Source organism: Microbacterium sp. che218 (assembly GCF_040436305.1).
Classification (GTDB): domain Bacteria; phylum Actinomycetota; class Actinomycetes; order Actinomycetales; family Microbacteriaceae; genus Microbacterium; species Microbacterium algihabitans.
Window position 1 is genome coordinate 569,309 of sequence record NZ_AP031501.1, and the last position, 55,708, is coordinate 625,016.

The 55,708-nt window shown below is 69.3% G+C and carries 59 protein-coding genes and 4 tRNA genes (2 of these 63 cut by a window edge); 44 read left to right on the forward strand and 19 right to left on the reverse strand.

The window, feature by feature from the left end; translation table 11 throughout:
* From ABXS86_RS02675 to ABXS86_RS02685, 3 genes are all read left to right on the forward strand, one after another.
* Positions 1-1,044 carry the 3' portion of an ammonium transporter gene (locus ABXS86_RS02675; protein WP_353665534.1) on the forward strand. The gene continues 234 nt to the left of window position 1, outside the view, so the window shows 1,044 of its 1,278 coding nt (coding positions 235-1,278); its start codon lies off the left edge, out of view; it ends in the stop codon at positions 1,042-1,044.
* A 72-nt stretch (positions 1,045-1,116) separates the two neighbouring features.
* Positions 1,117-1,653 (forward strand): type II toxin-antitoxin system PemK/MazF family toxin, encoded by a 537-nt coding sequence (locus ABXS86_RS02680; protein ID WP_353665535.1) that lies wholly within the window; start codon positions 1,117-1,119, stop codon positions 1,651-1,653.
* On the forward strand, positions 1,650-2,681 hold the full coding sequence (locus tag ABXS86_RS02685) for a hypothetical protein (RefSeq protein WP_353665536.1): 1,032 nt from the start codon (positions 1,650-1,652) through the stop codon (positions 2,679-2,681). Before ABXS86_RS02680 ends, ABXS86_RS02685 begins: the two co-directional genes overlap by 4 nt.
* Before the next feature lie 136 nt (positions 2,682-2,817).
* Here ABXS86_RS02685 and ABXS86_RS02690 read toward each other — a convergent pair whose 3' ends face one another.
* The 3 genes from ABXS86_RS02690 to ABXS86_RS02700 form a co-directional block, all read right to left on the reverse strand.
* Positions 2,818-4,080 (reverse strand): tyrosine-type recombinase/integrase, encoded by a 1,263-nt coding sequence (locus ABXS86_RS02690; protein WP_353665537.1) that lies wholly within the window; start codon positions 4,078-4,080, stop codon positions 2,818-2,820.
* 77 nt (positions 4,081-4,157) lie between these two features.
* Positions 4,158-4,379 carry a helix-turn-helix domain-containing protein gene (locus tag ABXS86_RS02695; RefSeq protein WP_353665538.1) on the reverse strand — a complete coding sequence of 74 codons (222 nt, stop codon included), beginning with the start codon at positions 4,377-4,379 and terminating at the stop codon, positions 4,158-4,160.
* 73 nt (positions 4,380-4,452) lie between these two features.
* Entirely contained in the window at positions 4,453-5,082 is a 630-nt protein-coding gene (locus ABXS86_RS02700; RefSeq protein WP_353665539.1) for a hypothetical protein, read from the reverse strand.
* Between the two features lie 112 nt (positions 5,083-5,194).
* On the opposite strand from ABXS86_RS02700, the gene ABXS86_RS02705 reads away from it, so the two are divergent.
* From ABXS86_RS02705 to ABXS86_RS02740, 8 genes are all read left to right on the forward strand, one after another.
* Positions 5,195-5,428, forward strand: coding sequence for a helix-turn-helix domain-containing protein (locus ABXS86_RS02705; protein WP_353665540.1), 234 nt, complete (start codon positions 5,195-5,197; stop codon positions 5,426-5,428).
* A gap of 2 nt (positions 5,429-5,430) precedes the next feature.
* On the forward strand, positions 5,431-5,634 hold the full coding sequence (locus ABXS86_RS02710; protein WP_353665541.1) for a helix-turn-helix domain-containing protein: 204 nt from the start codon (positions 5,431-5,433) through the stop codon (positions 5,632-5,634).
* Positions 5,635-6,626: 992 nt separating this feature from the next.
* Positions 6,627-6,761 carry a hypothetical protein gene (locus ABXS86_RS02715; RefSeq protein ID WP_353665542.1) on the forward strand — a complete coding sequence of 45 codons (135 nt, stop codon included), beginning with the start codon at positions 6,627-6,629 and terminating at the stop codon, positions 6,759-6,761.
* Entirely contained in the window at positions 6,758-7,033 is a 276-nt protein-coding gene (locus ABXS86_RS02720; RefSeq protein WP_353665543.1) for a WhiB family transcriptional regulator, read from the forward strand. Before ABXS86_RS02715 ends, ABXS86_RS02720 begins: the two co-directional genes overlap by 4 nt.
* A gap of 292 nt (positions 7,034-7,325) precedes the next feature.
* Entirely contained in the window at positions 7,326-7,736 is a 411-nt protein-coding gene (locus ABXS86_RS02725; protein WP_353665544.1) for a hypothetical protein, read from the forward strand.
* Positions 7,733-8,515 carry a hypothetical protein gene (locus ABXS86_RS02730; RefSeq protein ID WP_353665545.1) on the forward strand — a complete coding sequence of 261 codons (783 nt, stop codon included), beginning with the start codon at positions 7,733-7,735 and terminating at the stop codon, positions 8,513-8,515. Before ABXS86_RS02725 ends, ABXS86_RS02730 begins: the two co-directional genes overlap by 4 nt.
* 3 nt (positions 8,516-8,518) lie before the next feature.
* Complete coding sequence (locus ABXS86_RS02735) at positions 8,519-9,019, forward strand: hypothetical protein (protein WP_353665546.1); 501 nt, start codon at positions 8,519-8,521, stop codon at positions 9,017-9,019.
* A gap of 194 nt (positions 9,020-9,213) precedes the next feature.
* A complete protein-coding gene (locus ABXS86_RS02740) occupies positions 9,214-9,849 on the forward strand; it encodes a hypothetical protein (RefSeq protein ID WP_353665547.1) in 636 nt (211 codons plus the stop codon).
* Here ABXS86_RS02740 and ABXS86_RS02745 read toward each other — a convergent pair.
* From ABXS86_RS02745 to ABXS86_RS02760, 4 genes are all read right to left on the reverse strand, one after another.
* Positions 9,846-10,253, reverse strand: coding sequence for a DUF732 domain-containing protein (locus ABXS86_RS02745; protein ID WP_353665548.1), 408 nt, complete (start codon positions 10,251-10,253; stop codon positions 9,846-9,848). The two genes, ABXS86_RS02740 and ABXS86_RS02745, sit on opposite strands and share 4 nt — an antisense overlap.
* Positions 10,254-10,318: 65 nt before the next feature.
* A complete protein-coding gene (locus ABXS86_RS02750) occupies positions 10,319-10,801 on the reverse strand; it encodes a hypothetical protein (protein WP_353665549.1) in 483 nt (160 codons plus the stop codon).
* Positions 10,802-10,810: 9 nt separating this feature from the next.
* Positions 10,811-11,170, reverse strand: coding sequence for a type II toxin-antitoxin system death-on-curing family toxin (locus tag ABXS86_RS02755; RefSeq protein ID WP_353665550.1), 360 nt, complete (start codon positions 11,168-11,170; stop codon positions 10,811-10,813).
* A 32-nt stretch (positions 11,171-11,202) separates the two neighbouring features.
* A complete protein-coding gene (locus ABXS86_RS02760; protein ID WP_353665551.1) occupies positions 11,203-11,373 on the reverse strand; it encodes a hypothetical protein in 171 nt (56 codons plus the stop codon).
* Positions 11,374-11,468: 95 nt separating this feature from the next.
* Between ABXS86_RS02760 and ABXS86_RS02765 the strand changes: the two genes are divergently transcribed.
* Entirely contained in the window at positions 11,469-12,056 is a 588-nt protein-coding gene (locus tag ABXS86_RS02765; RefSeq protein WP_353665552.1) for a hypothetical protein, read from the forward strand.
* A gap of 1,110 nt (positions 12,057-13,166) precedes the next feature.
* On the opposite strand, the gene ABXS86_RS02770 is transcribed toward ABXS86_RS02765, so the two are convergent.
* Both ABXS86_RS02770 and ABXS86_RS02775 read right to left on the reverse strand, forming a co-directional pair.
* Positions 13,167-14,090 (reverse strand): hypothetical protein, encoded by a 924-nt coding sequence (locus ABXS86_RS02770; protein WP_353665553.1) that lies wholly within the window; start codon positions 14,088-14,090, stop codon positions 13,167-13,169.
* A gap of 353 nt (positions 14,091-14,443) precedes the next feature.
* Positions 14,444-14,516 (reverse strand) — tRNA-Val (locus ABXS86_RS02775).
* 163 nt (positions 14,517-14,679) lie between these two features.
* Here ABXS86_RS02775 and ABXS86_RS02780 point away from each other — a divergent pair.
* From ABXS86_RS02780 to ABXS86_RS02790, 3 genes are all read left to right on the forward strand, one after another.
* Positions 14,680-14,752: transfer RNA gene (locus ABXS86_RS02780), tRNA-Gly, on the forward strand.
* A 66-nt stretch (positions 14,753-14,818) separates the two neighbouring features.
* Positions 14,819-14,889: transfer RNA gene (locus ABXS86_RS02785), tRNA-Cys, on the forward strand.
* A 27-nt stretch (positions 14,890-14,916) separates the two neighbouring features.
* A tRNA-Val gene (locus tag ABXS86_RS02790) sits at positions 14,917-14,991 on the forward strand.
* A gap of 562 nt (positions 14,992-15,553) precedes the next feature.
* Here ABXS86_RS02790 and ABXS86_RS02795 read toward each other — a convergent pair.
* Positions 15,554-15,736, reverse strand: a complete 183-nt coding sequence (locus ABXS86_RS02795) for a hypothetical protein (protein ID WP_154096638.1) — start codon at positions 15,734-15,736, stop codon at positions 15,554-15,556.
* A 139-nt stretch (positions 15,737-15,875) separates the two neighbouring features.
* On the opposite strand from ABXS86_RS02795, the gene ABXS86_RS02800 reads away from it, so the two are divergent.
* The 3 genes from ABXS86_RS02800 (at position 15,876) to ABXS86_RS02810 (ending at position 17,261) form a co-directional block, all read left to right on the forward strand.
* On the forward strand, positions 15,876-16,289 hold the full coding sequence (locus tag ABXS86_RS02800; protein ID WP_353665554.1) for a PPOX class F420-dependent oxidoreductase: 414 nt from the start codon (positions 15,876-15,878) through the stop codon (positions 16,287-16,289).
* A 157-nt stretch (positions 16,290-16,446) separates the two neighbouring features.
* The gene (locus ABXS86_RS02805; protein ID WP_307211091.1) at positions 16,447-16,830 is read left to right on the forward strand and encodes an ATP-dependent DNA ligase; all 384 of its coding nucleotides are present in this window, start codon (positions 16,447-16,449) and stop codon (positions 16,828-16,830) included.
* A 38-nt stretch (positions 16,831-16,868) separates the two neighbouring features.
* Entirely contained in the window at positions 16,869-17,261 is a 393-nt protein-coding gene (locus ABXS86_RS02810; RefSeq protein WP_307211090.1) for a TIGR03618 family F420-dependent PPOX class oxidoreductase, read from the forward strand.
* A 3-nt stretch (positions 17,262-17,264) separates the two neighbouring features.
* On the opposite strand, the gene ABXS86_RS02815 is transcribed toward ABXS86_RS02810, so the two are convergent.
* A complete protein-coding gene (locus tag ABXS86_RS02815) occupies positions 17,265-18,416 on the reverse strand; it encodes an SLC13 family permease (RefSeq protein WP_307211089.1) in 1,152 nt (383 codons plus the stop codon).
* Positions 18,417-18,498: 82 nt separating this feature from the next.
* Here ABXS86_RS02815 and thrS point away from each other — a divergent pair, with 82 nt between their 5' ends.
* From thrS to ABXS86_RS02830, 3 genes are read left to right on the forward strand one after another with little or no spacing between them, the layout of a single operon-like run.
* Positions 18,499-20,484, forward strand: coding sequence for a threonine--tRNA ligase (gene thrS / locus ABXS86_RS02820; RefSeq protein ID WP_307211087.1), 1,986 nt, complete (start codon positions 18,499-18,501; stop codon positions 20,482-20,484).
* Positions 20,484-21,104, forward strand: coding sequence for an HIT family protein (locus ABXS86_RS02825; RefSeq protein ID WP_307211085.1), 621 nt, complete (start codon positions 20,484-20,486; stop codon positions 21,102-21,104). The genes thrS and ABXS86_RS02825 overlap by 1 nt, the downstream gene beginning before the upstream one ends.
* A gap of 57 nt (positions 21,105-21,161) precedes the next feature.
* A complete protein-coding gene (locus ABXS86_RS02830; RefSeq protein ID WP_307211083.1) occupies positions 21,162-21,758 on the forward strand; it encodes a hypothetical protein in 597 nt (198 codons plus the stop codon).
* 547 nt (positions 21,759-22,305) lie between these two features.
* Here the strand turns inward: ABXS86_RS02830 and pdxY are convergent.
* Together pdxY and ABXS86_RS02840 are read right to left on the reverse strand one after the other, a co-directional pair.
* Positions 22,306-23,157 carry a pyridoxal kinase PdxY gene (pdxY, locus tag ABXS86_RS02835; protein WP_307211081.1) on the reverse strand — a complete coding sequence of 284 codons (852 nt, stop codon included), beginning with the start codon at positions 23,155-23,157 and terminating at the stop codon, positions 22,306-22,308.
* Positions 23,154-24,494 carry an aminotransferase class I/II-fold pyridoxal phosphate-dependent enzyme gene (locus ABXS86_RS02840; RefSeq protein WP_353665555.1) on the reverse strand — a complete coding sequence of 447 codons (1,341 nt, stop codon included), beginning with the start codon at positions 24,492-24,494 and terminating at the stop codon, positions 23,154-23,156. The genes pdxY and ABXS86_RS02840 overlap by 4 nt, the downstream gene beginning before the upstream one ends.
* 118 nt (positions 24,495-24,612) lie before the next feature.
* Between ABXS86_RS02840 and pdxS the strand changes: the two genes are divergently transcribed.
* From pdxS to ABXS86_RS02890, 10 genes are all read left to right on the forward strand, one after another.
* The gene (gene pdxS, locus ABXS86_RS02845) at positions 24,613-25,497 is read left to right on the forward strand and encodes a pyridoxal 5'-phosphate synthase lyase subunit PdxS (RefSeq protein WP_353665556.1); all 885 of its coding nucleotides are present in this window, start codon (positions 24,613-24,615) and stop codon (positions 25,495-25,497) included.
* On the forward strand, positions 25,487-26,107 hold the full coding sequence (gene pdxT, locus ABXS86_RS02850) for a pyridoxal 5'-phosphate synthase glutaminase subunit PdxT (protein ID WP_353665557.1): 621 nt from the start codon (positions 25,487-25,489) through the stop codon (positions 26,105-26,107). The genes pdxS and pdxT overlap by 11 nt, the downstream gene beginning before the upstream one ends.
* Positions 26,108-26,117: 10 nt before the next feature.
* On the forward strand, positions 26,118-26,876 hold the full coding sequence (locus tag ABXS86_RS02855; RefSeq protein ID WP_144833508.1) for a YebC/PmpR family DNA-binding transcriptional regulator: 759 nt from the start codon (positions 26,118-26,120) through the stop codon (positions 26,874-26,876).
* Positions 26,877-26,924: 48 nt separating this feature from the next.
* Positions 26,925-27,527 carry a crossover junction endodeoxyribonuclease RuvC gene (ruvC, locus tag ABXS86_RS02860; protein ID WP_230704634.1) on the forward strand — a complete coding sequence of 201 codons (603 nt, stop codon included), beginning with the start codon at positions 26,925-26,927 and terminating at the stop codon, positions 27,525-27,527.
* Between the two features lie 9 nt (positions 27,528-27,536).
* Positions 27,537-28,157 carry a Holliday junction branch migration protein RuvA gene (gene ruvA, locus ABXS86_RS02865; RefSeq protein WP_307211070.1) on the forward strand — a complete coding sequence of 207 codons (621 nt, stop codon included), beginning with the start codon at positions 27,537-27,539 and terminating at the stop codon, positions 28,155-28,157.
* Positions 28,150-29,196, forward strand: coding sequence for a Holliday junction branch migration DNA helicase RuvB (gene ruvB, locus ABXS86_RS02870; RefSeq protein ID WP_144833502.1), 1,047 nt, complete (start codon positions 28,150-28,152; stop codon positions 29,194-29,196). The genes ruvA and ruvB overlap by 8 nt, the downstream gene beginning before the upstream one ends.
* 92 nt (positions 29,197-29,288) lie before the next feature.
* Complete coding sequence (yajC, locus tag ABXS86_RS02875) at positions 29,289-29,744, forward strand: preprotein translocase subunit YajC (protein WP_307211069.1); 456 nt, start codon at positions 29,289-29,291, stop codon at positions 29,742-29,744.
* Positions 29,745-29,791: 47 nt separating this feature from the next.
* Positions 29,792-31,501, forward strand: coding sequence for a protein translocase subunit SecD (secD, locus tag ABXS86_RS02880; protein ID WP_251507233.1), 1,710 nt, complete (start codon positions 29,792-29,794; stop codon positions 31,499-31,501).
* Positions 31,501-32,487, forward strand: a complete 987-nt coding sequence (gene secF / locus ABXS86_RS02885) for a protein translocase subunit SecF (RefSeq protein ID WP_144833497.1) — start codon at positions 31,501-31,503, stop codon at positions 32,485-32,487. Before secD ends, secF begins: the two co-directional genes overlap by 1 nt.
* A gap of 76 nt (positions 32,488-32,563) precedes the next feature.
* Positions 32,564-34,813, forward strand: coding sequence for a RelA/SpoT family protein (locus ABXS86_RS02890; protein ID WP_144833495.1), 2,250 nt, complete (start codon positions 32,564-32,566; stop codon positions 34,811-34,813).
* Positions 34,814-34,902: 89 nt separating this feature from the next.
* Here ABXS86_RS02890 and ABXS86_RS02895 read toward each other — a convergent pair whose 3' ends face one another.
* The 3 genes from ABXS86_RS02895 to ABXS86_RS02905 all read right to left on the reverse strand — a co-directional run bounded on the left by ABXS86_RS02895 (position 34,903) and on the right by ABXS86_RS02905 (position 37,626).
* Positions 34,903-35,466 carry a hypothetical protein gene (locus tag ABXS86_RS02895; protein WP_353665558.1) on the reverse strand — a complete coding sequence of 188 codons (564 nt, stop codon included), beginning with the start codon at positions 35,464-35,466 and terminating at the stop codon, positions 34,903-34,905.
* 78 nt (positions 35,467-35,544) lie between these two features.
* The gene (locus tag ABXS86_RS02900) at positions 35,545-36,810 is read right to left on the reverse strand and encodes a DUF349 domain-containing protein (protein ID WP_353666220.1); all 1,266 of its coding nucleotides are present in this window, start codon (positions 36,808-36,810) and stop codon (positions 35,545-35,547) included.
* 522 nt (positions 36,811-37,332) lie between these two features.
* On the reverse strand, positions 37,333-37,626 hold the full coding sequence (locus ABXS86_RS02905; protein ID WP_353665559.1) for a dioxygenase: 294 nt from the start codon (positions 37,624-37,626) through the stop codon (positions 37,333-37,335).
* Positions 37,627-37,753: 127 nt separating this feature from the next.
* On the opposite strand from ABXS86_RS02905, the gene ABXS86_RS02910 reads away from it, so the two are divergent.
* From ABXS86_RS02910 to ABXS86_RS02960, 11 genes are all read left to right on the forward strand, one after another.
* Complete coding sequence (locus tag ABXS86_RS02910; protein ID WP_353665560.1) at positions 37,754-39,181, forward strand: replication-associated recombination protein A; 1,428 nt, start codon at positions 37,754-37,756, stop codon at positions 39,179-39,181.
* A 188-nt stretch (positions 39,182-39,369) separates the two neighbouring features.
* Positions 39,370-39,999 carry a 30S ribosomal protein S4 gene (rpsD, locus tag ABXS86_RS02915; protein ID WP_144833486.1) on the forward strand — a complete coding sequence of 210 codons (630 nt, stop codon included), beginning with the start codon at positions 39,370-39,372 and terminating at the stop codon, positions 39,997-39,999.
* 414 nt (positions 40,000-40,413) lie between these two features.
* Entirely contained in the window at positions 40,414-40,701 is a 288-nt protein-coding gene (locus ABXS86_RS02920) for an ATPase (RefSeq protein WP_353665561.1), read from the forward strand.
* Positions 40,702-40,764: 63 nt separating this feature from the next.
* A complete protein-coding gene (gene alaS, locus ABXS86_RS02925; RefSeq protein ID WP_353665562.1) occupies positions 40,765-43,434 on the forward strand; it encodes an alanine--tRNA ligase in 2,670 nt (889 codons plus the stop codon).
* The gene (ruvX, locus tag ABXS86_RS02930; protein WP_307211050.1) at positions 43,431-43,904 is read left to right on the forward strand and encodes a Holliday junction resolvase RuvX; all 474 of its coding nucleotides are present in this window, start codon (positions 43,431-43,433) and stop codon (positions 43,902-43,904) included. Before alaS ends, ruvX begins: the two co-directional genes overlap by 4 nt.
* Before the next feature lie 2 nt (positions 43,905-43,906).
* On the forward strand, positions 43,907-45,718 hold the full coding sequence (gene mltG, locus ABXS86_RS02935) for an endolytic transglycosylase MltG (protein WP_353665563.1): 1,812 nt from the start codon (positions 43,907-43,909) through the stop codon (positions 45,716-45,718).
* Positions 45,712-46,548, forward strand: a complete 837-nt coding sequence (locus ABXS86_RS02940; RefSeq protein WP_353665564.1) for a shikimate dehydrogenase — start codon at positions 45,712-45,714, stop codon at positions 46,546-46,548. Before mltG ends, ABXS86_RS02940 begins: the two co-directional genes overlap by 7 nt.
* A 4-nt stretch (positions 46,549-46,552) precedes the next feature.
* Positions 46,553-47,779, forward strand: coding sequence for a chorismate synthase (aroC, locus tag ABXS86_RS02945; protein WP_353665565.1), 1,227 nt, complete (start codon positions 46,553-46,555; stop codon positions 47,777-47,779).
* The gene (locus tag ABXS86_RS02950) at positions 47,766-48,332 is read left to right on the forward strand and encodes a shikimate kinase (RefSeq protein ID WP_307211043.1); all 567 of its coding nucleotides are present in this window, start codon (positions 47,766-47,768) and stop codon (positions 48,330-48,332) included. The genes aroC and ABXS86_RS02950 overlap by 14 nt, the downstream gene beginning before the upstream one ends.
* The gene (gene aroB / locus ABXS86_RS02955) at positions 48,329-49,405 is read left to right on the forward strand and encodes a 3-dehydroquinate synthase (protein WP_144833474.1); all 1,077 of its coding nucleotides are present in this window, start codon (positions 48,329-48,331) and stop codon (positions 49,403-49,405) included. The genes ABXS86_RS02950 and aroB overlap by 4 nt, the downstream gene beginning before the upstream one ends.
* A complete protein-coding gene (locus ABXS86_RS02960; protein WP_353665566.1) occupies positions 49,398-49,976 on the forward strand; it encodes a GNAT family N-acetyltransferase in 579 nt (192 codons plus the stop codon). The genes aroB and ABXS86_RS02960 overlap by 8 nt, the downstream gene beginning before the upstream one ends.
* Positions 49,977-50,059: 83 nt before the next feature.
* On the opposite strand, the gene ABXS86_RS02965 is transcribed toward ABXS86_RS02960, so the two are convergent.
* From ABXS86_RS02965 to ABXS86_RS02975, 3 genes are all read right to left on the reverse strand, one after another.
* Entirely contained in the window at positions 50,060-51,379 is a 1,320-nt protein-coding gene (locus ABXS86_RS02965) for an MFS transporter (protein ID WP_307211036.1), read from the reverse strand.
* A gap of 13 nt (positions 51,380-51,392) precedes the next feature.
* Entirely contained in the window at positions 51,393-52,298 is a 906-nt protein-coding gene (locus ABXS86_RS02970) for a shikimate dehydrogenase (RefSeq protein WP_307211034.1), read from the reverse strand.
* Positions 52,299-52,921: 623 nt separating this feature from the next.
* A complete protein-coding gene (locus tag ABXS86_RS02975) occupies positions 52,922-53,554 on the reverse strand; it encodes a TetR/AcrR family transcriptional regulator (RefSeq protein WP_307211032.1) in 633 nt (210 codons plus the stop codon).
* A 62-nt stretch (positions 53,555-53,616) separates the two neighbouring features.
* Here ABXS86_RS02975 and ABXS86_RS02980 point away from each other — a divergent pair, with 62 nt between their 5' ends.
* Positions 53,617-55,428, forward strand: a complete 1,812-nt coding sequence (locus tag ABXS86_RS02980; protein ID WP_353665567.1) for a sugar phosphate isomerase/epimerase and 4-hydroxyphenylpyruvate domain-containing protein — start codon at positions 53,617-53,619, stop codon at positions 55,426-55,428.
* Positions 55,429-55,441: 13 nt separating this feature from the next.
* Positions 55,442-55,708 carry the 5' portion of a type II 3-dehydroquinate dehydratase gene (locus ABXS86_RS02985; RefSeq protein ID WP_307211026.1) on the forward strand. Its footprint extends 192 nt past the window's final position, so 267 of the gene's 459 nt are visible here — the first part of the coding sequence; the start codon lies at positions 55,442-55,444; its stop codon lies off the right edge, out of view.

Here is a 55,708-nt window from a genome sequence, read left to right on the forward strand (position 1 = left end):
CCGACCAACTTCAGCCTCACCGCTGCGCTCGAGACGCCTGACGGCGCCGCGTACCCGCCCCTCGCCTTCGTCGCCTTCCAGGCCACGTTCGCCATCATCACCGTCGCGCTCGTCTCGGGCGCCATCGCCGACCGCGCCAAGTTCGGCGCATGGATGATCTTCGCCGGCATCTGGGCGACGGTCGTGTACTTCCCGGTCGCCAGCTGGGTGTTCAACTTCGGCCTCAACCCCGACGACGGCTCGTTCTCGTACGGCGGCTGGATCACCCACGGCATGCAGGACGTCTTCGGCGTCGGCGCGATCGACTTCGCCGGTGGTACCGCGGTGCACATCAACGCCGGTGCGGCGGCTCTCGCCCTCGCCCTGGTGCTCGGCAAGCGCGTCGGCTTCCAGAAGGGCGCTCACGTGCCCCACAACCCGCCGTTCGTGCTCCTCGGCGCCGGCCTGCTGTGGTTCGGCTGGTTCGGCTTCAACGCCGGTTCGGAGCTCGCCGCCGACGGCACCGCGGCCCTCGCGTTCGTCAACACGATCGCCGCCCCCGCCGCCGCTCTGCTCGCGTGGCTGATCGTCGAGAAGATCAAGGACGGCAAGCCCACCTCGGTCGGCGCCGCCTCGGGTGCCGTCGCCGGTCTCGTCGCGATCACCCCGGCCTGCGCCGCTCTGACCCCCTTCTGGGCGATCGTGCTCGGCCTGCTCGCCGGTGCGGTCTGCGCCCTGGCCATCGAGCTGAAGTTCAAGCTCGGCTTCGACGACTCGCTCGACGTGGTCGGCATCCACCTCGTCGGTGGTCTGCTCGGAACGCTCTACCTGGGCATCTTCGCCAACACCAGCGGCCTGATCTACAGCGGCTCGTTCAACCAGCTCATCGTCCAGGCGATCGCGGCCCTCGCGGTGCTGGTCTACTCCTTCGTGCTCGCCTTCATCATCGGCTTCGCGATCGAGAAGACGATCGGCTTCCGTGTGAAGAACGAAGACGAGATCGCCGGTATCGACACCGTCGTGCACGGCGAAGAGGGCTACGTGCTCTCGGACGCTCGCGCCTGACACGCATCACCCCCGAACGGGGCGTCGCCGATTCGTCGGTGGCGCCCCGTTCCGCGTGTCTAGGGTGGCGGTATGTCAACCACGTCTCGTCTGCTGTCGGCCGTTCTGGGCCTGTTCTCGTCGTCGAAGCCGACGCGTACGGCCACCCCCGAGCGACCTTCGGCACCGTCACGACGCCCGAGCGCCCCGGCGACGGCCCCAGAGGGGGCCCAGACGGTCGAGATCGACCCGCCACGGCGCCTGACCCTCACCTACGCCCCCGAGCGCGACAACGCCCCCGACCGCGGCGAGATCGTCTGGACGTGGGTGCCGTACGAGGAGCGCGACGGTCGCGGCAAGGATCGCCCCGTGCTGGTCATCGGGCGGGCGGATGCCACCCGCTCCTACGCCGTGCGACTAACGAGCAAGCCGCACGACGGCGACCGGCAGTACCTCTCGCTCGGCACGGGGGACTGGGACCCGCAGCGGCGGCCGTCGTGGGTCGACATCGAGCAGGTGTACCTCGTGCACGATTCCGGAATGCGGCGCGAGGCGGCCGCCCTCGACCGCAAGCGGTTCGACATCGTCGCGGCGGCGCTGAGGGCACGCTACGGATGGGCCCGCGGGTGAACGAACCGCTGCTCGAGGCACCCCGGGCGAGGCGGCTCTGCCTCGACTATGCGTCACGGCAGCCGCACGTCGCCGAGCTCATCGGCTTCTATGCCTTCCATCACTTCGATGAGCGCTCGACGGTCATTGCGATCGGCGACGGGGAGCACGCGCCGATCCCCGACCCGAGCGTGGCCGACATCGCGAAGGCGCTCGCCTCGGCATGCGGAACCCCCGTCGACGACGACGCCCTGGCCGCCGCGCTGCGCGTAACGGTCGACGTCGCGCGGTACTGGCAGGAGCCTGACACGCTCGACCGGCTCGCCGCCGAACCGCAGATCATCGAGGCCCTCCGACCACTCGCGGCCGACCTGCTCGCCCACGCCGGGTCGTCGTGGCGTCGCGAGCGTTCCGACCAGCAGTGGGCGGTGCAATGGCATCTTCGCGACGGCGCCGGCCCTGTGGCCCCCGACGCGACTGAAACCCTCGAGAACTGGGATGCCGGCCTGCGCGCCGCCGAGGAGCGCGCACGACGGGACTGGCCGACCGATCCGACGGCACGCTTCTCGGGCGAATGGTGGTCAGTGCCGGTCTGGATGCTGTCGACCCGGGGGAGCATCGCCGCCGCGCTCGACCTCGTCGAAGACGCCTTCGGCGACGAGGTCGCGACGGTCATCCCGGTCGCCGGTGAGGGGCGGACGCTCGAGATCTACGGACCCGCCGACTGGGCCGACCTGTGCCGGCGGTATCCGCTCGAGGTCACGGCCTCGCATCGGCACGACTGGTACCGCACGACGGGACGCGATGGGCGCTGGCTCCAGCCCGACTGGCGGCGTATCGCCCGCGAGCGGGACGCCGTGCACCTGACCACCCTCGGCTACCTCACCGGCGCGACGCGAACGATCGAGGTCGACGACGAGTACGCGAGCGTCATCGCCGGCTGGGCGCCCGACTCGACCATCTGGCTGACCGACGCGGCGACCGAGAACGGTCCGCGCCAGGAGTGGCGACGAGAGCATCCGGATGCCGCGTGGACGAGGGTCGAGTGAGCCTCGAGGCCCGCGGAAACGACGAAGGCCCCCGGAAAACCGGGGGCCTTTTCGGTGGGCGATACCAGACTCGAACTGATGACCTCTTCCGTGTGAAGTAAGTCCGCGAGTCGCAGACCATCCGATCGAGGGTGATCTAGCCCGTTTTTGTGCGGTCGCGTGCGCTCTCCGTCCTGTCCTGTCCGGCCTCATCCGGTTCCGCCGTCCGTGGTGCGTGCACACGTTCGTGCACACGCGGCGCTCGGGGGATCATCCCGGCTACCCGGTCGGCGTGCACTCGGTCGGCGTCGCCCACACGCGAGACGTACAGGTCCGCGGTAATGCGACTCGTCGAGTGTCCTAGGCGCTTCGACAGCTGTGTCACGTCTCCGCCGCCGGCGATCCAAAGCGAGGCGTGCTCGTGGCGCGCACCGTGCAGCGTGATCTTCGGCAGGCCGGCGCGCTTTCGGAGCGTCTCGAACAGGCGCGTCGCGTAGTCGGGCTTGACCGGCGTCCCGTCCTCCATCGTGAACACGTAGCCGCTGTCCGTCCATGCCTCCGCCCAGCGGTCGCGATCGCGGTCTTGTCGCAGGCGCCAGTCGAGTAGCGCGCCCACGGCCGCGTCGTCGAGCGTCACCGTTCGGCGCCCGCTCTCCGTCTTCGGGTCGCTCTCGACGACACCTCGGCGCGCCTGGACTCGCGTCTGCTGCACGTGCAGGACGCGGGCCGCAAGGTCGACGTGCTCCCATCGGAGCCCGACGAGCTCACCTCGACGCATCCCCGAGAGGAAGGCCAGCTCATAGAGCGACCCGAGGCGGTGCTGCACCGCGATGTCGAGGAAGGTACCGACCTGCTCGGGGCTCCACGCCTCGAAGCGCTTTGGACGTTCAGCCTCGAGGGGGATGCGGAGCGCCGGGTTGACGTCGATCAAGCCGTCAAGCAGTGCCGATGAGAACGCCGCCTGCAGCACGACCAGGATTTTGTGCTGAGTGCTGATGCCGCGGCCGTCCTCGGCGAGCTGGTCGAAAAACGCGATGAGGTGGTGTCGTCGCACGTCGCTCAATCTCATGGCGCCGAGGCGCGTCGGGATGATGTCGTTCGTCAGGTACCGCTCGTACTGCCCGTGCGTCGTCTCGCGGAGCCCCTGGCCGTTTCTGGCGGTGCGGCGGTGCCGGGGGAGCCACTTGCCAAGATAGGCCGCGAGCGTGTCACGTGTCGGCGGGAGCCATCGCCCCTGGTCGATCTTCACAGCCTCCGCGTTGCGCGCTTTCTGCGCGGCCTGACGCGTCGGGAAGCCGGCCACCCGAGCCTGCTGACGTTTGCCCGTCGCCGGGTTCTTCCCCGCACTGAGGTAGTAGCCCCAGGTGCCGTGCTTCGGCTCGCTGAGCAGCCGCGGACACGCCTTCTCGCGCTGCGCCACGGACGCCCCCTCAGGGAGGGCACCGAACTGGCGCCCTCCCTCAGTCCGGCATCCGCAGCGTCGGTAGATGCTGGCGCTCATGAGCGAGCCGCCAGAGCGCGCTTGACCATCTCCGAGCACATGACGCCTGTCACGTGCGTGAGCCACTGCGCCGAGGCGGACTCGCGTCCACGCTCGACCCGGCGCAGGTAGCGGTGCCCGACGAGCGCCTGGCGCGCCAGCGTCCGGCGACCCCACCCAAGCTCTTCACGCAGGACCCGTAGGAGGGCGCCGCATCCGTTGTTCTGTATCGTTTCCATGTCCGATGTCTCCTAGTCGTGGTGTCGGACTGGCCTCTGTGCAGTTGCTACCTGCACAGGGGCCGCTTCTCATTCAGCCCTCGGATCGTCGATCGACCGGAGGCAGGAGCCCAGCTTTGCGGGCCAGGCCCACCCACCGCGCGGCGGTGGAGTGGTTCGTGATGAAGTGACGCTCGACGGCGAGCGTCGGCTTCTGTGGGGCCGCGAGATAGACCTGGGCGACGGCCTCGAGGTGTGCCTCCGTGATGCTCGTCCGCTTTCGTTTCCGCGGCCGCGTCGTGGAGAGAATGTCGAGCGCGGCGTCTTTTTCACCACTCGACGACACTCGCGCGCGGGCCTCGCCACCGAGCAGCAGGGTGAGGTGCGCCCAGTTGCGCCAAATTGTCAGCGCCCACTTCTCGCGGACGAGGTCGAGAGTTGAGCTCAGGTCGCGTTGGTTGCAGCGAGCGATCCGGAGTTCGGACGTGTCAGCCCCTGGCTCGACCTGGAAGTACAGGTCGAGGCTCCAGTAGTCGTCATCGACCCCGTTCGGACCTTCGTCGGGTTCGATCTGCACCGTGAAGAACTCCGGAATGAAGCCGCGCCCGAATGGGACGTCCTCAACGTCGCCGTATCCGTTCAAGGTGCCGTAGCCCCACCCTCGGATCACTCCGGCGGCCAGGCCCGTAGGCGGTCCGCTTACCAGGCCATCAGTGTTGGTCACGGGCACAACGGTAACTGTTCGGCAGGGAAGTGGCAAGCCGTTCGCAAGGAGATACCCAAAACGAGATAGCCATAATGTCAATAATGAGTCGTCACTGAGCCAATGTATTGGCATGACTTCAATCCAAGACGCGGCGCTCGTGGTTCGAGCCCGAGAGCTCGCGGCGAGCGGTGAGGCAAAGCGAATCCGCGTTGCCAGCGACCTACCAATCGGCGACCTCGCGCACGCTATCGGAGTCGATGCCACGACGATCTGGCGATGGGAGAACGGCGAGCGGTCTCCGCGCGGGGAACGAGCGGTGCGATACGCCCGGGCGCTCAACAAGCTGACGAAGGTCCGTGGCTGACGATGGCCGAGATTACTATCCCCCCAGAACTGGCCGGAAAGCTCGTCGTCAGTGTCCCAGTCGCCGGCCGATGCCTCGGCATCGGTCGTGACTCCGCCTACCGTGCCGTCTCTGCGGGGGACATCCCCTCGCTCAGAATCGGGCGTCGCGTCGTCGTGCCCGTCGCCAAGCTGCTCGAGATGCTTGGCGTCTCCACGGGGGAGTGATGGGAGCGGGACTCGCCAAGGCTGCGATTCGTGTCGCTCACGGCCTCGACCACGCCCCGGCGCGCCTGTTCTTCGGGATGGCCCTCGGCGCTCTCGACAGCGATCCTCACCCGGTCTTCTACCGCGGCGAGGAGGCCATGGCAACGATTCTCGGAGCGGCCCCTTCTGACGCATCGTCCCGTGCGGTCCGTCGCGCTCTGAAGTCTTTGCGGGCGTCATGCCTCGTCGAATCTCAGTCCAGCGCCCCGGGGCGCGCTGCGCGCCATCTACTGCTCGACGGCGAGGGAGCTCCGCTGTCGATCGCATCGGGCGAATCGGAGGACGGTGGACGTCCTGTGAGTGAGTCCAACAGCGGACGCTATGCGTCCTGTGAAGAACGCGAAACGGCGGACGCTGAGCGTACGAACACCGGACGCTCAGCACACGAACGCCGGACGGTGAGCGTCCGAACACCGGACGGTGAACGTCCGCCCCAGGAGGTAAAGGAGGAAGAAGGAAGAGGAGGACTCGCCCCCTCTCGAACCTGCAAACGTCACACCAGCTGGGATCACGACAGCCCGTGCAGGGCCTGCGCTGCCGATCGGAAGGCGGCCGAGGCGCGACGGGTGTCGGCATCTTCGACGCCACGACAGGAGGAGTACTGCAACGTGCATGCCTACTACGTGCTGCCCTGTGACCGCTGTGCCCTAGATGCCGCCGAGGCCGCATCGTGAGCCCTCGCATCGGCCCGTGCCTGGCCAACCACGCCTGGCACGACTTCGACCCCCTCAGCGGGTGGTGCAGTCGCGGATGCGGACGCCGCGACGACGGCGCGGTGTCCTACCCCGCAACGCCACTCCCACCGCTCGAGGCCTTCGACATCACCGAGCCCCGCCGCCACCCGAACGAATAGGACCAGTCCCGTGCAGACCGAAGACACCACCGGCGGGCTTATCCGCTCCGACCGGCCCCGAGCAATCTCACGCCGAACCCGAGCCACCGTCGAGCGACGCGTGCACGCCCACCTGACACGAATCGACGACCCCGACCTCACCAACGACGTCCGCACCCTGCTGCACCTGCTCAACGTCGAAGCCGCCCGACTCCGCCATCACGCCCGCGTCACCACCGAGACGGGCAAGCCGTGACGCTCGACCGGTCGAGCCTCGCGCGCGTACGCGAGGGCGCGCCGGCGCAGCTGACGCCCGGGGCTGCCCTGGACGCCGCGCTAGACGAGCACCGACCCGAGTGCCGAGACGTCGACCTGTTCACCGCCGACACCCCGACTCCCGCGGATCGCGCGGCCATGGCACTGGTCTGCATCTCATGCCCGGTCTTCCCCGAGTGCGCCGACTACGCCGAGGCGGAGCGGCCTCGCGCCGGATTCTGGGCCGGTCGGTTCCGCGGCGGACGAGCGTGACACTTCCGTGCCCGAGAAGTGACCGCTTCGCGATCCCAGCCGTGACGCCAGTCCGACCAGCCGTGTTCACAGCGTGTGTGCGCACCGGCGTGTCCCCCCCGTTATCGCCCACAAAACCCGCGCTGTCCGTAAACTTGTGAGCGTAACCACAGATCGAGCTCCCACGTTCTGAAGCCCAGGCGGCGGATGAGCGATGGACCCGGGTTCTGGCCAGGCGCCTGAGACCGAGCAACACGAACGGACCCTAGGTCCGACCGTGCGCTCGGTCTTTCGTCATTCCGGGAGAGTTCTCATGTCGGTTGATATCGAACCGCGCTGGGCGACGGTCGCTGAGGCAGCAGCCGAGTTTGGTGTCGGCGCGTCCACCGTGCGACGTTGGGCCGCTGAGGACCGGGTGCGCACCGGGCGCGTCGGCCCCCGCCGCCTCCGCGTCGACCTGCGCAGCTTGACCGCAGGCGCCACACCCGGTCTGCCGACACCGCAGCAGCTCGTTACCGCCCTCGCCTCGCTCGACGACGCCGACGTCGAAGCGATTGCCCGAGTGGCCCGCAAGATCCTCCCCGCGACGGACGACTCCGCATTGGTCTTCTCCCACATCTGGCAGGCGATCGGCGGCGTCGCACGCGTCCAGGCGAAGGCGGCCATTGCCTCGCCAGACTCGCCCGGGGTCACGAATCTCCATCGCTCGAATCCAACCGAGTGAGCGCACCAATCGAGAACGAAGGAAATCCCCCAATGCGAACAGCTCAGGAACTGCAGTCGATCCTCATCGAGGCAATCAACAAGCACGACGCGTCCGTGCACCGCCACCGTGATCGGATCAGCTCGGGACTGATTACCGAGGCGGGTTACGCCGAGGCGGTTCGAGCCGAGAGTGCGATCGCCGGTACCGAGTCTCGAGTACGTGCCGTGCTCACCGAGCTCGACGAACGTCAGGCCGCCGCTCAGACCGCTGTCGACCGTGAGCACGCCCGAGTGGCCGAACCCGCCACCGGCACCGCAGCAGAACAACTCCTCGCGGAGAACCGAGCCGTGCGAGCCTGGGAGCGCCTCCGCACACGTCTCTCCGCCGGCAACCCGATCATGGCGGCGTTCGAAGGCCTGCGCGCCGTGAGCGAGTCGACCGGGGACGAACGACGCGTCATCGTCGAAGAGTTGCCAAGTTTTGTGCTCGGCCTCGGCCAGCGTCCTGTGCCGCCGGCCGAGATGCAGAAGGCAATAGCGCAGGGTGACGACGCTTACGCCCGGGCTCTTGTTTTCGCCGCTGAGACAGCATCCGCGGTCAGCACCCTTCGCTCCGCAGCTGAGACGGCGCTGACCATCGTGCGAAGCGACCAGCTCAGCGGCAACCGCGGCGACATTGTGGTGCGCACCGGGACCATCCAGGAATTTCCGGTCGCGCCCCGACGCGCAGACACCCGAACGCCGGAGGAACGCGCAGCGTTCGAAAAGGCGCTCGACGACCTGCTCAGCCGCCGCTGACCTGTGCCTGTCTCGGAGCCGCTTTCGCAGGCCCAGCGTGACCGCATCGTCGCGCTGGGCCGCGAGGGCGTGCCTCGAAACCGGATAGCCCGTGAGGTGGGCGTCAGCGTCGGCAGCGTTTCGAAGTACTCGAAGGCCGCGGGTGTCTCATTCGACCGGCGAAAGACGCGGGCGGCGACGGCCGCAGCCAAGGTCGACAGCGAAGTACGCCGCCAGGCCCTGGGCGCGGATCTCCTCACCGACCTCGAGACGGCCCGCCGCGAGCTCGCAGCAGCCGAGAAGCCGAAGACGCTTCGCGACCATCGTGACCGCGCGGCATCGCTGCGCGAGCTGGGCCAGATGTTCTTCACCGTCTCGAGGGCGTCCCCGGTCCCTGACGGATCGGGGGAGGAGATGCGGCAGGCCGTCCGCGAGTTCAGAGAGGCGCTTCACGAGAAGTTCGGCGACGACAACACCTACGGCCAGGTCGAGTCGGTTGAGGAGGCCCCAGATGCCGAAGCATGAGTCGATCGCTGACTCCCAGCTGGACCGAACCGAGCATCTCATGCTCGACAGAGCGGTTCAAACCGAGTCAGCCGATCTCGTCCGCGTTCCCTCCGCCAACGCCGCGCTCGTTGGCAAGTTCGACGCCGTCAGACGAATCCACACCCACAACCATGCCGCCCATGCGGCCACATATACGGAAGCTCACTGACTTCATGGCAACCCGGAACCCGAATGACAGTCCGCTCGAGGCGCGCGTCGCCGCACTCGAACAGCTGCTGCAGAACAACCCCCTGCGCGCCGCCTCGGTCGAGCGGGGCATGCTCGAGTTCTACGACAAGAGCATGCTCCTCATCCGCGACTCAAACCTCCGCGTCGTCGGCATCGCCTACGTCGAGGGTCGGCTGGAAGGCGAGGGCACGCTCTCATGGTCGGGGCCGGCTTTGCTTGATGGCCCGGTTGAGATTACCGACACCCTGCAGGTGCTGGCAGCGACCACCATCGAAGGGCTCATGCGGCTGCTCTCCGAGCTGCAGGTCGAAGGCAAGATCACCGCGGGCAATCTCACGATCGAGCCGGGCGCGGGCGGTGGCCAGATTGGGTTCGGCGACGGACGCAGCATCAACGCGTCGACCGGCTTCCTCGGCATCTACGACGGCGAGCGATTCGTCGTCTTCAACTCCTCCGGTGTCACCATCTACGCCGGCGGCAGCCGGATAACCGTGGGAGCTGCTGGCATCGAGCTGGTTGGGGTCAAGACCATCCGGCAGGCAGACGTGCCCGGCAGCTTCCCGGGTGCCGCTGTGATCGACACGGGCGGGATGCTGCGCCGGGTCGTCGCGGCGACCTAACCGCAGATGGTCGAGTCCGCAGCGGTGATGATCGTCCCACTGTCGGAGTAGTACCCCGCGCCGTTCGTTGGCTCGCCCTCGATCACCGATATCTGATCGCTGGGTGTGCCCGCAGCAAGCTTTTCGCACGCCTCACGGCCCGCGGCCAGGAGCTGCGCGTCGGTCGCGTCGGGTATGACGTTGTCCGGGCGGAGGTTGGCCCGCACGGCCACCAGGAAGGCGGCCTCGCCGCCGGTCGAGCTCGCCTCGGGGGTCTGAGCGGTCAGCGGTGCGTCCGTCCGTGAGGTGGCCGGAGACTGCACCGGCTCTGAGATGAGGGTCACTCCCTCTTGCGCCGGCGCGCTGCACCCGGCGAGGAACAGAGCGCAGCCAATAGCCCCGACAACGACGGTGAGACGCTTCATGGGAAGCAACAATATCCGGCCAGCTCCTCAGGATCCTGCCGGGGAACTCGCAAACGAGACTGCGCCTACACGTAGACGAAGCTGTCAGCGACACCCACCGCATCGAGCAATGTCCAGTGTGCGCTGAAGTTCCGGCCCGGGCAGGTAACGACGTAATCCCAGGGCGCACGATCCATGGGGATGGGCTCGGGGAAGCCGAGTTCTGCCGGACGGAGGGCATTTTTAACGGCGTGTCGGACGGAGAAGTCAGGCTTCGGCGGAGCAGCCCCAGGAGGCCACGTTCCTCCGAATTCATCCCACCACGAATCCAAGGTCAGTGTCACCCGCCGAACGATTCGAGCCTGGTCGGTGGCAGACGGATATGCGGCAATAGCGAGACCGTCTCGCAGTTCGAAGATGACAGTGAGCTTCGCCCCGATTGTATACGGGTCAATTTTTTCGGGCTCAGCTCCCGTCACCGCCGCCTCGTAGAGCTGCATCATCGTGGTGTTCAACCGCATGACCCATTCGACGAGATCCTTGAACCCCGTGGGCACATCCTTCAGCATGCGCCGATGCTACCCACCCATGAGGGGAAAGGAATGAGTCTCCAACCATTCAGCGGCTTTGCTGACGTCGACAGCGTTCGCCGCGACCGCTCGGACGAAAACTTCTGCGTCAACCACCGGCAAATCCTCTACGTCGTATCCGTTCGCAATCAGGAACAAGAGGCAGGCAAGCCAGGCCGTCCGCTTATTACCGTTGTGGAAGGTCTGAGTACTTGCGACACCGTGGACGAGAACGGCGGCCTTCTCCCAAATACCCTCGAACACGTCCTGCCCGTATGAGTTCGATTCGGGGCGGTGCAGCTGACTGCGAAGAGTGGCATGGTCTCTAACACCGGTCGAGTCATGACAATGACGAACGTTCAGCTCCACGACCTGCTCGTAGCTGAGATAGACGTATTCCGTCAATCGTTGGCCAGGCGGTCCAGGAGCGAGCCGTATCGCGCGGCGAGCATGTCGCCGACGCTGCGAGCGGCGTCATCTGTGAGACGAGCGACGCCGTCGACGACCTCCGAGTCGGCGTGCATCAGCGAGGGTGGAACCACCTCACCGCGTGCGCGCATCGTCTCAGCCATAGGAGACAGCTTAGGCGTCGTGGCTGAGCGCAGCCAGGGGGTGAGCCGCTTGATCTGCGACCGGCACTCGGACGCGATTGCGCTACGCTCGGGCGATGCCAGGGGTCGTAGTTGATTGCAAGGTGCACGGCATCCACGAGAGCGAGCACCTGTTCGAGGGCTCAGGCACCATGATCATGACGGGCGGCACGATGGATTGCCCCATATGTGGGCGCCCCAGCCCCATCGTCGATGGTGACTATGCACAGGCCCGGGACGGTCGGCCACGTGCTGTATTGCGGCCGACGCCGGCGCAGGCCGCGCGACTGAAGAACTTCCTGCAGTGGGGGCTCATCCAGGTTCAAGAGGGAACCGCAGATGAAGAGGACCTGCGCAAACGACTCGATCAGATCCTCGAAAAGGAAGCCCCGGCCTGGCGCAAAGCAGTGTCAGCTCTCCTATCCGAGCGCGCCGTCGATCTCTACCAGCTTCTTGGCTTTCTCATGCTGCTGCTGACTTTCTTCGGCCTGGACCCAGCGCATCAAGCGGAGGTTAACGACGCTCCACCGCCAGCGATTACTCAGGACGAGATGCGCGAGCTGTTCGACGAATATCTCGAACAACTGCCGGGGTCCAACGAACGAGACCAGCCAGCCCCAGAACCAACAGAGCCCACGCGGGAACCACCAACCATCCAGACGTGACGGTTAGCACGAACGAGGCCATGACGACCACGCTGAGCGCCTTCCACCAGGTCTTCATGGGTCGAATCTTAATAGTGCGCTGAGCCGTTGGTAGGGTGCGGGCATGCCAGCCTCCGAGACTTACAACACGACTATTGAACTTCCCGGCGTCGGCGATGTGTACCTACTCGTCAGCGTTTTCCGAGGCCATCAGGGCGCCCGTGTGATCCGGCAGTCAATAGCCGAAGGCACCTACGCGGACGGGTCACCGCTGACGCAAACGGACCGAGCTCGCGCTCATGCCCTCCTGCCTGCCTTCGACTGACGAGGGCAGCGGACGGCCAGAAGCTGTACCACCGGCGGAAACCTCTGAATCGACACGCACGTGCGGCGACCTGCTGGGCGGTCAAGCCGTCGAAAGATCGCCTGCAGCCCTCGGCACCACGTCGTTTCGGGCCACGTCAGCCCGAGGCGGGATTGAGGTCACGCGTAGCGGGGGCACAATCGGATCAGCGCGAATCGCATCTGCCATGGGGATCAACCCGCGGACGGTGACCTGAGCGATGCTCGAGAGAGTCCCGGCCCACTGCGCGCCCAAAATATCCACTGATGCAACAACCTGTTGGACCAGACGTTCGAACGAGTCCTCAGGCCCCCCGAGATGCACTGCACCCTCCACATGAGCGAAGTACTTGATGACGCGCTTGACTGAGACCAAGCTTCCGAAATGGACCGCGGCAGGAGCTGCGAGAAACTCGGCCATCGTTCCATGAGTTGAGGGGTCGGAGAAGCTGGGCTCGGTGAAAGCTAGGGCCGGAACCAATCCACGGCCGTCAGGCCGAGGGCGAAAACTCGGCGGAGGTTCGAACGGAGTGAACGAAAAGGTCGGCAGAGGGAGCCCGAGGCGCTGTCGTGCAGCGTGAACGACAGAGTTCTTGTCGGCGATAGTTCGACGCAGGATCCCCGCCAGCCCCAGGGTCTCGTAGTGAGACGCCCCAGACCGTGATCGATGCTCCAAGTCGGGCACGGTCCAGAGAAGAAGTCGCTCCGCAATTGCTTGCGGCACGAGGCGCCCCTCTAGTAACCCAAGTGAGGCAGCTGTGGGCGGTTCGTCGGCGGCCTCAACGCTCTTCAAGTCGGATTCCTGGCCGCAATCGCGGCGATATCGGCGATCGTAGCTGACTGGACTGCTGCTTTTTCGCTCCGAGGCGGGGGAGGCCCGAGCACTCGTGCAGCGAACTGATCAAAAACTTTTTTGCGACCCTCATCGTCGGTGTGCTCGACGAAGCGAGCATACGAGTCCAGTTGCACTGCGACCGACTTCGCCCATTGAGCCGTGTGACGGTGATGTCCGGCGAGCCGCGCGAAGTACGTCGCTACGCCTGCGAAACCTGCGGCGACGAGAAGCGAGTACACAATCTTGGACTCGGTCGGCTGACCATCGAACACCCCGTGCACGACGAGTCCTGCGATCACCCCAAATCCGGTGACAACGATCGACCATTTTGTCCACGATGCCGCGCTGTCGGTTTCCTTCTTCGCGAGAGCGGAGAACTCTTCAGACAAGCTTCGATCGCCAGAACGAGCGATGAGCGTCTGTAGCTCGCGACGCGCGGCGCTCTCACTTCGCGCTTCCTCAAGTGCCTGCTTCGCTGTCTCATCAGATTGCTCCAACGAGACCGTCAGGTCACGCAACTGGCTGAACGCAATCTGGGCCTCGTCGCGCTCGCTATCGGCCGTCGGTATTGCGTCGATCAGATCATCAGGGATGGGGATGATCGGGGCCGACGTCGATCTTTCAAAAGCCGCCGCCTTGACCAAGCTGGTGTGTGCGAGCAGGAGGTCTTCGAGGTTGTCCCAGATGGCACCCTCGACTGCCTGCCCTGACGCCTCATCGTCCTTCGCAAACTGGGCGATGGCCGCGGACCTCTCGATCATCGTCCTGTAGGCGTTTTGGACGTCAAGGCCGGCGGTTTGGAGATGCGCGAATAAAGACGCGTTGACTGACAGTTGTCGCTCTTCACGGTCAATAACCAGCAGCAGAGATTTCTGCACCCGCGGAGTCACCCACCACACGCGACTCCGCACAGCTTCCCCGGCGCGCCTTAGCTGGTGCAAGACATCCTCCAGCCCCGGCCCTGTCGATTCCCCCACTTGCTTCCCCCTGTTCGCGAACCGCGCGACTACCTCTCAACAAGGGTTCGCCGCACTGTCTCCGCAGGGTACATCGCGCGGCGTCGGCGCCCCATGCGCCAATTTAACCGGCGGATCGATCACCTAGCGGGTAAGGGTTGCGGCGAGAAGCTTGAAAGACCTCATCACACACAGTGCACACGCAGGCGTCCGACTCGGTCTAAACCGAAGGCCCGGAGCCATCGCTGTTAGCGCGATTCCGGGCCTTCTTGAGGTGGGCGATACCAGACTCGAACTGATGACCTCTTCCGTGTGAAGGAAGCGCGCTACCAACTGCGCCAATCGCCCGCATCCCGAACGGGACTCATCGATCGTACCGGATGCCGAGAGGTGCTTTCGACCACGATGCCCGCCGCCGCAGATGACACGCGCGGGGCGCGTCTCGTTTTGCGCAGCCGCCCAGATCGGGTAATGTCTTACGAGTGCTCGGGGCAAGCCCCGGGAACGAAATGCGGATGTAGCGCAGTTGGTAGCGCACAACCTTGCCAAGGTTGGGGTCGCGAGTTCGAGTCTCGTCATCCGCTCGAGTGGAGGGATCTCCGTCTGGGAAACCGACGGAGAATCACGACACGTGGGTCGAACCACATCACGGTGGCGTGGCCGAGCGGCTAGGCACCGGCCTGCAAAGCCGTTTACACGGGTTCGAATCCCGTCGCCACCTCAACTCACAAAAGAACAGCCTGTATAGGCGCGATTGGCGCAGCGGTAGCGCGCTTCCCTGACACGGAAGAGGTCACTGGTTCGATCCCAGTATCGCGCACCACTAAAAACCCCCGGTTCGCCGGGGGTTTTTTCGTGCGCGCGGCAGCTTGGCGTGCGCGCGGCAGCGTGGCGTGCGGCCCGCCGCGTGGCGTGGCCCGTACCCCCGACTCCCCGGGGATGCCGAGACGGCAACTCGCTGACGAACCCGCGTCAGGCTGCAGCTGAAGTGTCAGCGAGATGCAGTCTCGCGGGCAGGCGAGCTCTGCGACTCACCGCCGACGGGCACGACCATTTCGCGACGGGTCGCGGCACCAGAAAGCGCAAGCGGGGCGTCGCCACGCCGAGACGGCAACTCGCTGACGAACCCGCGTCAGGCTGCAGCCGGCTCGTCAGCAGAATGCGGTCTCGCGGGCGTGGGCGTCCACATCGACGGCCACGGACTCGGAGCGGGAAGAGGTCGTTCCCGCCGCCAGTAAGGGGGGCTGCGGAGTGCCTGGCGGCGGGAACACACATGACGCTAGATCATGTCCACCGAATGGGGGACATCTACTCGTGCGAATTGAGCCGACGTTGAGGGTTCCTTGCGCTGGCGTTGAGGTTCGCGGGGCCCGCGGGCCGTCGGCTCACAGCACGCCGATGCTCTCCAGATACTGGGCGACCCGTTCGTGCTCGATCGGACTCACCGAACGCCCCTCGGGGGTGTGCACCGAGGTCAGGAGCATCATCGTCTCGTTCGAGAGACCGAACCGGAGCGTCTGAAACGACACCACCACTGCCCCCACCATCGGCACGTCGTAGTTCCCCACGATCGCCACCGTAGGCAGAGACAACCTTGTCATGGAAGCGTTCCCACACAGTCTGCGCGCATCGGCCAGCGGCCCGGACACTCACACCGTCGCGGTGCAAGCCCCGCCGCCGACACGACGGGATCGCTAGCGTGACACCATGACCGTCCCCGACACCCTCTGGCGCGAGATCGCGGCATCCGACTTCGTCACCTTCGGCACGTACCGCCGCAACGGCGAACTCGTCGCTGTCCCCGTGTGGATCGCTCGCCACGGCGACGAGCTCGTCGTCACCAGCGAGCGCACGACCGGCAAGGTCAAACGCCTGCGCAACGACTCCCGCGTGGTGCTGCGTCCGTGCAGCCGCATGGGCAAGGTCGAGCCGGATGCCATCACGGTCGAGGCGCACGCGCGCATCGCGGGCCCGGCGCAGGACGACCGCGGCGCCGACTCCGCCCTGAAGCGCAAGTACGGCTGGCAGTACCGCGCGATCATCGGCTTCGAGGCGATCGTGCGCAAGGTGCAGCGCAAGCCCGGCGACCGCGTCATCCTGCGCGTCAGCCGCACCGCCTGATCGGCCGCGCCGATATCCCGGGGCCGCAGCGCTCGCAAGGGGCTGGACCGCCGCGTCGTCGCGCGAGAGGCTGAGCCCACGGGTCGTCAGCCGGCCGTCGCGTTCGAGTTCTCGCCGGAGACGCGCGCGGACCGGGCAGACCAGTCTGGGGGCCAGCATGGGCAAGTTCATCTACGACGGCAACATCAAGGTCGATTTCGAAGACCGGCTTCTCGCTCACCTGCAGGCCGTGATCATGGCGAAGGTGCGGCGCGGAGAGAGCTTTCCGTTCTCGTGGAAAGACGACATCAGCACGGGTGGCGGGCGCACGACCGTGTACATCCACCCCAACGTGTCGCTCGTCTTCAAGTACCACGGCAGCCGTTCTCCCCAACTGAGCCCGGCGTGGCTGCACGCACTGACCTACAACGCCAACTCCGGTCGGGGTCTGTACGTCGTGCCCGAGCCCGACGAATCCGCGCCCCGCGAGAGCACCCGGCGCGAAGAGATGGTGTTCCGCGAGGTTCCGAACGAACAGATGCCGGAGCCGGCTCGCACCTGAGCGGAATGGCCGACGGCGGTCGGCGCGTTGCAGAAGACATGACCGACTGGACCACCGTCAAGCCGTACTTCGAGACCGACGTCGTCGCCCACCTCGCGACGCTGATGAAGGACGGATCGCCGCACTCCATCCCGCTGTGGGTCGCCGTCGAGGGGGAGCGGCTCGTCCTCTTCACCGAGGCCGACACGCTGAAGGACCGCAACCTCCGCCGTGATCCGCGTGTGGCGATCTCGGTCGTGGCCGCCGACAACCCCTATTCGATGGCGTTCGTCCGCGGCACGGCGGTGGAGCGCATCGAGGGTGACGACGCCCTCGCGTACGTTGACCGCATCTCGCGGCTCTACACCGGAGAGCCCTACGGCATGCGCGAGGGGCTCGCAGTGTGGTTCATCGAGCCGACCAAGGCCTGGGCCCGCGCCTACGAGGACTGACGCTCAGCGCACCAGCGGCAGCACGCCCAGCAGCAGTATGAGCGGGGCGATCACGGCGCCGAGCAGCACGAAGCGGCTCCAGCGCACCTCGACGCCCGCCGCGACGAGCCGGTCGTGCCACAACAGCGTCGCCAGCGACGCCCACGGGGTCACGATCGGCCCCGCGTTTACGCCGATCAGCAGAGCCGCAAGGCGAACGGGCGATCCCGCGACCGACTCGAGCGCGAGGTAGGCCGGCAGGTTGTTGATGCCGTTCGCCACGAGCGCGCCCACTCCCGCGAGCTGCCAGAGCGAGACCAGGTCGTCACCGGTTCCGGCCAGCACAGTCGTGACCTGGCCGATGCCGAGGGCCTCGAGCGCCCCGACCGCGAGGAAGAGGCCACCGGCGAACACCAGCAGAGACCAGGGCACGAGGCGGATGCCGAGAGCCCGCGGCGCGCGCCAGGCGAAGGCCGCGATCAGCACGACCGCGGCCCCCACCGCGGGCATCCACGGTTCGAGCCCCACCACCAGCAAGGGCAGAAGAGCGAGGGTGACGACGCCGGAGACGCGCAACAGGAGCGTGTCGGATACGCGGGGGGAGTCGGCATCCGGATACGTCTTCGGAAGACGCCGCAGGAACACCACCGTGAGCACGACGACCGACACCGCGATCGCGATGAGCGCCGACGGACCCAGCAGGGCGAGGAACGCGACAGGGTCGTGGCCGCCGCCGAGCGCCTCGGACGCCAACAGGTTGGTGAGGTTCGACACCGGCAGCACGAGAGAGGCCGTGTTGGCGAGCACCACCGTCACGAACGCGAACGGCAGGGGATCGAGCTTGCGGGCGACCGCCATCGACACGACGACCGGCGTCAGCAGCACCGCCGTGGTGTCGAGCGAGAGGAACGCGGTCGCCACCGTCGCGAGGGCCACCACCAGCACCCAGAGCAGCGCTGTGCGGCCGCGGGCGAGCTTCGCCAGACGCGCGGCCACCACGTCGAAGAGTCCCGCCTTGGACGCCAGCTCGGCGACGATCGTCACCGCGACGACGAAGAGCAGGATCGGCCACACCCGATCGGCGACGGCGATCGCGTCGTCGGCGGGAAGGGCGCCGGTGAGCAGCGCGATGATCCCGAGGATCCACAGCACGCCGCCGATGATGGCCAGAGTCACCGCTCCACTATGAGGCACGTCCGGTGCCGTCGAGACCACGCCCGCCCGGTAGCCTGGAAACGACCCCTTCAGGAGATGTTCTGTGACTGATTTCCCCGCCGATGGCTTCGCCCTCTTCCCCGACCGTTCGGTCGTCGCTCTGCGCGTGAACGGGGAGTTGAAAGACCTGGCCACGACCGTGACGGCCGACGACCAGGTGGAGCCGGTCACGATCGACAGCGCCGACGGCCTCTCGATCCTGCGCCACTCGACCGCGCACGTGCTCGCGCAGGCCGTGCAGCGTGTCAAGCCCCAGGCCAACCTCGGTATCGGCCCGCCCGTCACCGACGGCTTCTACTACGACTTCCAGGTCGACGAGCCCTTCACTCCCGACGACCTCAAGGTCATCAAGAAGGAGATGGAGCGCATCGTCCGCGAGAACCAGCGCTTCGTGCGCCGCGTCGTCACCGACGACGAGGCCCGCGCCGAGCTCGCCGACGAGCCGTTCAAGCTCGAGCTCATCGGACTCAAGGGCGGGTCGGCCGAAGCCGCGGAGGGTGCCAGCGTCGAGGTCGGGGGCGGCGAGCTCACGATCTACGACAACGTCACCCGTGACGGCGAGACCGCGTGGAAAGACCTCTGCCGCGGACCCCACGTACCCGGCACGCGTCTCATCGGCAACGGATGGGACCTCACCCGCATCGCCGGCGCCTACTGGCGCGGCAGCGAGAAGAACCCCCAGCTGCAGCGCATCTACGGCACCGCGTGGCCCACGAAAGACGAGCTGCGCGCCTACCAGCACCGGCTCGAAGAGGCCGCGAAGCGCGACCACCGCAAGCTCGGCAAGGAGCTCGACCTCTTCTCGTTCCCCGACGAGATCGGCCCGGGGCTCGCGGTGTTCCACCCCAAGGGCGGCATCGTCCGCTACGAGATCGAGCGCTACATGCGCGAGCGCCTGCTCGCCAGCGGCTACGAGGTCGTCAACACCCCGCACATCACCAAGGGCGACCTGTTCATGACGAGCGGCCACCTGCAGTGGTACGCCGACGGGATGTACCCCCCGATGGTGCTCGACGAGGTGACGGATGCCGATGGCCACGTCTCGCGCGAGGGCCAGGAGTACTACCTCAAGCCCATGAACTGCCCGTTCCACAACCTGATCTTCCGCTCGCGCGGACGCAGCTACCGCGAGCTGCCGCTGCGCCTGAGCGAGTTCGGATCGGTCTACCGCTACGAGAAGAGCGGAACCCTCTCGGGCCTCACGCGCGTGCGCGGCATGACCCAGGACGACACGCACATCTACGTCACGGCCGACCAGGTCAAGGGCGAGCTGACGCACAGCCTCGACTTCGTGCTGCAGACGCTGCGCGACTACGGCCTGAACGACTTCTACCTCGAGCTGTCGACCAAGGAGGAGGGCAACCCGAAGTTCATCGGCGACGACACCCTCTGGGCCGAGGCGACCGAGACGCTGCGCGAGGTCGCCGAGGCCTCGGGTCTCGAGCTCGTCCCCGACCCGGGTGGGGCGGCGTTCTACGGCCCCAAGATCTCGGTGCAGGCCCGCGACGCGATCGGGCGCACCTGGCAGATGTCGACCATCCAGCTCGACTTCAACCAGCCCGAGCGCTTCGAGCTCGAGTACACCGGCCCCGACGGCGAGAAGCACCGCCCGGTGATGATCCACCGCGCCCTGTTCGGCTCGGTCGAGCGTTTCTTCGCGATCCTGCTCGAGCACTACGCCGGGGCGTTCCCGGTGTGGCTCGCCCCCGTGCAGGTCGTGGCCGTGCCCGTCGCCGCCGAATACGGCGACTACCTGCAGGGCATCGTCGCCGACCTCAAGAGCAAGGGCGTCCGCGCCGAGGCCGACCACAGCGACGACCGCATGCAGAAGAAGATCCGCACGCACACCACGCAGAAGGTGCCGCTCATGCTGATCGCCGGCGAGCAGGACCGCTCCAACGGGACGGTCTCGTTCCGCTTCCGCGACGGCACGCAGCTCAACGGCATCCCGGTCGACGAGGCCGTCGCGCGCATCACCGGCGCGATCGCCCAGCGCACCCTGGTGAACACCGCCGAGGACCTGGCGTGATGAGCGATCCGGATGCCGTCGCGGCGGGCTCGTCGTCGGATTCCGGCTCGACGCCTACCGTCGACGGCTCCGGATCGCACACGACCGACGCGGAGCTCGTCGACGCCGCGACCCTTCCGGGCGTGCCCGACGAGTTCCAGCGCCTGTGGACGCCGCACCGCATGGCGTACATCTCGGCGGGGCGCGAGCCCATGGAGAAGACCTGTCCGTTCTGCGCCGCGCCCGACAAGAGCGATGAAGACGGGCTGATCGTCGCGCGCGGGAAGACGGCCTACGTGCTGCTCAACCTGTTCCCGTACAACTCGGGCCACCTGCTGGTGTGCCCGTACCGCCACATCGCGACCTACGACCAGGCCACCGAAGAAGAGGTCGCCGAGATCGGCGCCCTCACGCAGCGCGGCATGCGGGTGCTGCGCGCGGTGTCGAACTGCGACGGCTTCAACCTCGGCATGAACCAGGGAGCGATCGCGGGGGCGGGCGTCGACGCGCACCTGCACCAGCACATCGTTCCCCGGTGGGCGTCGGATGCCAACTTCTTCCCCATCATCGCGAAGACCAAGGCCCTGCCGCAGCTGCTGGGCGATGTGCGCCGCACCGTCTCCGAGGCCTGGAACGCCTAGAACAGGGTTATCCACAAGCCCGGTTCGCGGCCGCGTCGGTCTGACTACCGTGGGGCCATGGACGCTCGCCTCCGCCCCCTCGCCCTCGGTCTCGCCCTCGTCGCGGTGCTCGGGGTGACGACCGCGTGCATCCCGTTGCCGAGTCCGCTTCCGCCCGATGCGGAGGCGTCGCCGGCGACCGAGGAGTCGGGCACGCCGGTTCCGGAGTACAGCGGCACTGTCGCCCCCGATGGCGTCGAAGACGTCTTCGCCGAGCGCGAGGAGTACTTCCGCGAGCAGCAGCTGCCGATGGACGGGTCTCCTCTGGTGGCGGTGACGCCCGCGCAGCAGGAGTTCATCGCGCAGCAGCGCGCCTACGTCGAACAGCAGGGCCTGTCGTGGACCGCGTCCGACGAGAGTCTGTCGCTCGCCCTCGCCGGCGACGCGTGCGAGACGGCGATCCTCAGTCGGCACGAGGTCGACGCGTCGACCCTGCAGGCGCACGTGGCGACCTCGCCCCTGTTCGCCCAACTGGTGCCGGCCGACGCGCAGGGCGATGCGCGCCTGCAGGCGGAGGCGCCGATCGCGAGCGTCATGGTGTTCGGCACGACGTTCATGTGCCCCGACGACGGCGACATGTGGGTCGCGGCGTATCAGGACGTGTACGGCGGCTGACGGCCCGCCGCGCGCCGCGGGGTGGCTGAGCCCGCGCGAGCTCCCGGTCCCTTCGACGGGCTCAGGGACCTGGCGTTCGCGAGGTGGCTGAGCTTGTCGAAGCCACCGGCCCCACGAGACCTGCGCGAGCCAGCGGTCCCTTCGACAGGCTCAGGGACCTGGGTTGCATTCGACCCCTGCGCTACGCGAGGTGGCTGAGCCTGTCGAAGCCCCCGGGCTCTCGAGACCTGCGTGAGCTCGCGGTCCCTTCGACAGGCTCAGGGACCTGGGTTGCGTTCGACCCCCGCGCTACGCGAGGTGGCTGAGCCTGTCGAAGCCCCCGGGCTCTCGAGACCTGCGCGAGCTTGCGGTCCCTTCGACAGGCTCAGGGACCTGCCGTTCGCGAGGTGGCTCGGGCTGCGCGAGCTCGCGGTCCCTTCGACGGGCTCAGGGACCTGGCGTTCGCGAGGTGGCTGAGCTTGTCGAAGCCACCGGCCCCACGAGACCTGCGCGAGCCACCGGTCCCTCAGACAGGCTCAGGGACCTGGGCTGCGCTCAGGGGCCCCGCTCAGCGCACCTGGCGCACGCCGAACTGCAGGCGCGGGTGGGCGTAGGCCTCCTGCGACTCGATGAGACGCAGTTCGCGCGACCCCGACTCGTAGGTGTTCGACAGCAGGTCGAACACGCTCGAGGCCGTGCGGGCGAGTGCGTCGGCGGCGTCGCCGGTGCGGCGGTAGTGCGCGGTGAACAGGGCCGCGGTGACGTCGCCCGAGCCGTTCGCCTTCATCGGGATGAGCGGAGTCTGCACGATCCAGGCGCCGGCGTCGTCGACGACCATCATCTCGATCGTGTCGGGCTCGCGGTCGGGGCGCTCGACGCTCGTGATGAGCACCGTGCGCGGGCCGCGGGCGCGCAGCATGTCGGCCGACTCGAGCGTCGAGTCGATGCTCCCGGGCTCGGTATCGGTGAGGAAGCCGAGCTCGAACTGGTTGGGCGTCAGGATGTCGGCGACCGGGACGACGCGCTCGCGCAGCAGCACCGGGATCGCGGGCGCCACGAAGCACCCCGACTTGGCGTTGCCCATGACCGGGTCGCAGGCGTACACGGCACCCGGATTCGCTTTCTTCACCCGCGCGACGGCGTCGATGATGACGTCGGCGATGCCCTCGCCGCCCTGGTAGCCCGAGAGGATCACGTCGATCTCGGGGAAGACGCCGCGGTCTTCGATGCCCTGGATCACGGCCGCGACGTCGTCGGGCGCGATGAGCGGACCTCGCCACGCGCCGTAGCCGGTGTGGTTCGAGAAGTTCACCGTGTACACCGGCAGCACCTCGACGCCGATGCGCTGCAGGGGGAAGACGGCGGCGGAGTTTCCGACGTGCCCGTACGCGACGGCGGACTGGATCGAGAGGACCTTCATGTCTCGATCCTCCCACTTCGTCCCGATCCGCGGAGCACGCCCGCGGCGGCGGCCAGGTCATCCGCGAGGGTCGTGGCCGAGGCCTCGTCGAGGTCGTGCACGGTGAGGCGCAGGAACGAGCCGTGATCGCCGTCTCCGAGGAAGAAGGGGTCACCCTCGCGCACCAGCCACCCGCGTCTCATGAGGTCTTCGCGCACTCCCGCCGCGGGCACCGGCAGCGGCACCCACAGGTTGAGGCCGTCGCCCGGGCTGACCGGCAACCCGCGTGCGGTGAGCTGCGCGCAGAACGCGGCGTTGCGTGCGGCGTAGTGCACGGCCGCGCGCTCGATGCCCTCGCGGACCGCGTGATCGGTCACGAGGGCGAGGGTGAGGCGCTGGAGGATGTGGCTGACCCACGTGGTTCCGGGCGTCAGGCGCTGCCCCAGTCCGTCGGCGGTGTCGGGATCGGATGCCGTGACGGCGAGGCACGTGTCGGGTCCGAGGAACTTCGACATCGAGCGGATGCGCGCCCAGCGGCGCTGCGACGCGCCGATGACCGAGTGCAGGGGAGCGCGGGACAGCAGCGAGAAGTGGTCGTCTTCGATGACGAGCACGTACGGATGCTCCGCCAGCACCTCGCGCAGGGCCGCCGCGCGATCCGCCGTGAGACTCGCTCCGGTCGGATTGTGCGCGCGGGGCGTGCAGATGACGGCGCGGACGCCGGCCTCGAGCGCGGCGCGGAGTCCGTCGATAGTCATGCCCTCGGCGTCCACCGGCACGGGCACCGCCCGATACCCCCCGGTGCGCACCGTGTGCAGGGCGGAGAGGAAGCAGGGGTCTTCCAGGGCCACCGCGTCGTCGCGCTGCAGCGCTTGGGCGAGGAGGCGTTCGATGGCGTCGCTCGCACCGCTCGTGACGGTCAGGCGCAGGTCGTCGTGGGGGAGTCCGTCCGCCATCCAGTCGCGCGCCCATTCCTCCAGCCCCGGGTCGATCACCGGCTCGCCGTAGAGCACGGGGCGTGCCGACCGGGCGAGGGCCGCGGTCGGGTCGGGGATGAGCGCCGGATCGGGGTTGCCCGAGCCCACGTCGCGCAGCACGGTGTCGGGCGCGTAGCCCTCCTGGGCGACGGCCGCGCGATCGGCGACGCGTGTGCCGCCGCGACCGCGCGCTTCGACGAGGCCCGCCTGCGCGAGCTGCCGGTACGCGGCGACGACGGTGTTGCGGTTGACGCCGAGGTCAGCCGCGACGGCGCGCACCGACGGCAGCAGGGTCCCCGGGGTCAGCTCGGCGCGCTCGATGCGCGTACGCAGATCGGCGGCGATCTCGGATGCCGATCGGCCGGTGATGTCGATGCTCATGAGCCCCCTTGAGTCCCGACCAGCCTATGTCCTGAGCCATGCTACGGTTTGGCCTAAGCCAAAGAATCGCGCCCCGAAGCGCGGAACCACGCGCCGCACGGCGCGGAACGGAGTGGACATGACCGACACCGGAACCTCCCGCGTCAAGCGCGGTCTCGCCGAGATGCTCAAGGGCGGCGTGATCATGGACGTCGTCACCGCCGAGCAGGCGCGCATCGCCGAAGACGCCGGCGCCGTCGCCGTCATGGCGCTCGAACGCGTGCCCGCCGACATCCGCGCGCAGGGCGGCGTCGCGCGCATGAGCGACCCCGACCTCATCGACGACATCATCGCCACGGTCTCGATCCCCGTCATGGCGAAGGCCCGCATCGGCCACTTCGTCGAGGCGCAGATCTTGCAGGAGCTCGGCGTCGACTACATCGACGAGTCCGAGGTGCTCTCGCCCGCCGACTACGTCAACCACATCGACAAGTGGAACTTCACCGTCCCCTTCGTCTGCGGGGCGACCAACCTCGGCGAGGCCCTGCGCCGCATCACCGAGGGCGCGGCGATGATCCGCTCCAAGGGTGAGGCCGGCACGGGCGATGTCTCGGAGGCGACCAAGCACATCCGCACGATCCGCGGCGAGATCAACGCCCTGCGCGCCAAGACGAAGGACGAGCTCTACGTTGCGGCCAAGGAGCTGCAGGCGCCCTACGACCTCGTCGCCGAGATCGCCGAGACCGGCGAGCTGCCCGTCGTGCTCTTCACCGCCGGGGGAGTGGCCACCCCGGCCGACGCCGCGATGATGATGCAGCTCGGCGCCGACGGCGTGTTCGTGGGCTCCGGGATCTTCAAGTCGGGCAACCCCGCCCAGCGCGCCGCGGCCATCGTCAAGGCGACGACCTTCCACGACGACCCCAAGGTCGTGGCCGAGGCGTCGCGCGGACTCGGCGAGGCGATGGTGGGCATCAACGTCGCCGACCTCCCCGCCCCGCACCGCCTGGCCGAGCGTGGCTGGTAACACCCCGCGCGTCGGAGTGCTCGCGCTGCAGGGCGACGTGCGCGAGCACCTCGCCGTGCTGCGCGGGCTCGGCGCCGACGCGCAGCCCGTGCGTCGACCCGAGGAGCTCGCCGCCGTGGAGGGCCTGGTCCTCCCCGGCGGCGAGTCGAGCGTGATCGACAAGCTCGCGCGCACCTTCGGCCTGTTCGACCCGATCCGCGCCGCGATCGCCGCCGGCATGCCGATGTACGGCACCTGTGCGGGGCTCATCCTGCTCGCCGACCGCATCGACGGAGCGATCACGGGCCAGCAGACGTTCGGCGGCATCGACGCGCGCGTGGCGCGCAACGTCTTCGGCAGTCAGACCGCGTCGTTCGAGACCGAGCTCGAGGTGCCCGCCCTGGGCGATCCGCCGGTGCACGCGGTCTTCATCCGCGCGCCCGCGGTGGTGGAGTGGGGTTTGGATGCCGTGCCCCTGGCGACCCTTGCCGACGGACGCGTCGTCGCGATCGAGCAGGGCGCCCTGCTGGGGACCGCGTTCCACCCCGAATCGACGGGGGAGACGCGGTTCCACCGCCGCTTCCTCGACCACGTGGCGGCCAGACGCGGCATCCACGCCCCCGCGCTCTAGACTGGAAGCTATGTCCGGACACTCCAAATGGGCCACGACCAAGCACAAGAAGGCGGTCATCGACTCCCGTCGCGCCAAGTCGTGGGCCAAGCTCATCAAGAACATCGAGGTCGCGGCGAAGCTCGGTGGAGCCGACCTCCAGGGCAACCCCACCCTCTTCGACGCCGTGCTCAAGGCCAAGAAGACCTCGGTCCCCAAAGACAACATCGACCGCGCGATCAAGCGAGGTGCGGGCATCGGCGGCGAGGCCGTCGAGTACGCCTCGATCATGTACGAGGGCTACGGCCCGAACGGCGTCGCGTTCCTCATCGAATGTCTGACCGACAACAAGAACCGCGCCGCGGCCGAGGTGCGCACCGCCCTCAGCCGTAACGGCGGAACCCTCGCCGACCCGGGCAGCGTCGCCTACAACTTCAGCCGCAAGGGCGTCATCGTGGTCCCCTCCGAGGGCACCACCGAAGACGACGTCATGCTCGCGGTCCTCGAGGCCGGCGCCGAAGAGGTCGAGCCGCACGGCGAGGGCTTCGGCGTCATCACCGAGGCGAGCGACCTCGTGTCGGTGCGCTCCGCCCTGCAGGACGCCGGCATCGAGTACGACTCCGCCGACGTCGAGTTCGTGCCCTCGCTCAAGGTCGAGGTCGACGCCGATACGGCCCGCAAGGTGTTCCGCCTCATCGACGCGCTCGAAGACAGTGACGACGTGCAGAACGTCTACACCAACTTCGACATGACGCCCGAGGTGCAGGCCGAGCTCGAGAACGACGAGTAAGGGCGCGCCCTGAGCTCCTCCACGACCCCTGCGCCTAGCGTGGGGGTCGTGGCATCTTCCTTGCGCGTCCTCGGCATCGACCCCGGCCTCACGCGCTGCGGCATCGGCATCGTCGACGTCGCCCCCAACCGCACGGCCACCCTCGTGCACGTCGGGGTGGCGCGTTCGGCACCGACCGATCCGATCGAGAAACGTCTCGCGGCCATCGCCGCCGGCATCCGCGAAGTTCTCCTCGCCCACCAGCCGCACGTCGTCGCCGTCGAGCGCGTATTCGCGCAGAACAACCGCCATTCGGTGATGGGCACGGCCCAGGCCAGCGGCATCGCGCTGCTGCTCGCCGCCGAGCACGGCCTCACCGCCGCCACGCACACGCCCAGCGAGGTCAAGGCCGCGATCACCGGCTACGGCTCGGCCGACAAGCTGCAGGTGCAGACGATGGTCGCGCGCGTGCTGCGCCTCGACGCTCTTCCCCAGCCGGCGGATGCCGCGGACGCGCTGGCCATCGCGCTCTGCCACGCGTGGCGCGGGGGAGCGGCCGCAGCTCCCGGCGGCGCGGAGCTCACCCCCGCGCAGCGCGCCTGGCGCGACGCCGAGAAGCGACGGACGCCGCCGACGCGTGTCGCTCGAACACATGTACGAACCGATGCGTAGGCTCGCACCATGATCTCTTCGCTGCACGGGACGGCGGCCCACGTCGCCGACGACTCGCTCGTGATCGTGGTGGGCGGCGTCGGCTTCTCCGTCGCCGTCACCTCGCAACTCGCCCGCACCGTCCACGTCGGCGACGACGTGCACCTGCACACGAACCTCATCGTGCGCGAAGACGCCCTCTCGCTCTACGGCTTCGAGACCCGCGAAGAGCTGACCGTGTTCACGCAGTTGATCAGCGTGACCGGCGTCGGGCCGAAATCCGCCCTCGGCGTGCTCTCGTCACTCACCGTGCCGCAGATCGCCCAGGCCGTCGCCGACGACGACGACGCCCCCTTCCGTCGCGTGTCGGGCATCGGCCCCAAGACCGCGAAGCTCATCGTCGTACAGCTCGCGGGCAAGCTCGCCGTGATCCCGGCCACCGCCCCCGCGGCCGTGTCGGCGCACGGTCAGGTGCCCCTGCAGGTGACGCAGGCGCTCATCGGCCTCGGGTGGAGCGAACGCACGGCCGCCGAGGCCGTGGCATCCGTCGCCGAGAACGCCTCCGACGCCGACCGCACGTCGGTGCAGGCGCTGCTGCGACTGACGCTCGCGCTGCTCGGCCCTGCCCGCAAGGAGAGCGTGAGTGGCTGACGTCCGCGACGCGGGGACCCCCGACGACGAGGTCGAGCTCGCGATCGAGGGGGCCCTGCGTCCCACCTCGCTCGCCGAGTTCGTCGGCCAACAGAAGGTGCGCGGTCAGTTGCAGCTTCTGCTCGACGCCGCGCGCATCCAGCAGCGCTCGCCCGACCACATCCTGCTGTCGGGCCCGCCCGGGCTCGGCAAGACCACGCTCGCCATGATCGTCGCGCACGAGAGCGGCAGGCCGCTGCGTCTGTCGAGCGGACCGGCGATCCAGCACGCGGGCGACCTCGCGGCCCTGCTGTCGTCGCTCACGCCGGGTGAAGTTCTGTTCATCGACGAGATCCACCGCATGGCGCGCTCGGCCGAAGAGATGCTGTACCTCGCGATGGAGGACTTCCGCATCGACATCATGGTCGGCAAGGGCGCGGGTGCGACCAGCATCCCCCTCGACCTCGCCCCCTTCACCCTCGTGGGCGCGACCACCCGATCGGGCCTGCTGCCGAACCCGCTGCGCGACCGCTTCGGCTTCACCGCCCACCTCGAGTACTACGAGCCCGAAGAGCTCGAGCAGGTCGTGACGCGTTCGGCGTCGATGCTCGACGTCGGGCTGCCGGGCACCGCGCGCTCCGAGATCGCTCGCCGCTCGCGCGGCACCCCCCGCATCGCGAACCGGCTGCTGCGCCGCGTGCGCGACTACCTCGTGGTGCACGGGCCGTCCGCGGGCGCCGAACACGGCGACGCCGACGTGCGCACGGTCGGTGCCGCCCTCGACCTCTACGACGTCGACTCCATCGGGCTCGACCGCCTCGATCGCGCGGTGCTCGACGCGCTCGTGCGGCGCTTCCGCGGGGGACCGGTCGGCCTCAGCACGCTCGCGGTCGCCGTCGGCGAAGAGCCCGAGACGATCGAGTCGGTGGTCGAGCCCTACCTCGTGCGCATCGGATTCATGGGCCGCACCCCTCGCGGCCGCGTCGCCACCCCGGAGGCCTACGACCACTTGGGCGCCCCTCACCCCGACGGCCTGCTCCGGTTCAGCCAGGGGTCATGACCTATACTCGGCGGGGGATTCCCCGACCCCCGCTCTACCCCCGCTAGGCAGTGCCGCACGGCGCGCCTGACTTTGAAAGGTGCACCGCCTCGATGGATATCGCCCGGTTCTTCTCCGATTACGGCCTCATCATCCTTCTCATCGGCCTGCTGGTCTTCATGTTCTGGAGCTCGCGCCGCCGCATGCAGAAGCAGAAGGCCGAGCAGGAGAAGAAGGCCCGCGAGACCGTCGCCGGTGCCGAGGTCCTGCTGCAGGGCGGCCTGTACGGCACCATCGTCGAGTACGACGGTGAAGACCTCGACAAGCCCGCGCTCGTCGAGATCGCGCCCGGCGTGGTCATCAAGGTGCACAGCCAGGCCGTGCTCCGCATCGTCGACGCCGCCCAGGGCGCCGTCACCGAAGACGAGTACATCGAGGCCGAGGAGTCCGAGGCCGAGTACATCGCGGGCGTCGCCGACCACGACATCACCTCGATCAGCGACGACCAGCGCTCCGCCCGTCAGCACACCGAGGCGGAGCAGACCGACAAGGACCGCCCGCAGGCCTGACCTCCGCTCTTCCGCCGTACTCGCCCGCCGCACAGAAAGCCGACTACGTGGCGCCCTCGACTCCTGTCCGTCATGCCTGGCGCGTGTTGACCGGACTGCTCGCCATCACCGGCGTGCTGTTCGGCATCAACGCGCTCGGCGTGTACACCTTCAACGCCAGTTCCTGGTCTCCCGAGCTCGCGCTCGACCTCCAGGGCGGCACGCAGATCATCCTGCAGGCCCAGACCACCGACGGCGCCGCGCCCGACAGCGAGCAGCTGCAGCAGGCCGTGTCGATCATCCGCCAGCGCGTCGACGCCTCCGGCGTCGGTGAGGCCGACGTGGCCACCGAGGGCGGACAGAACATCGTCGTGCAGATCCCCGGCCAGGCCGACGAGGCCACGCGCCAGCGGATCCAGAGCGCCGCGCAGCTCCAGCTGCGCCCCGTTCTGTTCACGGGCTCGCCGGCCACGACGTTCGTCGGCGCCGACGGCAACTCCACGCCGTACCCGACGCCCGACCCGAGCCTGCCGGCCACGCCCACCGCGTCGCCGACCGACGCGAGCGACCCGGCGTACATCACCCCGGCTCTGCAGGCGCAGTTCCTCTCGTACGACTGCGCGAACCCGCCGAGCAACCCGGCGCAGGCCCCGGCCGACCAGCCGATGATCACGTGCGGGCTCGAAGACGGCACGAAGTACATCCTCGGCCCCGTCGAGCTCGACGGAAACGACATCTCCGACGCCACGAACGGCCAGGAGCAGAACACGGGCCGCTGGGCCGTCAACCTCGTCTTCAACGACCAGGGAACCCAGAAGTTCGGCGAGATCAGCCAGCGCCTCTACGGCAAGCAGGCGCCCTTCAACCAGTTCGCGTTCGTGCTCGACGGTCAGGTGCTGTCGGCTCCCTCGATGAACGGCATCATCCTCGACGGCCGCCCCAGCATCACGGGCAGCTTCACGCAGGAGTCGTCGAAGGCCCTGGCCGACCAGCTGAAGTACGGCGCCCTGCCGCTGAGCTTCAGCGTCGTCAGCAGTGACACCGTGTCGGCGACGCTCGGTTCGCAGCAGCTGCAGGTCGGCCTCATCGCCGGCCTCATCGGCCTCGGTCTCGTCGCGATCTATTCGCTGATCGTCTACCGGGCCCTGGGCACGGTGATCATCGCGTCTCTCGCCGTGATGGCGGTGCTGACCTACGCCGCGATCTGCATCCTCGCGTGGCGCGCCGGCTTCCGTCTGTCGCTCGCCGGCGTCGCGGGTCTGATCGTCACGATCGGCTTCACCGCCGACTCGTTCATCGTCTACTTCGAACGCATCCGCGACGAGTTGCGCGATGGCAAGTCGATCACCGCGGCGGTCGAAGACGGCTGGGGTCGCGCCAAGCGCACGATCTACATCTCGAAGTCGATCAACATCCTCGCCGCCGTCGTGCTGTACATCCTCGCGGATGCCACGGTGAAGGGCTTCGCGTTCACCCTCGGCCTGACCACGGCGATCGACATCCTGATCTTCATCCTGTTTACCCACCCGGTCATGCAGCTGCTGGCGCGCACGCGCTTCTTTGGCTCGGGACACCCGCTGTCGGGTATGGACCCCAACGCGCTCGGCGCCGTCTACCGCGGTCGTGCGGAGTTCCGCGCCCCGGTCGTCGACAGCGGTCGCGCCAAGCGCTCGCGCGGTGAGGCCGCACGTCGGCAGACGATCGCCGAACGCAAACAGGCGGAGCTCGCTGCCGCGTCCCGCGGCGATAGCCGCTCCACGAAGGAGGGAGACGACTGATGCGCTCCATGTCTCAGCTCGGAAACGACCTCTACTCGGGGAAGACCTCGTTCCCGTTCGTGCAGCGTCGTCGTCTGTGGTTCATCATCGCGGCGGTGCTCGTCATCGGCGCGGCGCTCGTGCCGTTCATCCGCCCCGTGCAGTTCTCGATCGAATTCACCGGCGGGTCGCAGTTCACCGTGTCGAACCCCGCCAGCTTCGACCAGTCGCTCGCGACGAACGCGGTGACCTCGGTCGTGCCGGGCGCGCAGACGCGCGTCACCACGATCAGCGACCAGGCCGTCCGCGTGCAGACCGACCAGCTCGGCAGCGACCAGACGCAGGCCGTCTCGGCCGCGCTCGCGAGCGCGTACGACGTGCCCTCCGCCGAGGTGACCGACTCGTTCATCGGTCCCACCTGGGGCGCCGACGTCACGCGTCAGTCGCTGTGGGGTCTGGCAATCTTCCTCGCGCTGACCTTCCTCATCCTCGCGCTGTACTTCCGCACCTGGAAGATGTCGGTCGCCGCGATCATCGGCCTGGTCGACGTGCTCGTCATCACCATCGGCGTGTACGCGGTGTTCGGGTTCGAGATCTCGCCGGCGGCGGTGATCGGCTTCCTCACGATCCTCTCTTACGCCCTCTACGACACCACCGTCGTCTTCGACAAGGTGCGCGAGAACACGAGGGAAGACGGCGAGATCTCCGGCCGCACCTTCGCGGAGTCGGTCAACCTCGCCGCCAACCAGACGCTGATCCGCTCGATCAACACGACGGTCGTGGCCGTGCTCCCGGTCGGTGCGATCCTCTTCATCGGTGTTCCGCTCGGTGCGCGCACACTGAGCGACATCTCGCTGTCGATCTTCGTCGGCACGATCGTCGCGGCGTACTCGACCCTGTTCGTCGCCGTGCCGATGTACGCACTGCTGCGCGAGTCGGAGAAGCCCATCGCGCAGCGCGACGCCCGCGTCGTCGCCGCGCGCGAGAAGGCGGGCGTCCCGGCCTGAGGCCGGGGCCCCGCCGCTCTTCGGGGCATCGCGCGGGGCGTAGACTTGATCGACTGGCCGTGAGGAAGGGGTGGCGATGACCGAGACCGCTTCCTCTGCGCCGCCGCCGTCTTCACTGCGACGCCTTGTGCCGCGCATCTTCTCGCGTGCCGCCCGTCGCGACGACGTCGACAAGCTGCTGCGAACGGTGCGCACGCATCACCCCAAGGGTGATCTCGCGATCATCGAGCGCGCCTACGCCGTCGCCGACAAGGCGCACGACGGACAGAAGCGCCAGAGCGGCGAGCCGTACATCACGCACCCGCTCGCCGTCGCGCAGATCCTCGCCGAACTGGGGCTCGGACCGAAGGCCATCGCCGCGGCCCTGCTGCACGACACGGTCGAAGACACCGACTACCCCCTCGACGAGCTGGCCGCCGACTTCGGCGACGAGGTGGCGATGCTCGTCGACGGCGTCACCAAGCTCGACAAGGTCAAGTACGGCGACAGCGCGCAGGCCGAGACCGTCCGCAAGATGATCGTGGCGATGTCGAAAGACATCCGCGTGCTGCTGATCAAGCTCGCCGACCGCCTGCACAACGCGCGCACCTGGGGCTTCGTCCCGCCCCACAAGGCGGCCAAGAAGGCCACCGAGACGCTCGAGATCTACGCTCCGCTGGCTCACCGCCTCGGCATCCAGGCGATCAAGAGCGAGCTCGAAGACCTCTCGTTCGCGGTCATGCACCCCAAGCTCTACGCCGAGATCGAGAGCCTCGTCAAGCAGCGCACCCCCCAGCGCGAGCAGTACGTGCAGAACGTGATCGACGCCGTCGACGCCGACCTGCGCGAGCTCCGCGTGCGCGGGCGCGTCATGGGTCGCCCGAAGCAGCTGTACTCGGTGTACCAGAAGATGGTCGTGCGGGGCCGCGAGTTCGACGACATCTACGACCTCATCGGCATCCGGATCCTCGTGGGCACCGTGCGCGACTGCTACGCGGTCCTCGGCGCGATCCACGCGCGGTGGACGCCGCTGCCCGGGCGGTTCAAGGACTACATCGCCACGCCCAAGTTCAACCTGTACCAGTCGCTGCACACGACGGTGATCGGCCCGGGCGGACGCACGGTCGAGATCCAGATCCGCACGAACGAGATGCACCAGCAGGCCGAGTTCGGCGTGGCCGCGCACTGGAAGTACAAAGAGCGCATGGCCGGCGGCAAGACCGACGCGAAGGCCGTCGACGCCGACATGGCGTGGATCGCGCACATCTCCGACTGGCAGGCCGAGACCGCCGACCCGGGGGAGTTCCTCGACTCGCTGCGCTTCGAGATCGGCGCCAAAGAGGTCTACGTCTTCACGCCGAAGGGGCGTGTCGTGGGTCTTCCCACCGGCGCCACCCCCGTCGACTTCGCCTACGCCGTGCACACCGAGATCGGCCACCGCACGATGGGCGCCAAGGTCAACGGTCGCCTCGTGCCGCTGGAGTCGACCCTGCAGAGCGGCGACGTCGTCGAGGTCTTCACCTCGAAGAACCCGGATGCGGGCCCCAGCCAGGACTGGCTCGGCTTCGTCAAGAGCACGCGCGCGCGCAACAAGATCCGCGGGTGGTTCACCAAGGAGCGTCGCGAAGAGGCCATCGAGCAGGGCAAGGACTCCATCGCCCGCGCCATGCGCCGGCAGAACCTGCCGCTGCAGCGCCTGATGAACCAGGACTCGTTCACCGAGGTGGCGCGGCAGTTCCACTACGAGGACGTCTCCGCCCTGTACGCCGCTGTCGGCGAAGGTCACGTCTCGACCCAGTCGGTCATCGAGAAGGTGACCGCGCTCGTCAGCGCCGAAGAGACCAACACCGGTCCCATCGACATCCCCGTCGGGCGCAGCCGTGCCCCGCGCGGCGGAGACTCCGGCGTCCTCGTGCGCGGAGCCCCCGACATCCTCGTCAAGCTCGCCAAGTGCTGCACGCCCGTGCCGGGCGACGAGATCGTCGGCTTCGTCACACGCGGCAGCGGAGTCTCGGTGCACCGCGGCGACTGCACCAACGTGCGCTCGCTCAAGGAAGAGCCCGACCGTCTCATCGAGGTCGAGTGGGCACCCACCACCAAGAGCGTGTTCCTCGTGCAGATCCAGGTCGAGGCCCTCGATCGCTCGGGTCTGCTGAGCGACGTCACGCGCGTGCTCAGCGAGCATCACGTCAACATCCTCTCGGCGACCGTGTCGACCACCAACGACCGCCTCGCCCTGAGCAAGTTCGTGTTCGAGATGGGCGACACCGTGCACCTCGACCGCGTGCTCAACGCCGTGCGCCGCATCGACGCCGTGTACGACGTGTACCGCGTCACCTCGTCGTAAGGCCGGCGTCTCACGGCCGGGGCTCGAGCCGGTCTGCGTGGCTCGACGCGAGCCTCTCATCGTCATGGCGGCCGGGGGGATCCGACGTGTCAGGTCGATCGCTGCGTCTCGGACCGCCCCGCCGCCGTCTGCGCGAGCACGTCGACGGCGCGACGGGCGAAGGGGAATCGCGGATGCCGCGCGAGCCACTCGACCGCTTCATCCCGAGCCCCGGGGTCGTCGATGCCCCAGGCGCGAGCGGCGCGACGCTCGGTCTCGTCGTCGCTGCGTGCCAGGTCGACGAGGGTGCGCACGGGTGAGGTGACGAACACCCCCGCGACCTGTCGCACGTCGGCGGCCGCGAGTCGCACCTCGTGAGACACGACGCGCGCGTCGTGCGCCGCGCGGGCGCGGGTGGCCGCGACGCGCTGCACGTGGTGCCGGTACGGCTCGGTCAGCACTCCGCCGTGGATCCACGCGGCGCTCGTGCGGATCGCCGCCCAGCGCTCGCCCACGAGCGGGGCGATGCTGCGCGCACGCATCCACGGCGTCTCGACGGCGTCGGCGGGGATGTAGCCCGCCCCGAGCGGGACCAGGATGCCGTCGAGGCATGCGGCGGTGAGTTCGGCGATCGACAGACGCTCACCGGGGAAGAACAGAAAGGGCGACACCATTCCGCCAGTGTGGCGGGAACGGTGTCGCCCCGTGACGGAAGTCCGTCAGCCTGTGGATAACCCGATGGGTCGGCCTGTTCAGCCGCCGAGCGCGCGCAGCCAGGTGCGGCGCGCCTCGAGGGCTTCCTGCACCTGGGCCACGGCGCGCTTGTCGCCCTTGGCCTCGGCGGCGGCGAGCTCGGCCTCGAGCTTGTCGATGGCGTCGGTGAGCTGGCGCGTCATGTCGTTGGCGCGCGCCTTCTGCTCGGGATCGTTGCGCTTCCAGTCGGCGTCTTCGCGGGTGCGCACGCTCTGCTCGATCTTGCGGAGCTCGTCGTCGAGGGCGCGCTCCTTGTCGCGGGGGAAGATGCGACCGATCTCGTCCCACTGACGCTGGATCGCGGTGAGCTTCTGGCGCGCCGTGGCGATGTTCTTCTCATCGACGATCGGAGCGGCCTCCTGCAGCAGCACGCGCTTCTGCTCGATCTTCTCCTTCGACGCCTCGGCGTCGGCCGACTCGCGCTCGATGCGCGCACCGTAGAGAGCGTCGCCGGCGGCCTTGAAGCGGGCCCAGAGGGCGTCGTCGACCTTGCGGCCGGCGCGGCCGGTGGCCTTCCACGCGTCGAGCAGATCGCGGTACGCGCCGATGCCGTCCTCACCGCGAGGGGCAAGTGCCTCGGCACGCTCCACCAGGCGGGTCTTCGCCTCGCGCGCGGCCTTGTGGGTCTCGTCGAGCGACGAGAAGAACTCGCGGCGGTGGCGGTCGACCGTGGCGCGGGCGTCGCGGAAGCGGCGCCACAGCTGCTGGGCGGTCGACTTCGACAGGCGCGGACCGTTCTGCTGGTGAGCCTGCCACCGGTCGAACAGCGCGGTCATGTCGGCCGTCATCTGCTTCCACTGCACCGTCTGCGGGTCGCGGGCGGCGAGGGCCTCGGCCTCCTCGACGATCGCGGTGCGCTCGCGCACGGCCTCTTCGGTGGCCTGCTTGGCGGCGACGGCCTCGGTCTCACTCGCCTCGGCGAGTTCGGAGGTGAGAGCGTCGACGCGGGCGATGAGAGCCGAGAGGTCGCCGACCGCTGCGGCACCGTCGAGCTTGCCGTGCAGCGCCTTGGCCGCGGCACGCAGGTCGGATGCCGAGGCGCCACCGCGACGGTGACGGGTCTCGAGCAGCGTGACCTCGCCGGCGAGGTCGGCGAACTTGCGCTGGAAGTAGGCGAGGGCCTCGGCGGGGGTGCCGTCGGGGTACTGCCCGACGACGCGCCACTCGTCGCCCTCGCGGACCGACACGGTGCCTTCGTCATCGACGCGGCCCCAGGGCTCGGTCGACGAGGTGGAGGCCTTCTTGCCGGGCGGGGGACCGGGCACGCGCGCACCCGGACGGGGGCCGGGGGCCACCGGGGCGGCCGGAGTCTCATCGGTCGCGGACGCGTCCTCGGCGGGAGCGTCCTCGGCAGCGGCGTCGTCGGCCGAAACCTCGTCAGCGGCAGGGGCGTCCTCGACCGTATCCGCGGCAGGAGCCTCATCAGCGGGAGCATCCTCGACGGGAGCGTCCTCCGCAGGAGCATCCTCGGCGGGAGCCTCGCCAGCGGCGGGGGCGTCAGTCGCGTCCTCGACGGGGGATTCCTCGGCAGGAGCGTCCGACGTCTCATCGGCGGAAGCCGCAGCCGTCAGGTCGTCGGAGGCCACCGCATCCGGAGCCTCGACGGCCTCGGCCGTCTCGGCGCTGTCAGCCTGGGTGGTGTCGACCTCGACGTCGTTCGCGGGGTCGCGCGGGTCGGAGAACTCGGGGGTGGGGACGGAAGTCACGGGTAGCACCTCATCGCGGCAGAACCGCCTGGGGGAGAAGGACCCTCCGAGCCTAGTACGCGCGGCCCCCGCGAGACAGGATCAGGGCGTCGGCGTCGCCGCGGGAGCAGGCGTGGAGGGGGAGGCGTCGGGCGTCGACGCGGGTGTGGCGGGCGCCGACGGCGAGGGCGCGGGAGCACCGGGCCCGGCCACGAAGTAAGCGGTCTGCACGCCGACGGCTCCGGCGATCACGACGAGACCGACCACGACGGCGAGCAGGTTGTCACGCCGACGCCGGCGTCCCTGCCGCTCGTGCAGCTCGAGCCGCGCCTGGTAGGTGCGGGCGCGCTCACGCTGCTCCCGCGTCTGCCGGTCTTTTCCGCGCGTCGCCACCATCGACTCCTCTCGCCCGTCACGGGCCCCTCGATCCTACAAAGCGGCGCCCGGGTGACACTCCCCGCCCGCGCCCGGCGCGGTCCGCCCGCCCGGGCTCGATGTCGGAGGCCGCCGTTAGCCTGGAGGGGTGACCCCTTCCTCCGCCCTCTTCCAGGGCCAGACGCCGCTCGCCGTGCGCATGCGGCCGACCAGCCTCGACGAGGTCGCCGGCCAAGGGCACCTGCTGCGACCGGGATCACCGTTGGTCACACTCGCGACGACCGACTCCTCGTCATCCGCGTCGGCGGCCTCGGTCATCCTCTGGGGCCCGCCCGGCACCGGCAAGACGACGCTCGCCCAGGCCATCGCCCGGTCGTCGGGGCGACGCTTCGTGGAGTTGTCGGCGATCACCGCGGGCGTCAAAGACGTGCGCGAGGTCATGCAAGAGGCCCTCACCCAGCGCGATCTGTACGGGCAGTCGACGATCCTGTTCCTCGACGAGATCCACCGCTTCACCAAGGCCCAGCAAGACGCGCTGCTCCCCGGCGTCGAGAACGGCTGGGTCGTGCTCATCGCCGCGACCACCGAGAACCCGTCGTTCTCGGTGATCTCGCCCCTTCTCTCGCGCTCGCTCCTGCTGACCCTGCGGCCCCTCGGCGACGACGACCTCGGAGCCCTGGTGGATCGCGCGGTGACCGACCCCCGCGGCCTCGCCGGACGCGTGGTGCTCGACGACGACGCCCGGGCGGCCCTCGTGCGTCTGGCATCGGGCGACGCCCGACGCGCCCTCACCGCCCTCGAAGCCGCAGCCTCGGTGGCGGGCGACGATGCGGGGGCGACGGCCCCGGCCGTCCCCGACGCAGATGACGATGACGATGACGAAGACGACTCCGACGACGAAGAGGATCCCGGTCCGTTCACCGGCGGGGGAGACGAGCTCCCCGTCATCACCGCCGACCACATCGCCCAGGCCGTCGACCGCGCCCTGCTGCGCTACGACCGCCAGGGCGACGAGCACTACGACGTCATCAGCGCCTTCATCAAGTCGGTGCGGGGGTCGGATCCGGATGCCGCGATCCACTACCTCGCGCGCATGATCGAGGCGGGCGAGGACCCCCGCTTCATCGCGCGGCGCCTAGTCATCTCGGCCGCGGAAGACATCGGCATGGCCGATCCGCAGGCCCTGCAGATCGCGGTCGCCGCAGCCGACGCCGTCGCGTTCATCGGCATGCCCGAGGGGCGTATCCCCCTGGCCGAGGCGACCGTGTACCTGGCCACGACCGCAAAGTCGAACGCCGCCTACAACGCCATCAACGCCGCGATCGCCGACGTGCGCGCCGGCGGGTTCGGCCGCGTGCCGATGCACCTGCGCGACGCCCACTATCCCGGAGCCAAGCGGCTCGGGCACGGCAAGGGCTACAAATACGCGCACGACAGCGAGATCGGCATCGTCACGCAGCAGTACCTCCCCGACGAGCTCGTCGGTCGGCGCTACTACGAGCCCACCAGTCACGGCGCCGAGCGCGACGTGTCGGCACGACTCGAGAAGATCCGCCGCATCCTCGAGGGGCGCTGACACAGCATCCGGAATGCTCCCGGCCCGCTCTGATAGCATGAACCGGCTCGAAACAGGGTTTTCGGGCATCCCCTCCTTCCTGTGATCACCTTCCGGTGCGCCCCGGCGTGCGCTTCGGATCGGGCGGAAGGGGGCGATACGCCCGTGAGCCGTGAAAGGCGCGGCCACGTCATCGGAAGGAGAACTTCGTGACCACGAAGTCTCAGGACCGCCGCAAGGTGCGTCTGTCGCGCGCCCTCGGCGTCGCACTCACCCCCAAGGCCGCCCGCTACCTCGAGAAGCGTCCCTACGCTCCCGGTGAGCACGGCCGCACCAAGCGCAAGGCCGACAGCGACTACGCCGTCCGTCTCCGTGAGAAGCAGCGTCTGCGCGAGCAGTACGGCATCCGCGAGAAGCAGCTTCGCATCGCGTTCAACGAGGCCCGCCGCACCGACGGCCTGACCGGTGAGAACCTGGTCGAGCTGCTCGAGATGCGTCTGGACGCCCTCGTCGTGCGTTCGGGCTTCGCCCGCACCACCGCGCAGGCTCGCCAGCTCGTCGTGCACCGCCACATCATGGTCGACGGCCAGCTCGTGGACCGCCCGTCGTTCCGCGTCAAGCCGGGTCAGCTGATCCACGTCAAGACCAAGAGCGAGGGCCTCGAGCCCTTCCAGGTCGCCGCCGCCGGTGGGCACGCCGAAGTGCTGCCCCCCGTTCCGGGCTACCTCGAGGTCGACCTCTCCACGCTGCAGGCGAAGCTTCTGCGTCGCCCCAAGCGCGCCGAGGTTCCCGTGACGTGTGAAGTTCAGCTCGTCGTCGAGTACTACGCCGCCCGCTGATCCCAGCGAGCACAGAAGGGCGTCGGGTTCTCCCGGCGCCCTTCGTCGTTCCCGGGTCGCGCTCACGCGCGGCCCTGCTCGAGCCACCTCCCTGCTCGCGCTGGGTTCGTTTGCCCCAGACGGCGGGTCTTGCCCGGCCCCGATGACCGTCTGCGGCAATCGAACGCGCGCGGCGTGGATTCGTGTGCCCGAGATGGCGCGCGCTCCGCCCAGCCGCCGACCACATGCGGCAATCGAACGCGGAGGGGTCGATGCGGCCGCCCCGCACGGTGCCGGTGCGGGTGCGCGCTGGGGGCCGTTGGCGGGATGGACGCCGGATAGGCGGCATACACAGGTCTTCCTTGCGCGCACCGCGGGGGCCGTCGCTTACGATGAGGGATGCCGCGATCGCGGCGTCGTATCGAGGAAGAAGTGGTGATCGTGAAAAGCCTCGTCTGGTTCGCGTTGGGTATCGCCGGTGGTTTCGTCGCCGCCCACCTGGTCAACAAGGACCCGCGCGGGCAGGAGGTGCTCGCCCAGCTCGACTCACGCATCGGCGAGTTCACCGACCGTATGAGCGACGCGTACCACCAGCAGGAGACCCGCCTCTCCGAGATCATCGACGACGCCAAGGGCGTCGCCGCCGTCGCTGTCGACAAGACCGCGGATGCCGTGGGCGACGCCGCCGCCACGGCCACGAAGGCCGTTTCCTCCTCCGACTAACCTCCCTGCGGCATCCATCCCCGAACATCGGGGCGAACCCGCACGCGCACGGAAAGACCCGCCATGAAAACCGCCGAGATCGCCCAGCGCTTCCTCGACTTCTTCGAGAAGAAGAACCACACGATCGTCCCCTCGGCCTCGCTCGTCACCGACGACCCGGCCCTGCTGTTCACCGTGGCGGGCATGGTGCCCTTCATCCCGTACCTCAGCGGTGTCGTGCCGCCGCCGTACCCCCGCGCGGCCGACGTGCAGAAGTGCATCCGCACCAACGACATCGAAGAGGTCGGCAAGACCCCGCGTCACGGCACCTTCTTCCAGATGCTCGGCAACTGGTCGTTCGGCGACTACTTCAAGGAAGACGCGATCCGCTTCGCGTGGGAGCTGCTCACCGCGCCCGAGTCGGAGGGCGGACTCGCCTTCGATCCGAAGGACCTGTGGGTCACCGTCTACGAAGAGGACGACGAGGCCCGCGACCTCTGGCTGAAGCTCAGCACCCTGCCCGACGAGCGCATCCAGCGCCTCGGCAAGGACACGAACTACTGGTCCACCGGCCTGCCGGGCCCCGCCGGCCCCTGCTCGGAGATCTTCTTCGACCGCGGTCCCGCGTACGGCATCGACGGCGGTCCCGCGACCGACGACGACCGCTACGTCGAGATCTGGAACCTCGTGTTCATGCAGTACGAGATCACCAACGTGCGCTCGAAGTACGACTTCGACATCGTCGGCGAGCTGCCCGCGAAGAACATCGACACCGGCATGGGCCTGGAGCGCATCGCGTTCATCAAGCAGGGCGTCGACAACATGTACGAGACCGACCAGGTGCGCCCCGTGCTCGACCTGGCCGCGAAGCTCGCGGGCAAGTCGTACGGCCAGGAGTCGCACGAAGACGACGTGCGCCTGCGCATCGTCGCCGACCACGTGCGCTCCTCGCTCATGCTGCTCGCCGACGGTGTGACCCCCTCGAACGAGGGACGCGGTTACATCCTGCGCCGCATCATGCGCCGCGCGATCCGCTCGATGCGCCTGCTGGGCGTCGAGGGCGCGACCTTCCCCGAGCTGTTCGCCGCCTCGCGCGACGCGATGAAGGAGTCGTACCCCGAGGTCGAAGCCGACTACGCGCGCCTCTCGGCCTACGCGATCGCCGAGGAGCAGACCTTCCTGCGCACGCTCGCGGCCGGGTCGGCGATCCTCGACCAGTCGGTCGTCGAGGCCAAGAACGGCGGCGGCACCACCCTGTCGGGCTCCGAGGCGTTCCTCCTGCACGACACCTACGGTTTCCCGATCGACCTCACGCTCGAGATCGCCGAAGAAGCCGGCCTGTCGGTCGACCGTGCCGCGTTCGACACGCTCATGCTTGAGCAGCGCACGCGCGCCAAGGCCGACGCCCGTGCCCGCAAGGGAGCGATCGCCGACCAGAGCGCGTACCGCGAGTTCCGCGCGCAGGGTGAGACCGTGTTCACCGGGTACACCGAGATGCAGACGGAGTCGAAGATCCTCGGCATCCTCGTGCAGGGCCAGGGCACCGACCGCGCGTCGGAGGGCCAGATCGCCGAGGTCATCCTCGCCGAGACCGCCCTGTATGCCGAGTCGGGCGGCCAGGTCGCCGACAAGGGCGTCATCGTCGGCCCGGGCTACGAGCTCGAGGTGCTCGACGTGCAGCGCCCCGTTCCGGGCCTGGTCAGCCACACCGTCGAGGTCACCACCGGAGAGGTGTCGGTCGGCGCCCCCGCGACGACGGTGGTCGACGCGCTCAACCGCCACGCGGCTCAGCAGGCGCACACCGCGACGCACCTCGTGCACGCGGCGATCCGCGACACGCTCGGCAAGAGCGCGACGCAGACCGGTTCGCTCAACCGCGCCGGCTACATGCGCTTCGACTTCAGCTGGGGCTCGGCGCTGTCGCCCGAGACCCGCACCGAGATCGAGGACATCGCCAACAACGCCGTCCGCGACAACCTCGAGGTCACCACGCGCGTGATGTCGCTCGATGAGGCGAAGGCCGCCGGCGCCATGGCGCTGTTCGGCGAGAAGTACGGCGACACCGTGCGCATGGTCGACATCGGCGGCCCCTGGTCGCGTGAGCTGTGCGGTGGCACCCACGTCGCCCGCAGCGCTGAGATCGGCCTGGTCAACCTCGTCGGCGAGCAGTCGGTCGGCGCCTCCAATCGTCGTGTCGAGGCCCTCGTCGGTCTCGACGCCTTCCGCGACCTCGCCGCCGAGCGCGCGATCGTCTCGCAGCTCAGCTCGAGCCTGAAGACGCCGCGCGAGCAGCTGCCCACGCGCATCGCCGAGCTCGCCGCCAACCTCAAGGCCGCCGAGAAGAAGATCGCGGCCTTCGAGGCGCAGGCCCTGACCGGTCGCCTGCCGCAGCTGGTCGAGTCGGCCGTCGCGGTCGGCACGGTGCGCGTCGTCGCGCAGAGCCTGGGGGAGGGCGCGTCGGCCGACGACGTGCGCTCGCTCGCCCTGCAGGTGCGCGACCGTCTGGGCACCGACCCGGCCGTGGTGGCGCTGGCGAGCGTCGCGGGTGGTCGTGCCACCGTCGTCGTCGTCACCAACGACGCCGCGCGCGAGCGCGGCCTCGCCGCGGGTGCCCTGGCCAAGAACGCCGCGGGTGTGCTCGGCGGCGGAGGCGGCGGACGCCCCGATGTCGCCCAGGGCGGCGGTACGGATGCCGCGGCTCTGCCCCAGGCGCTTGACGGGGTCGTCGCCGACGTGCGGGCAACCACCGCGTGACGGAGTTCCGCCGTGGCATCCGCCTCGGCATCGATGTGGGGCGCGCCCGCGTGGGCGTGGCGCGCTCCGACCCCGACGGTGTGCTCGCCGTTCCGGTCGAGACGGTCCAGCGCAAGAAGGAGGCGGTGCGACGCATCGTCGCCCTCGCGGCCGAGTACGAGGCGTTCGAGGTGCTCGTCGGTCTGCCGCTGAACCTGCGCGGCGACGACACGCCCTCGACCACCGACGCGCGGGCGTTCGCCCAAGCCCTCGCCGACGCCCTGCCGATGCCGGTGCGCCTGGTCGACGAGCGCCTGAGCACCGTGTCGGCGCACGGCGTGCTGAGAGAAGCAGGACGTTCCCAGCGCGATTCTCGTAGCATTGTGGATCAAGTCGCCGCTGTGGTGCTGCTGCAGCAGGCGCTCGACGTGGAGCGACAGTCCGGCGAGCCGGCCGGACCCGCCGTCACACCGGGACAGGAGCCCGCCTGACAATGCCCGAGAACCAGCCCCCCGAGAACGACCCGTTCGCCGACCTGTACGGCCGTCTGCCCGACCCCCGCCGGGGCGCGCGGTCTGCGTCCGGCGACGACGCCGCACCCCCGTCGCGCCGTGCCGCGCGCGAGGCCCGCCGCACGCAGACGGGTCCGACCCCCACCCCCGAGTCGTCCGACGCCCCGACGCCCGACGCCGCCTCGCGCTTCGATGCGGCCCGCCGTGCCCCCGAAGACATCCCCGCGGCTCCGCCAGTCGAGATCGCCCGTCCCGCCGCGCAGGACACCCCGGCCCCCGCGCCCGCCCCACACGCTGCCGACGACGGCCCCACCGTCGTGCCGACGGCCGTCCCGGCCGCGGAGGTTCCGGATGCCGCGCCCCGGCGCACGGCATCCGCCCCCGCTCTCCGCGGAGACGACCTGGCCCAGCCCGGCCCGGTCCGGCGAGGCACGGACGGCCCCGCCCTCTCTTCGGACGCCGCGCGCCGCTCCGCTGCCGCCGCGCCCGCGCCGGCAGCCCCCTCCGGCCCGCCCGCTACCGCTTCGACCCCGGTCGAGCCCGCGCGCGACGAGGTGCGCGAACCCGTGCTCGTCGGCGCCGGAGCCGCGGCCGCCGGGTCTGCGGCATCCGGTTCGCGTTCCGCAGCAGCGGGGTCGCTCGAAGACCTCTTCACCGGCCAGACGACCACCCACGACATCGGCGAGCACGCCCCGCGCGCAGCGAAGAAGCGTCGACGCATCGCGGGGTGGATCGCCCTCGCGATCGTCGTCCTGATCGTCGGCGGCGTGGCCGCCGGGGGCATGTACGTCTGGAACACCTACGGCGATCGCGTGCGCGAATTCCTCGGCACGAGCGAGCCCGTCGAGTACGCCCCCGGCGAGGCCACCGGCGAAGCCCGCGTGACGATCGTCGCGGGTGACACGGGTGAGTCCGTCTCTCCAAAGCTCTTCGACGCGGGCGTGACCAAGGCGTCGAACTCGCTGTACAAGTACATGGTCGACAACGCGGTGGGCTTCACCTTCCAGCCCGGCGTCTACAAGCTGCAGCAGAAGATGACCTCCGAGGCGGTCATCGCGGCGCTGAAAGACCCGGCCACCCGGCTGAACTACTCGGTGCAGCTGCGCGAGGGCCTGACCCTCAACCAGTCGCTCGACCTCATCGCGGACCAGCTCAAGATCCCGCGCGCCGACCTCGACGCCGCGACCGCCGACCCCTCGCAGTACGGGGTTCCGGCCTCGACGCTCGAGGGCTGGATCTTCCCGGCCACCTACGACTTCGACGAGGGCGTCACCGCGCAGCAGGTCATCCAGACCATGGTGCAGCGCACCGTGCAGTCGCTCGACAAGGCCGGAGTGCCCGAAGGCGATCGCGAGCGGATCCTCATCATCGCCTCGATCATCGAGCGCGAGGCCCGCAGCAGCGAGGACTTCTACAAGGTCTCGCGCGTGATCGAGAACCGCCTGCAGCCCGACAACACCGAGACGCACGGCCTGCTGCAGATGGACTCCACGGCCCAGTACGGCGCGAACGAACTCGACGCCGGCTCGTCGTCGTCGAGCGAGAACGCGCTGACGAGCGACAACCCGTGGAACACCTACATCCGCCCGGGGCTCCCCGTCGGACCGATCGCGAATGCCGGCGACCTCGCCATCGACGCGGCCATGCACCCCGTCGACGGCACCTGGTACTACTTCACGACCGTCAACCTGGCCACCGGCGAGACGGTGTTCTCGACCACCTACGCCGACCAGTTGAAAGCGGTCGACCAGTTCCAGGCCTGGTGCCGCGAGAACCCCGACGGCGGATGCTGAGCGGCCCGACCCGGCTGGCCGTCTGGGGCGACCCGATCGCGCATTCGCGGTCGCCCCGGCTGCACGCCGCGGCCTACGGCGTGCTCGGGCTCGACTGGGAGTACGACCGGCGCCAGGTCGATGACGCGTCGTTCATCGGCGAGATCGCAGCCCTCGACGCCACGTGGCGGGGACTGTCGCTCACGATGCCGCTCAAGCAGGTCGCTGCGGCCCGCGCGGCGACCCTCGACGATGACGCGCGCTTGACCGGCGCCGTCAACACGTATTTGCTGACCGCCGACGGACCGCACGGGTTCAACACCGACGTCGGCGGCCTCGCGCGCGCCCTGGACGAGTACGGCGTGCGCGAGCCGCGGCTGGTGCGGGTGCTCGGCGCGGGGGCGACGGCGACCTCCGCGGTGGTGGCGGCGGCCCGCGCCGGAGCCTCGACGATCGAGGTGCGCGCCCGTCGCCCCGAAGCGGCCGCACGGCTCACGGAGCTCGGGACGGCGCTGCAGGTCGAGGTGCGGGCGCGATCGCTGGACGATCCGCATCTCGCGTCGGCGGATGCCACGATCGCGGCGCTCCCGGGCGGGATCGACCTCGGCCCGGTCGGCGACGCCCTGGCATCCGGCTCCGGCCCGCTCGTCGATGTCGTCTACGGCGGATGGCCGACGCCGCTCGCCCTCGCGTGGGAACGAGCGGGCGTCGCCGCGCACGACGGCCTGGGGATGCTGCTGCACCAGGCCCTGCTGCAGGTGCGAGTGTTCGTGGGGGAGGACCCGGCTCGCCTCCTCTCGCGCGAGCCCGAGGTGCTGGCCGCAATGCGCATCGCGCTCATGGGAGACTAGGGACATGCTTCGCGTCTTCACCGCCGGCGAGTCCCACGGCCCCGAATTGATCGCCCTCATGGAGGGGATGCCGGCCGGCGTTCCCGTCTCGTCGGCGCAGATCCGCGCCGAGCTGGCGCGTCGGCGCCTGGGCTACGGCCGCGGCTCGCGCATGAAGTTCGAAGAAGACGAGCTCACGCTCTCGACCGGCATCGTGCACGGCTTCACCATCGGCAGCCCCATCGCGCTGCGCATCGGCAACACCGAGTGGCCGAAGTGGACCGAGGTGATGAGCCCCGAGCCCGTCGAGCTCTCCGACCGCTCGCGCGGCCGCGGCGCCGCCCTCACGCGTCCGCGCCCCGGTCACGCCGACCTCGTCGGCATGCAGAAGTACGGCTTCGACGAGGCACGTCCGATTCTCGAGCGCGCCTCGGCCCGCGAGACCGCCGCGCGCGTGGCCCTCGGCGCCATCGCCCGGTCGTTCCTGGGCGAACTCGGCATCCGCCTCGTCAGCCACACGCTGTCGATCGGGCCGGTCCGCTCGCCCGAAGACGCAGCTCTCCCCACCCCCGATGACGTCGAGCGTCTCGACGCCGATCCGCTGCGGTGCTTCGACGCCGACACCTCGGCCGCCATGGTCGCCGAGGTCGACGACGCGAAGAAGTCGGGCGACACCCTCGGCGGCGTCGTCGAGGTGCTCGCGTACGGCCTGCCCCCGGGACTCGGCTCGCACGTGCAGTGGGACCGCCGCCTCGACGCGAGGCTCGCGCAGGCGCTCATGAGCATCCAGGCGATCAAGGGCGTCGAGGTCGGCGACGGCTTCCTCACCACGACCCGCCGTGGCTCGCAGGCGCACGACGAGCTGTTCGCCACCGACGGCGGCATCACCCGCTCGTCCGACCGCGCGGGCGGCACCGAGGGCGGCATGTCGACCGGGACCGTGCTGCGCGTGCGCGCGGGCATGAAGCCGATCGCCACGATCCCCAAGGCGCTGCGCACCGTCGACGTCGCCACCGGCGACACCGCCGCGGCCCACCACCAGCGTTCCGACGTCTGCGCCGTGCCCGCCGCGGGCGTGGTCGCCGAGGCCATGGTCGCCGTGACGCTCGCCGACGCGGTGCTCGAGAAGTTCGGGGGCGACAACGTCGCCGAGACGCGGCGCAACCTCGAGTCGTACCTGGCGAACCTGTCCGAGACGCTGCGCACGAGCGACGCGTCCGACGCGGCGCTGCTCGCGCATGACCTCGCCTGAGCGGGTGCCCGCCGACGATCCGCACACCGGGGCGCCCGGTCCCGCCGTCGTGCTCATCGGTCCGATGGGCGCCGGCAAGACGAGCGTCGGTCGTCGCGTCGCGCGTGCGCTCGGCACGACCTTCACCGACACCGACAAGCTCGTCGTGCGCGACCATGGACCCATCCGCGACCTGTTCCTCGCCCACGGCGAGCCGCACTTCCGCGCGCTTGAGCGCGAGGCCGTCGTCGAGGCCCTCGGGCGCGGCGGGGTCGTCGCCCTCGGCGGCGGAGCCGTGCTCGACCCGCTCACCCGCGAACGCCTCACCTCGCACCGCGTCGTTCTGCTGACGGTGTCGCCGCACGTGGTGGCTTCGCGCATCCACGGCGACGAGCGTCCGCTCCTCGGCGGCGAAGACCCGGCCGAACGCTGGCTGCGCATCTTCGAGGAGCGCCGGCCCATCTACGAATCCACCGCCCACATCGCGTTCGACACGTCATCGGGGCCGTTGTCCCGCGTGGTCGACGACATCGTGGCCTGGGCGCAGAGCGTCCCGGCCCAGGAGGCACCATGAGCGACACCACGACCATCTCCGTCGCCGGCGACCCCGGTTACGACATCACCGTCGGCCGAGGGCTGCTCGCGACCCTCGGCGAGAAGCTGCCCGCCGGAGCGCAGAAGGTGCTCATCGTGCACCCGCCGACCCTCGCGAAGCAGGCCGAGGCGCTGCGCGCGCAACTCGTCGGCGACCGCCAGGTGCTCCTGGCCGAGATCCCGGATGCCGAGCAGGGCAAACGCGTCGAAGTGGCGGCGTTCTGCTGGCAAGTCATGGGACAGGCCGACTTCACCCGTACCGACGTCGTGATCGGCTTCGGCGGGGGAGCGGTCACCGACCTCGCCGGCTTCGTCGCCGCGACCTGGCTCCGCGGCGTCGCCCTCGTGCAGGTGCCCACCACCGTGCTCGGCATGGTGGACGCCGCCGTCGGCGGCAAGACCGGCATCAACACCGCCGAGGGCAAGAACCTCGTCGGTGCGTTCTGGCCTCCGGTCGCCGTGGTCTGCGACCTCGACCTTCTCGACACGCTCTCGAAGAACGAGGCCACCGCGGGGTTCGCCGAGGTGGTCAAGGCGGGCTTCATCTGGCATCCGGAGATCCTCGACCTCATCGAGGCCGACCCGACGGGGATCGTCGACCCGCGCGGTGACGCGTTCCGTCGCTGCGTCGAGCTGGCGATCGACATGAAGGCCCGCGTCGTCGGCGAAGACCTGCGCGAGGCAGGGCTGCGCGAAGTGCTGAACTACGGCCACACCCTCGGGCACGCGATCGAGCACGCCGAGCGCTACCGCTGGCGCCACGGCGCGGCCATCTCGGTCGGCATGGTGTTCGCCGCCGAGCTGTCGCGTCTGGCCGGTCGCCTGTCCGACGACGTCGCTCAGCGTCACCGCACGGTGCTGGAGTCGCTCGGCCTTCCGACGACCTACCGCGCCGGCGCGTTCCAGACGCTCAAGGCCACCATGCAGCGCGACAAGAAGAGCCGCGGCAGCATGCTGCGCTTCATCGTGCTCGACGACCTCGCCCGCCCCACCGTGCTGCAGGCTCCGGACGAGTCGCTGCTGTTCGCGGCGTATCAGGAGGTCGGTGCGTGAGCACCGCACGGTGCCGTGTGGAGACGGCGCGCGCGTGAGCTTCACCGTGCGCCGCGTGCGCGCGGGGGAGGGCGACCGCGTCCGCGCGCTGCGCCTGCGCGCGGTGAGCGACCCGGCGGCATCCATCGCCTTCCTCACCACCCTCGAGCAGGAGCGCACGCGTGCGCAGGAGTTCTGGGACGACCGAGCCTCGGCCGCCGCCGCGGGTGATGCGGCGGCGATGTTCATCGCGGAGCGCGACGACGCGTGGCTCGGTTCGGTGACGGTGCTCGTGCGTCGCGTGGGCGAGGTCGACCACACCGGTCGTCGCATCAGCGACGCGCGCGCCGACGTGGTCGGGGTGTACGTCGCGCCCGAACTCCGCGGCACGGGGGCGATCGACGCACTGCTCGACACCGCCGCGAGCTGGACCCGCGAGCAGGGCTTCGACACGCTCGCCCTCGACGTGCACGCCGACAACGTCCGCGCCCAGGCCGCCTATCGCCGCGCCGGGTTCGTCGCGACGGGCGAGGAGTTCACCGGCCCGATCGGCCCCGAGCTCGCGATGAGCCGCTCGCTCCGCACGCTCTGACGCGCGAGCCTCGCTGCGCACGCAGGACCCCGCGCACGCGAAAGCCCCGCCTCGCGGAGGAGACGGGGCTGTCGCGTCGCGCGTCAGACCGTGGCGGGAACGCGGCGCTCGGCCGCGAGACCCAGCTGGTCGGTGGGCACGTCCTTCGTCTCGCGAGCGGTCAGGGCGCTTACCGAGGCGATGACCGCGATGATCGCGGTGAAGACGCTGATCACGACCCAGCCGCCGGCGGACCCGCCACCGAGGGCCGCGACGATGCTGGGCGCGAAGCCGGCCATGAGGAAGCCGAGCTGCGTGCCGATCGCCATGCCCGAGAAGCGCACGCGGGTGCTGAACATCTCGCCGTAGAACGAGGGCCACACGGCGTTGGCGGCGGCGTATCCGCACGAGAAAGTGAGGATCGCCAGGCCGAAGGTCAGCAGGTCGTTCCCCGCGCCCATCGACAGCATGTAGAACGGCATGAACACCGCCGACGACAGCGCGCCGTAGATGAACACGGGCTTGCGACCGACGCGGTCGGCAAGCTTGCCGAACAGGGGCTGCGTGAACAGCGCGACGACGTTGGCGACCACGACGAGCCACAGGGTGACGCTGGCCGCGAGGCCCTGCTCCTTGCCGTAGGCGATCGCGAGCGTGCCGAACACGGTCGAGACCGCGGCGATGAACGCGCAGCAGATCACGCGCAGCACGTCGCGCCAGTGGTTCTTCAGCAGGGGGATCAGGGGCATGCGGGCGATCTGGCCGGTGGCCTTGGCCTGCTCGAACTCGGGCGTCTCGTGCAGGCTGCGGCGGATGAAGAACGCCACGATCACGACGACGGCGCTCAGCCAGAACGGGATGCGCCAGCCCCACGAGAACTTGATGTCGTCGGGCAGGGCGACCACCGGAATGAAGATGAGCGCGGCGAGGATCTGACCGCCCTGCGTACCGGTGAGGGTCCACGAGGTGAAGAACGAGCGACGCGAGTCGGGGGCGTGCTCGAGGGTGAGCGACGAGGCGCCCGCCTGCTCACCAGCGGCCGAGAGTCCCTGCGCGAGGCGGCAGAGCACGAGCAGCACCGGGGCGAACCACCCGATCTGGGCGAAGCCCGGCAGGCAGCCGATGATGAAGGTCGACAGACCCATCAGCACGAGCGTGAACATCAGCACCTTCTGGCGACCGATGCGGTCTCCGAAGTGGCCGAGGATCACGGCGCCGACGGGGCGGGCGATGTAGGCGAACCCGAAGGTCGCGAACGACATCACGAGGGCTGCCTGGTCGCCCGAGGGGAAGAACACCGTCGGGAAGATGAGGGCGGCGGCAGAGCCGAACAGGAAGAAGTCGTAGTACTCCACGGCGCTTCCCATGAAGCTGGCGGTGGCCGCCTTCACGGGAGTCTTCCGCGTCGTTGCGGTGGTGGTCATGGACGAGTGCTCCTTAGCGGGAGAGGGCCGGGCCGACGGGGACGTCGGTGGTCGACCCGGGGGTGACGAGGTCGAGGAAATGGGCGGTCATGCGGTCGGGATCGGGTCGCGTCCCGGTGATGAGGGCGAAGGCGTCGACGGCCTGGTGGACCGCCATGCGTCCGCCGCTGAGGGTGCGGCATCCGCGCTCGCGCGCGGTGACGAGGAGTTCGGTGTCGAGGGGGCGGTAGACGATGTCGGCGACCCACAGCTCGGGGCGGAGCAGGTCGGCGTCGAGGGGGAGTCCCGGGTGCTCCGCCATGCCGACGGGGGTGCAGTGCACGAGGCCGTCGGCTTCCGCGAGCACGGCGGGCAGGTCGGCGGGGGAGGCGGTGCCGACGACGGCGAGCGGATGCCGTGCCGCGAGGTCGTCCGCGAGGCCCTGCGCCCGCGCGGGGTCGAGGTCGACGATGCTCAGCCGGGCGGTGCCCAGGCGCAGCAGCGCGTCGGCGACGGCCGACCCCGCCCCGCCGGCGCCGAGCTGGACGACGTGCCGGGTCTCGGCATCCGGGAGCCCGTCGGTGAACGCGGCGGCGAAACCCGTCGTGTCGGTGTTGTGGCCGACGCGGCCGGTCGGGGTGAAGAGCACGGTGTTGACCGCGCCGAGGGCGGCGGCGACCGGGTCGATGCGGTCGAGGTGCGCGAGCACGCTCTGCTTGCAGGGGTGGGTGACGTTGACGGCGTCGTAGCCGAGGCGTTCGGCCCAGGCGAGCACGTCGCCGATGCGGTCGGGGTCGATGCCGAGGGCCGTCAGGTCGAGCGGACGGTAGACGTAGGTGAGCCCGAGCGCACGCGCCTCGGCCATGTGCATGGGCGGCGTCAGCGACGGGAGCACGCCCGTGCCGATGAGGCCCACGAGATAGGGGTGCGAGTCGATCACGGTACTCCTTCGTCTCCGCGACACCGGCTTATGTACTAACCGGTACGTTCAGAGGAAACCACGCTCGCGCCGCGGTGTCAACGACGAGATCCCGGATGCCGTGGACCCGGGCCGCCCGTGGGTATCCGGTGGCTTCGACAGGCTCAGCCACCTGTGACGCGAGGTCCCTGAGCTTGTCGAAGGGCCCGGACCCCGCGGGTGACCGGCGGCTTCGACAGGCTCAACCACCCGCGAACCCAGGCCCCTGAGCCTGTCGAAGGGCCCGGGACCCCACGGATGACCGGCGGCTTCGACAGGCTCAGCCACCTACGAACCGAGGTCCCTGAGCCTGTCGAAGGGCCCGGGACCCCACGGATGACCGGCGGCTTCGACAGGCTCAGCCACCTACGAACCGAGGTCCCTGAGCCTGTCGAAGGGCCCGGGACCCCACGGGTGACCGGCGGCTTCGACAGGCTCAGCCACCTACGAACCGAGGTCCCTGAGCCTGTCGAAGGGCCCGGGACCCCACAGGTGACCGGCGGCTTCGACAGGCTCAGCCACCTACGAACCGAGGTCCCTGAGCCTGTCGAAGGGCCCGGGACCCCACGGATGACCGGCGGCTTCGACAGGCTCAGCCACCCGTGTCAGCGCGCGGGGGCCGTGAGCCAGCCGACAACCACGTCGCCGATCACCGCGCGCAGGTGCGGGCGACGGTCGGGGGACGCGAGGTCGACGTCGAACAGGTGCCCGAACGTGTACTGGTTGGCGACCTGGAACACGCAGTAGGCGCTGATCACCAGGTGCACGTCGATCGCGTCGACGTCGGCGCGGAAGAGTCCGTCGGCGCGGCCTCGGTCGAGGATCTCGTCGAGCAGACCCTTCGCCGGCTGCGACAGCGTGCGCAGTCCCTCGATCTGACGGATGAAGGTGCCACGGTGGATGTTCTCGATCGCGACGAGACGGATGAACGCGTCGTGCCCGACGTGGTGGTCGTAGGTCAGTTCGGCCAGGGCGCGGATCGCGTCGACCGGGTCTGCGTGATCGACGTCGATCGCGCGTTCGGCCTCGCGGATCCCGCGGTAGGCCTCCTCGAGGACGGCTCGGTAGAGCCCCTCTTTGCTGCCGAAGTAGTAGTAAATCATGCGCTTCGTGGTGCGCGTTCGTGCGGCGATCTCGTCGACGCGGGCACCAGAGAATCCATCCTCGGCGAACACCTCGGTCGCCACCGCGAGCAGTTCGGAACGCGTGCGTTCGGCGTCTCGACGTGCCTCGGCCATGGCTTCAACTTACTGGACGGGGGAGTGGACCCCGTTTGTACTAACTGGTACATTCAGCCGCCATGAAGACCTCGATGGCGACCGTCTGCATCAGCGGCACCCTGGCCGACAAGCTCCACGCGTGCGCGGCGGCGGGATTCGACGGCGTCGAGATCTTCGAGCCCGACCTGCTCGCCGCCCCCGAGAGCCCCGAGGAGATCGCCGCGATCGCCGCTCGCCTCGGCCTCACGCTCGACCTCTACCAGCCCATGCGCGACGTCGAGGGCGTCGACGAAGACGCGTTCGCCGCCGTTCTGCACCGCGCCGAGGCGAAGTTCCGCCTCATGAACCGCCTCGGCATCGACCTCGTGCTGTGCTGTAGCAACGTGGCCACCGCGAGCATCGACGAAGACGACGTCTCGGCCGGGCAGTTGCGCCGACTGGGCGATCTCGCCCAGGGCTACGGCATCCGGATCGCCTTCGAAGCCCTCGCGTGGGGGAAGTACATCGACGACTACCGCCGCGCGTGGCGCGTCGTCGAACGCGCCGACCACCCCGCGGTCGGGGTGTGCCTCGACTCGTTCCACATCCTCTCGCGGGGGCACGACCTGACCGACATCGCGCGGATCCCGGGGGAGAAGATCTTCTTCGTGCAGCTCGCCGACGCCCCGCGGCTCAGCATGGACGTGCTGTCGTGGAGCCGGCACCACCGCCTGTTCCCCGGCGAGGGCGACTTCGACCTGGCCGACTTCACCGCGCGCATCGTGGAGGCGGGATACACCGGCCCCTTGTCGCTCGAGGTGTTCAACGACACGTTCCGCCAGACCGATCCCCGCCGCACCGCCCTGCACGCGCGGCGATCCCTGCGCTGGCTCGAGGACGCCGTCGCGCGCACCCTCGCCGAGGTCCCGGCCGACCTGCGGATGCTGCCCGACTCCGCCGCCCCCTCGGGCGTGGACTTCGTGGAGATCAAGGCCGAAGACACCTCCGCGATCGAGGAGCTGCTGCACCAGCTCGGCTTCACCTCGCGCGGCCGGCACCGCACCAAGCCCGTAACCCTGTGGACCGCGGGCGACGCCCGCGTCGTGCTCAACGAGCAGCACGCGCGCGGGTGGGAGCCGCGATTGGCCGCGATCGGGCTCGAGGTCGACGATGCCGAGGCCGTCGACCTGCGCATGCACGAACTACGCGTTCCTCGGGCCTACCGTCGCACCTACGCCACCGAGGAGCGGCTCGACGGCGCGGTCGCCCCCGACGGCACCGAGGTGTACTGGGCGCAGGCCGCCGACGAGGGAGAACCCGCGTGGGTCGCGGAGTTCGAACACGGCGAGCCCGAGACCCCCACCACCGTCGTCGGCGTCGATCACGTGAGCCTCTCGCAGCCGTGGCAGGCGATCGAAGAAGCCACCCTGTTCTACACCGCCGGGTTCGCGCTGCGCGTCGACAGCAGCACCGAGGTCCCGGGGCCGCAGGGCCTCGTCGCGAGCCGTGTGCTCGGCTCCCCGGGCGGCGAGGTGCGCCTGCCGCTGAACGTCGCGCCGCCGATCCTCGCCGACCAGCGCGCCGGTGCCGCCCTGCCCCAGCACGTCGCGTTCGCGTGCACCGACGTGCGCGCCCTCGCCCGCGCCGCCCGGGAGCGCGGCTTCATCCCCCTCGCGATGCCCGGCAACTACTACGACGACCTCGCCGCGCGATTCGAGATGACGGATGCCGCGGTCGACGAGTTGCGCGAGCTGCACCTCGGCTACGACCGCGACGCCTCGGGCGAGTACCTGCACTTCTACACGCGCACGATCGGCGAGGTGTTCCTGGAGTTCGTCGAGCGCGTCGACGCCTACGCCGGGTACGGCGCGGGGACCGCCCCCGTGCGCCTGAGCGCGCAGGGCCGGCGCTGATAGCGTGCCGACCATGACCACGCCCCGCCGCCTGCTGCTCGTCAACGGTCCGAATCTCAACCTGCTCGGCACCCGGCAGCCCGAGATCTACGGCCGCGAGACCCTCGCCGACGTCGAGCGGATCACCTCCGACGCCGCCGCGCGGTTCGGGCTCGAGGTGCGCGCGATCCAGAGCAACCACGAGGGCGTGCTGATCGACGCGATCCACGCCGCCCGGCTCGACTGCGCCGGCATCGTGATCAACGCCGGAGGGCTCACGCACACATCCGTGTCGTTGCGC

Bases quoted from the DNA above. Each gene is read 5' to 3' on its own strand.
- ABXS86_RS02940 (WP_353665564.1), top strand. From the start codon at position 45,712: ATGCTGAGCGGCCCGACCCGGCTGGCCGTCTGGGGCGACCCGATCGCG.
- ABXS86_RS02950 (WP_307211043.1), top strand. From the start codon at position 47,766: ATGACCTCGCCTGAGCGGGTGCCCGCCGACGATCCGCACACCGGGGCG.
- aroB (WP_144833474.1), top strand. From the start codon at position 48,329: ATGAGCGACACCACGACCATCTCCGTCGCCGGCGACCCCGGTTACGAC.
- ABXS86_RS02810 (WP_307211090.1), top strand. From the start codon at position 16,869: ATGACCGACTGGACCACCGTCAAGCCGTACTTCGAGACCGACGTCGTC.
- ABXS86_RS02840 (WP_353665555.1), bottom strand. From the start codon at position 24,494: ATGAGCATCGACATCACCGGCCGATCGGCATCCGAGATCGCCGCCGAT.
- alaS (WP_353665562.1), top strand. From the start codon at position 40,765: ATGAAAACCGCCGAGATCGCCCAGCGCTTCCTCGACTTCTTCGAGAAG.
- ABXS86_RS02765 (WP_353665552.1), top strand. From the start codon at position 11,469: ATGCCAGGGGTCGTAGTTGATTGCAAGGTGCACGGCATCCACGAGAGC.
- ABXS86_RS02975 (WP_307211032.1), bottom strand. From the start codon at position 53,554: ATGGCCGAGGCACGTCGAGACGCCGAACGCACGCGTTCCGAACTGCTC.
- ABXS86_RS02740 (WP_353665547.1), top strand. From the start codon at position 9,214: ATGGCAACCCGGAACCCGAATGACAGTCCGCTCGAGGCGCGCGTCGCC.
- ABXS86_RS02805 (WP_307211091.1), top strand. From the start codon at position 16,447: ATGGGCAAGTTCATCTACGACGGCAACATCAAGGTCGATTTCGAAGAC.
- pdxY (WP_307211081.1), bottom strand. From the start codon at position 23,157: ATGAAGGTCCTCTCGATCCAGTCCGCCGTCGCGTACGGGCACGTCGGA.
- ABXS86_RS02890 (WP_144833495.1), top strand. From the start codon at position 32,564: ATGACCGAGACCGCTTCCTCTGCGCCGCCGCCGTCTTCACTGCGACGC.
- ABXS86_RS02905 (WP_353665559.1), bottom strand. From the start codon at position 37,626: ATGGTGGCGACGCGCGGAAAAGACCGGCAGACGCGGGAGCAGCGTGAG.
- ABXS86_RS02705 (WP_353665540.1), top strand. From the start codon at position 5,195: ATGACTTCAATCCAAGACGCGGCGCTCGTGGTTCGAGCCCGAGAGCTC.
- ABXS86_RS02980 (WP_353665567.1), top strand. From the start codon at position 53,617: ATGAAGACCTCGATGGCGACCGTCTGCATCAGCGGCACCCTGGCCGAC.
- ABXS86_RS02855 (WP_144833508.1), top strand. From the start codon at position 26,118: ATGTCCGGACACTCCAAATGGGCCACGACCAAGCACAAGAAGGCGGTC.
- ABXS86_RS02725 (WP_353665544.1), top strand. From the start codon at position 7,326: ATGTCGGTTGATATCGAACCGCGCTGGGCGACGGTCGCTGAGGCAGCA.
- ABXS86_RS02965 (WP_307211036.1), bottom strand. From the start codon at position 51,379: ATGACCACCACCGCAACGACGCGGAAGACTCCCGTGAAGGCGGCCACC.
- yajC (WP_307211069.1), top strand. From the start codon at position 29,289: ATGGATATCGCCCGGTTCTTCTCCGATTACGGCCTCATCATCCTTCTC.
- secF (WP_144833497.1), top strand. From the start codon at position 31,501: ATGCGCTCCATGTCTCAGCTCGGAAACGACCTCTACTCGGGGAAGACC.
- ruvA (WP_307211070.1), top strand. From the start codon at position 27,537: ATGATCTCTTCGCTGCACGGGACGGCGGCCCACGTCGCCGACGACTCG.
- ABXS86_RS02745 (WP_353665548.1), bottom strand. From the start codon at position 10,253: ATGAAGCGTCTCACCGTCGTTGTCGGGGCTATTGGCTGCGCTCTGTTC.
- pdxS (WP_353665556.1), top strand. From the start codon at position 24,613: ATGACCGACACCGGAACCTCCCGCGTCAAGCGCGGTCTCGCCGAGATG.
- ABXS86_RS02800 (WP_353665554.1), top strand. From the start codon at position 15,876: ATGACCGTCCCCGACACCCTCTGGCGCGAGATCGCGGCATCCGACTTC.
- ABXS86_RS02750 (WP_353665549.1), bottom strand. From the start codon at position 10,801: ATGCTGAAGGATGTGCCCACGGGGTTCAAGGATCTCGTCGAATGGGTC.
- ABXS86_RS02680 (WP_353665535.1), top strand. From the start codon at position 1,117: ATGTCAACCACGTCTCGTCTGCTGTCGGCCGTTCTGGGCCTGTTCTCG.
- aroC (WP_353665565.1), top strand. From the start codon at position 46,553: ATGCTTCGCGTCTTCACCGCCGGCGAGTCCCACGGCCCCGAATTGATC.
- ABXS86_RS02695 (WP_353665538.1), bottom strand. From the start codon at position 4,379: ATGGAAACGATACAGAACAACGGATGCGGCGCCCTCCTACGGGTCCTG.
- ABXS86_RS02825 (WP_307211085.1), top strand. From the start codon at position 20,484: ATGAGCGATCCGGATGCCGTCGCGGCGGGCTCGTCGTCGGATTCCGGC.
- ABXS86_RS02760 (WP_353665551.1), bottom strand. From the start codon at position 11,373: ATGGCTGAGACGATGCGCGCACGCGGTGAGGTGGTTCCACCCTCGCTG.
- mltG (WP_353665563.1), top strand. From the start codon at position 43,907: ATGCCCGAGAACCAGCCCCCCGAGAACGACCCGTTCGCCGACCTGTAC.
- ABXS86_RS02830 (WP_307211083.1), top strand. From the start codon at position 21,162: ATGGACGCTCGCCTCCGCCCCCTCGCCCTCGGTCTCGCCCTCGTCGCG.
- ABXS86_RS02710 (WP_353665541.1), top strand. From the start codon at position 5,431: ATGGCCGAGATTACTATCCCCCCAGAACTGGCCGGAAAGCTCGTCGTC.
- ABXS86_RS02895 (WP_353665558.1), bottom strand. From the start codon at position 35,466: ATGGTGTCGCCCTTTCTGTTCTTCCCCGGTGAGCGTCTGTCGATCGCC.